53 protein-coding genes (2 of these 53 cut by a window edge) are annotated in these 57,671 nt (G+C 44.8%); 22 read left to right on the top strand and 31 right to left on the bottom strand.

What is annotated here, in order from left to right:
- Positions 1-712 carry the final stretch of a transglycosylase domain-containing protein gene (locus NYE20_RS17200; RefSeq protein WP_010886602.1) on the top strand. It extends 1,163 nt beyond the left edge of the window, so the window shows 712 of its 1,875 coding nt (coding positions 1,164-1,875); its start codon lies beyond the left edge, outside the window; the stop codon is at positions 710-712.
- A 20-nt stretch (positions 713-732) separates the two neighbouring features.
- A complete protein-coding gene (locus NYE20_RS17205) occupies positions 733-1,146 on the top strand; it encodes a thiol-disulfide oxidoreductase DCC family protein (protein ID WP_041850590.1) in 414 nt (137 codons plus the stop codon).
- A 223-nt stretch (positions 1,147-1,369) separates the two neighbouring features.
- Here NYE20_RS17205 and NYE20_RS17210 read toward each other — a convergent pair whose 3' ends face one another.
- Entirely contained in the window at positions 1,370-1,927 is a 558-nt protein-coding gene (locus NYE20_RS17210) for a YufK family protein (RefSeq protein WP_003228837.1), read from the bottom strand.
- A gap of 177 nt (positions 1,928-2,104) precedes the next feature.
- Between NYE20_RS17210 and maeL the strand changes: the two genes are divergently transcribed.
- The 7 genes from maeL (at position 2,105) to maeN (ending at position 11,069) form a co-directional block, all read left to right on the top strand.
- Entirely contained in the window at positions 2,105-3,706 is a 1,602-nt protein-coding gene (gene maeL, locus NYE20_RS17215) for a two-component system sensor histidine kinase MaeL (RefSeq protein ID WP_161621291.1), read from the top strand.
- The gene (maeM, locus tag NYE20_RS17220; protein WP_014477821.1) at positions 3,699-4,406 is read left to right on the top strand and encodes a two-component system response regulator MaeM; all 708 of its coding nucleotides are present in this window, start codon (positions 3,699-3,701) and stop codon (positions 4,404-4,406) included. The genes maeL and maeM overlap by 8 nt, the downstream gene beginning before the upstream one ends.
- Positions 4,407-4,881: 475 nt before the next feature.
- Entirely contained in the window at positions 4,882-5,961 is a 1,080-nt protein-coding gene (gene nupN / locus NYE20_RS17225; RefSeq protein ID WP_072173679.1) for a guanosine ABC transporter substrate-binding protein NupN, read from the top strand.
- 75 nt (positions 5,962-6,036) lie between these two features.
- Entirely contained in the window at positions 6,037-7,569 is a 1,533-nt protein-coding gene (nupO, locus tag NYE20_RS17230; RefSeq protein WP_032722430.1) for a guanosine ABC transporter ATP-binding protein NupO, read from the top strand.
- The gene (nupP, locus tag NYE20_RS17235) at positions 7,562-8,608 is read left to right on the top strand and encodes a guanosine ABC transporter permease NupP (protein ID WP_015714618.1); all 1,047 of its coding nucleotides are present in this window, start codon (positions 7,562-7,564) and stop codon (positions 8,606-8,608) included. The genes nupO and nupP overlap by 8 nt, the downstream gene beginning before the upstream one ends.
- Positions 8,609-9,568, top strand: coding sequence for a guanosine ABC transporter permease NupQ (gene nupQ, locus NYE20_RS17240; RefSeq protein WP_014480697.1), 960 nt, complete (start codon positions 8,609-8,611; stop codon positions 9,566-9,568).
- 154 nt (positions 9,569-9,722) lie between these two features.
- Positions 9,723-11,069, top strand: a complete 1,347-nt coding sequence (maeN, locus tag NYE20_RS17245; RefSeq protein ID WP_021480493.1) for a sodium/malate symporter MaeN — start codon at positions 9,723-9,725, stop codon at positions 11,067-11,069.
- A 35-nt stretch (positions 11,070-11,104) separates the two neighbouring features.
- Here maeN and NYE20_RS17250 read toward each other — a convergent pair whose 3' ends face one another.
- A complete protein-coding gene (locus tag NYE20_RS17250) occupies positions 11,105-11,320 on the bottom strand; it encodes a hypothetical protein (protein WP_041052857.1) in 216 nt (71 codons plus the stop codon).
- 230 nt (positions 11,321-11,550) lie between these two features.
- On the opposite strand from NYE20_RS17250, the gene NYE20_RS17255 reads away from it, so the two are divergent.
- Genes NYE20_RS17255 through mnhG form a run of 7 tightly spaced genes read left to right on the top strand, consistent with a single transcriptional unit; the run spans position 11,551 to position 17,319 of the window.
- Complete coding sequence (locus NYE20_RS17255) at positions 11,551-13,956, top strand: Na+/H+ antiporter subunit A (RefSeq protein ID WP_014480699.1); 2,406 nt, start codon at positions 11,551-11,553, stop codon at positions 13,954-13,956.
- Positions 13,949-14,380: a Na(+)/H(+) antiporter subunit B gene (locus tag NYE20_RS17260; RefSeq protein WP_003228819.1), complete on the top strand. Its 432-nt coding sequence runs from the start codon at positions 13,949-13,951 to the stop codon at positions 14,378-14,380. Before NYE20_RS17255 ends, NYE20_RS17260 begins: the two co-directional genes overlap by 8 nt.
- Positions 14,380-14,721 carry a Na(+)/H(+) antiporter subunit C gene (locus NYE20_RS17265; protein ID WP_003220730.1) on the top strand — a complete coding sequence of 114 codons (342 nt, stop codon included), beginning with the start codon at positions 14,380-14,382 and terminating at the stop codon, positions 14,719-14,721. The genes NYE20_RS17260 and NYE20_RS17265 overlap by 1 nt, the downstream gene beginning before the upstream one ends.
- Entirely contained in the window at positions 14,714-16,195 is a 1,482-nt protein-coding gene (locus tag NYE20_RS17270; RefSeq protein ID WP_043940184.1) for a Na+/H+ antiporter subunit D, read from the top strand. Before NYE20_RS17265 ends, NYE20_RS17270 begins: the two co-directional genes overlap by 8 nt.
- Positions 16,196-16,200: 5 nt before the next feature.
- Positions 16,201-16,677 carry a Na+/H+ antiporter subunit E gene (locus tag NYE20_RS17275; protein WP_003228815.1) on the top strand — a complete coding sequence of 159 codons (477 nt, stop codon included), beginning with the start codon at positions 16,201-16,203 and terminating at the stop codon, positions 16,675-16,677.
- A complete protein-coding gene (locus NYE20_RS17280; protein WP_003228814.1) occupies positions 16,677-16,961 on the top strand; it encodes a Na(+)/H(+) antiporter subunit F1 in 285 nt (94 codons plus the stop codon). The genes NYE20_RS17275 and NYE20_RS17280 overlap by 1 nt, the downstream gene beginning before the upstream one ends.
- Entirely contained in the window at positions 16,945-17,319 is a 375-nt protein-coding gene (mnhG, locus tag NYE20_RS17285) for a monovalent cation/H(+) antiporter subunit G (RefSeq protein WP_014477830.1), read from the top strand. Before NYE20_RS17280 ends, mnhG begins: the two co-directional genes overlap by 17 nt.
- A gap of 38 nt (positions 17,320-17,357) precedes the next feature.
- On the opposite strand, the gene NYE20_RS17290 is transcribed toward mnhG, so the two are convergent.
- The 6 genes from NYE20_RS17290 to degQ all read right to left on the bottom strand — a co-directional run bounded on the left by NYE20_RS17290 (position 17,358) and on the right by degQ (position 22,176).
- Positions 17,358-17,738, bottom strand: coding sequence for a hotdog fold thioesterase (locus NYE20_RS17290; protein WP_017695528.1), 381 nt, complete (start codon positions 17,736-17,738; stop codon positions 17,358-17,360).
- Between the two features lie 18 nt (positions 17,739-17,756).
- Positions 17,757-18,401 carry a two-component system response regulator ComA gene (comA, locus tag NYE20_RS17295; protein WP_003220716.1) on the bottom strand — a complete coding sequence of 215 codons (645 nt, stop codon included), beginning with the start codon at positions 18,399-18,401 and terminating at the stop codon, positions 17,757-17,759.
- An 80-nt stretch (positions 18,402-18,481) separates the two neighbouring features.
- Complete coding sequence (locus tag NYE20_RS17300; RefSeq protein WP_161621287.1) at positions 18,482-20,800, bottom strand: sensor histidine kinase; 2,319 nt, start codon at positions 20,798-20,800, stop codon at positions 18,482-18,484.
- Between the two features lie 19 nt (positions 20,801-20,819).
- The gene (gene comX / locus NYE20_RS17305; protein WP_041906074.1) at positions 20,820-20,996 is read right to left on the bottom strand and encodes a competence pheromone ComX; all 177 of its coding nucleotides are present in this window, start codon (positions 20,994-20,996) and stop codon (positions 20,820-20,822) included.
- 14 nt (positions 20,997-21,010) lie between these two features.
- Positions 21,011-21,868 (bottom strand): polyprenyl synthetase family protein, encoded by an 858-nt coding sequence (locus NYE20_RS17310; RefSeq protein ID WP_309248341.1) that lies wholly within the window; start codon positions 21,866-21,868, stop codon positions 21,011-21,013.
- A 167-nt stretch (positions 21,869-22,035) separates the two neighbouring features.
- The gene (gene degQ, locus NYE20_RS17315) at positions 22,036-22,176 is read right to left on the bottom strand and encodes a degradation enzyme regulation protein DegQ (RefSeq protein WP_003220708.1); all 141 of its coding nucleotides are present in this window, start codon (positions 22,174-22,176) and stop codon (positions 22,036-22,038) included.
- A gap of 221 nt (positions 22,177-22,397) precedes the next feature.
- On the opposite strand from degQ, the gene NYE20_RS17320 reads away from it, so the two are divergent.
- Positions 22,398-22,523, top strand: a complete 126-nt coding sequence (locus tag NYE20_RS17320) for a hypothetical protein (protein WP_161621781.1) — start codon at positions 22,398-22,400, stop codon at positions 22,521-22,523.
- 115 nt (positions 22,524-22,638) lie between these two features.
- The gene (locus NYE20_RS17325; RefSeq protein ID WP_017695529.1) at positions 22,639-23,007 is read left to right on the top strand and encodes a hypothetical protein; all 369 of its coding nucleotides are present in this window, start codon (positions 22,639-22,641) and stop codon (positions 23,005-23,007) included.
- Here the strand turns inward: NYE20_RS17325 and pdeH are convergent.
- From pdeH to NYE20_RS17360, 7 genes are all read right to left on the bottom strand, one after another.
- Entirely contained in the window at positions 22,983-24,212 is a 1,230-nt protein-coding gene (gene pdeH, locus NYE20_RS17330; RefSeq protein ID WP_003243525.1) for a cyclic di-GMP phosphodiesterase, read from the bottom strand. The two genes, NYE20_RS17325 and pdeH, sit on opposite strands and share 25 nt — an antisense overlap.
- A 136-nt stretch (positions 24,213-24,348) precedes the next feature.
- Positions 24,349-25,821 carry a nicotinate phosphoribosyltransferase gene (locus NYE20_RS17335; RefSeq protein ID WP_003228788.1) on the bottom strand — a complete coding sequence of 491 codons (1,473 nt, stop codon included), beginning with the start codon at positions 25,819-25,821 and terminating at the stop codon, positions 24,349-24,351.
- Between the two features lie 15 nt (positions 25,822-25,836).
- On the bottom strand, positions 25,837-26,388 hold the full coding sequence (locus NYE20_RS17340) for an isochorismatase family cysteine hydrolase (protein WP_015714627.1): 552 nt from the start codon (positions 26,386-26,388) through the stop codon (positions 25,837-25,839).
- A gap of 96 nt (positions 26,389-26,484) precedes the next feature.
- Complete coding sequence (locus tag NYE20_RS17345; protein ID WP_015714628.1) at positions 26,485-26,883, bottom strand: YueI family protein; 399 nt, start codon at positions 26,881-26,883, stop codon at positions 26,485-26,487.
- A 71-nt stretch (positions 26,884-26,954) separates the two neighbouring features.
- Positions 26,955-27,203, bottom strand: a complete 249-nt coding sequence (locus NYE20_RS17350) for a YueH family protein (RefSeq protein WP_003228783.1) — start codon at positions 27,201-27,203, stop codon at positions 26,955-26,957.
- A 72-nt stretch (positions 27,204-27,275) separates the two neighbouring features.
- Positions 27,276-27,497 carry a spore germination protein gene (locus NYE20_RS17355; RefSeq protein ID WP_015384524.1) on the bottom strand — a complete coding sequence of 74 codons (222 nt, stop codon included), beginning with the start codon at positions 27,495-27,497 and terminating at the stop codon, positions 27,276-27,278.
- 59 nt (positions 27,498-27,556) lie between these two features.
- Complete coding sequence (locus NYE20_RS17360) at positions 27,557-28,666, bottom strand: AI-2E family transporter (protein WP_014480712.1); 1,110 nt, start codon at positions 28,664-28,666, stop codon at positions 27,557-27,559.
- 114 nt (positions 28,667-28,780) lie between these two features.
- On the opposite strand from NYE20_RS17360, the gene NYE20_RS17365 reads away from it, so the two are divergent.
- Entirely contained in the window at positions 28,781-29,170 is a 390-nt protein-coding gene (locus tag NYE20_RS17365) for a DUF2283 domain-containing protein (RefSeq protein ID WP_161621285.1), read from the top strand.
- 40 nt (positions 29,171-29,210) lie between these two features.
- Here NYE20_RS17365 and NYE20_RS17370 read toward each other — a convergent pair whose 3' ends face one another.
- The 9 genes from NYE20_RS17370 to NYE20_RS17410 all read right to left on the bottom strand — a co-directional run bounded on the left by NYE20_RS17370 (position 29,211) and on the right by NYE20_RS17410 (position 41,369).
- On the bottom strand, positions 29,211-29,447 hold the full coding sequence (locus NYE20_RS17370) for a YuzF family protein (RefSeq protein WP_003220677.1): 237 nt from the start codon (positions 29,445-29,447) through the stop codon (positions 29,211-29,213).
- 177 nt (positions 29,448-29,624) lie between these two features.
- Positions 29,625-30,155 (bottom strand): HD domain-containing protein, encoded by a 531-nt coding sequence (locus NYE20_RS17375; protein ID WP_003244444.1) that lies wholly within the window; start codon positions 30,153-30,155, stop codon positions 29,625-29,627.
- Positions 30,156-30,352: 197 nt separating this feature from the next.
- Positions 30,353-31,084 (bottom strand): (S)-benzoin forming benzil reductase, encoded by a 732-nt coding sequence (locus NYE20_RS17380; protein WP_003228771.1) that lies wholly within the window; start codon positions 31,082-31,084, stop codon positions 30,353-30,355.
- A gap of 62 nt (positions 31,085-31,146) precedes the next feature.
- On the bottom strand, positions 31,147-31,602 hold the full coding sequence (gene essA / locus NYE20_RS17385; RefSeq protein ID WP_015251327.1) for a type VII secretion protein EssA: 456 nt from the start codon (positions 31,600-31,602) through the stop codon (positions 31,147-31,149).
- 31 nt (positions 31,603-31,633) lie between these two features.
- Positions 31,634-34,852: a type VII secretion protein EsaA gene (gene esaA / locus NYE20_RS17390; RefSeq protein WP_161621284.1), complete on the bottom strand. Its 3,219-nt coding sequence runs from the start codon at positions 34,850-34,852 to the stop codon at positions 31,634-31,636.
- Positions 34,849-39,336, bottom strand: a complete 4,488-nt coding sequence (essC, locus tag NYE20_RS17395; protein WP_249850861.1) for a type VII secretion protein EssC — start codon at positions 39,334-39,336, stop codon at positions 34,849-34,851. The genes esaA and essC overlap by 4 nt, the downstream gene beginning before the upstream one ends.
- Before the next feature lie 60 nt (positions 39,337-39,396).
- Entirely contained in the window at positions 39,397-40,752 is a 1,356-nt protein-coding gene (gene essB, locus NYE20_RS17400) for a type VII secretion protein EssB (protein WP_024573120.1), read from the bottom strand.
- Positions 40,753-40,766: 14 nt separating this feature from the next.
- Positions 40,767-41,006: an ESX secretion system protein YukD gene (gene yukD, locus NYE20_RS17405; RefSeq protein WP_003228763.1), complete on the bottom strand. Its 240-nt coding sequence runs from the start codon at positions 41,004-41,006 to the stop codon at positions 40,767-40,769.
- 69 nt (positions 41,007-41,075) lie between these two features.
- Complete coding sequence (locus tag NYE20_RS17410) at positions 41,076-41,369, bottom strand: WXG100 family type VII secretion target (RefSeq protein WP_003220661.1); 294 nt, start codon at positions 41,367-41,369, stop codon at positions 41,076-41,078.
- A 521-nt stretch (positions 41,370-41,890) separates the two neighbouring features.
- On the opposite strand from NYE20_RS17410, the gene adeR reads away from it, so the two are divergent.
- The 3 genes from adeR to NYE20_RS17425 all read left to right on the top strand — a co-directional run bounded on the left by adeR (position 41,891) and on the right by NYE20_RS17425 (position 45,186).
- Positions 41,891-43,159 carry a sporulation transcriptional activator AdeR gene (gene adeR, locus NYE20_RS17415; RefSeq protein ID WP_051673220.1) on the top strand — a complete coding sequence of 423 codons (1,269 nt, stop codon included), beginning with the start codon at positions 41,891-41,893 and terminating at the stop codon, positions 43,157-43,159.
- Between the two features lie 101 nt (positions 43,160-43,260).
- The gene (ald, locus tag NYE20_RS17420) at positions 43,261-44,397 is read left to right on the top strand and encodes an alanine dehydrogenase (protein ID WP_339183593.1); all 1,137 of its coding nucleotides are present in this window, start codon (positions 43,261-43,263) and stop codon (positions 44,395-44,397) included.
- Between the two features lie 111 nt (positions 44,398-44,508).
- On the top strand, positions 44,509-45,186 hold the full coding sequence (locus tag NYE20_RS17425) for a YukJ family protein (RefSeq protein WP_003228755.1): 678 nt from the start codon (positions 44,509-44,511) through the stop codon (positions 45,184-45,186).
- A 44-nt stretch (positions 45,187-45,230) separates the two neighbouring features.
- On the opposite strand, the gene NYE20_RS17430 is transcribed toward NYE20_RS17425, so the two are convergent.
- The 7 genes from NYE20_RS17430 to besA form a co-directional block, all read right to left on the bottom strand.
- The gene (locus tag NYE20_RS17430; protein ID WP_003228753.1) at positions 45,231-45,440 is read right to left on the bottom strand and encodes an MbtH family protein; all 210 of its coding nucleotides are present in this window, start codon (positions 45,438-45,440) and stop codon (positions 45,231-45,233) included.
- A gap of 15 nt (positions 45,441-45,455) precedes the next feature.
- Positions 45,456-52,592, bottom strand: coding sequence for a non-ribosomal peptide synthetase DhbF (dhbF, locus tag NYE20_RS17435; RefSeq protein ID WP_339183596.1), 7,137 nt, complete (start codon positions 52,590-52,592; stop codon positions 45,456-45,458).
- Positions 52,593-52,611: 19 nt separating this feature from the next.
- Positions 52,612-53,550: an isochorismatase gene (locus NYE20_RS17440; protein WP_029318480.1), complete on the bottom strand. Its 939-nt coding sequence runs from the start codon at positions 53,548-53,550 to the stop codon at positions 52,612-52,614.
- 27 nt (positions 53,551-53,577) lie between these two features.
- Positions 53,578-55,197 carry a (2,3-dihydroxybenzoyl)adenylate synthase gene (locus NYE20_RS17445; protein ID WP_043940187.1) on the bottom strand — a complete coding sequence of 540 codons (1,620 nt, stop codon included), beginning with the start codon at positions 55,195-55,197 and terminating at the stop codon, positions 53,578-53,580.
- Positions 55,198-55,225: 28 nt separating this feature from the next.
- Entirely contained in the window at positions 55,226-56,422 is a 1,197-nt protein-coding gene (gene dhbC, locus NYE20_RS17450) for an isochorismate synthase DhbC (RefSeq protein WP_161621280.1), read from the bottom strand.
- Positions 56,423-56,447: 25 nt separating this feature from the next.
- A complete protein-coding gene (locus tag NYE20_RS17455; RefSeq protein ID WP_160244670.1) occupies positions 56,448-57,233 on the bottom strand; it encodes a 2,3-dihydro-2,3-dihydroxybenzoate dehydrogenase in 786 nt (261 codons plus the stop codon).
- A 193-nt stretch (positions 57,234-57,426) separates the two neighbouring features.
- Positions 57,427-57,671 carry the final stretch of a ferri-bacillibactin esterase BesA gene (gene besA / locus NYE20_RS17460; RefSeq protein WP_161621279.1) on the bottom strand. The gene runs 625 nt beyond the window's last position, so only the last 245 of its 870 coding nucleotides appear in the window; its start codon lies beyond the right edge, outside the window; its stop codon occupies positions 57,427-57,429.

Consider the following 57,671-nt stretch of genomic DNA (forward strand, 5'->3'; position numbering starts at 1 on the left):
ATCCATTAAGCCGCTTCTTGATTACGGCCCTTATATTGAACAGACCGGCGCGACAACAAGCAGCACCATTGATGCCAGCAAGTTTTGCAGCAAAGACTACTGTCCGCAAAACTACAATAACCGCACTTACGGCACAGTGACGCTTGATACGGCGTTTAAAAATTCATATAATACCCCAGCTATTAGAATGCTCGACCGCGTCGGCATCCAAAAGGCATTCAGTTATATTGAGCCTTATCATTTTGCCAAACTTGTCGACAGTGACTATCTTCTTCCGGCGGCGCTTGGCGGATTTACAAACGGCATGACGCCTCTTGAGATGACAAAGGCTTATACGACATTCGGAAACAGCGGAAGCTATACGCCGAGCCATGCGATTACAAAGGTGACAGACCTTAAAGGAAAAACGCTTTATAAATGGAATGATAAAGCGACTCAAATATTCAGCGTCCGCACGAACATGCAGCTGAAAAAACTGATGTCTTCCGTTGTGAAAAGCGGAACAGGGAAAAAAGCATATTTCAATGCGCCTTACATCGGCGGTAAAACCGGAACATCAAATGATTATCACGATATGTGGTTTGTCGGCCTGACTGATACGTATACAATGGGTGTCTGGGTCGGAAAGGATACACCGACCAGCGTTGAATATCTTCACAGCATCAGCCCTCAGCTTTCCATCTGGAAAGGAACGCTGCAAGCGGCTTATTAAAGGATCGGAGGGGATATGGGGTGACTTCAGAACAAATTCCAAATCGCGTTTTGCTGTTTGACGGTGTCTGCAATTTATGCAATGGCGCCGTGCAGTTTATTATTAAACGTGATCCGGACGGATTGATTTCTTTCACATCGCTGCAGTCGGAAACAGGACAGAGCCTGCTGAAAAAAAGCGGGCTTCCGACTGATCGGCTTGACAGCTTTGTCTTTATTGAAGACGGCCAAGTGTACACAAAGTCAACTGCAGCCATTAAGGTTTTCAGGCATCTGCGAGGCCCATGGCGGCTCTTCGTCCTGTTTTTCGCAGTGCCGAAGCCTGTCAGAGATATGGTCTATTCTTTCATTGCCAACAACCGCTATAAGTGGTTTGGCAAAAAAAATGAATGTATGCTCCCCTCCCCTTCTATTAAAAAAAGATTTTTACCGTAAATAAAAAATGGCTAGGAAGCTAGCCATCACAGATTGTTGACAAAATCCTAAAACGACTTCGTTTTAGGATTTTGTCATCTTTTCAGCGTGATTGAAAACTTTTGAAGTCGATGAAGAGCGAGCATTGGATGTGAAACGGCGGAAACCTGAGAATCTAGCCGCCGTTTTATTGCGTATAGAGCACGAAGCGCAAATCTGACCACCAAACGCTGAAATGGCTAGCTTACACAGGTAAGCTAGCCATTATGCTATTATAAAGCTTGATAAATATGAACAGAATACCGATAACAAAGGTAAACCAAAACAGCAGTTCCAATAGAATGAACCCGACTAATGACATGAGAGAAAGCGTCGAATAAATCCGGTATACGGTAAACACAAAGTAAGCGAGCGTGACGACCGCAAACCAGATCACAATCCAAATGACATTTTGCAAGAGCACAAAGGATAAAATCCCGCCGCCCAAATAAATCATGGAACCCATTCTGAGTTTTTTCAGGTTGTTCCCTTCCGGATCATTAGCAAAAAACAGCAATGACAGCTCGGTCACGGTATTTGCAATTAATTTCAGAGCGGACAGAACCATAAAATATAAAAGTGCAAAGGCAGCAAATAACGCAAGCCTGATTCCTTTCTCTGAAAAATAATCGAGCATTCCATCATACATTCCAAATGAAGACAGCATCTTCAACGCATAAAGTGAAGTTGAGATGGATAAGGACGAACTAAAAAGCAGGATCGCAATCAGCGGAAAATATCCTGTCAAATAAGTATTTTTCATATAAAAAAGTCCCTTTCTATAATCTACCTCATTTATTATGGAGGACTTAAAACACATTGACAAGATAAATTATTCCATTTTTTCTCCTTTTTACGAATTACGGTCCCAAATCTTCACAAAGCAGCATTTTGAGAGTAAAGTAGTACGCAGGAATCATAAAACGTAAGGAAGTTTTATATGAAAAAAACATTAAAACTGCAAACCAGACTCACCATATTTGTTTGTATCGTTGTATTAATCGCATTGCTCATTACGTTTTTTACAGTCGGTGCCCAAACCACCAAACGAATTAGAGATCAGGAAAAGGCCACTGCGCTGCAGACTGCTGAAATGGTAGCTGAGGCGCCGATGACAGCCGCTGCTTTAGAAAGCGGAAAAAAACAAAAGGAACTGCAGAGCTACACAAAGCGGGTTCAGAAAATTACCGGCACGGAATTTGTTGTCGTCATGGATATGAACGGTATCCGCAAAACTCATCCTGACCCGAGCAAAATCGGAAAAAAATTCAGAGGCGGTGATGAGTCCGAGGTATTAAAAGGGCATGTCCATATCAGCACAGCCTCTGGCACGCTCGGGAAATCGCAGAGAGCGTTCGTCCCTGTCTACGCAGGGAATGGAAAACAGGTCGGTGCAGTCGCGGTCGGCATCACCGTAAATGAAATTGATGAAGTGATCAGCCATAGCTTACGGCCGCTTTACTTTATTATTTGCGTCAGCATCTTCGTCGGTGTGATCGGAGCTGTTATCGTCGCCCGTACGGTGAAAAATATCATGTACGGACTTGAACCTTATGAAATTGCGACTCTGCTTGAAGAACGGAGCGCGATGCTGGAATCGACGAAGGAAGGAATACTCGCTGTCGATGAACATGGCAAAATTAAACTTGCCAACGCGGAAGCAAAGCGTCTATTCGTCAAAATGGGCATCAACACAAATCCCATTGATCAGGATGTAGATGACATCTTGCCGAAAAGCCGCTTGAAAAAGGTCATTGAGACAAAAAAACCTCTTCAAGACAGAGACGTCCGCATTAACGGGCTGGAGCTTGTGTTTAATGAAGTTCCTATCCAGCTGAAAGGACAAACTGTCGGAGCGATTGCAACATTCCGCGACAAGACCGAGGTAAAACATTTAGCTGAACAGCTTTCCGGTGTTAAAATGTATGCAAACGCACTGAGAGCGCAGTCTCATGAATTTATGAACAAACTGCATGTGATATTAGGGCTCGTCCAGCTGAAAGAGTATGACGATCTTGGAGATTATATTAAAGATATTGCCATACAGCAAAAATCAGAAACAAGTGAAATTATAAATGATGTCAAAAGCTCCGTACTGGCCGGTTTTCTGCTTGGAAAGCAAAGCTTTATACGTGAGCAGGGCGCAAATCTTGATATTGAATGCAACGGTGTCATCCCGAACGCGGCAGACCCTTCTGTCATCCATGAACTTATTACAATCATCGGAAATCTCATCAACAATGGCTTAGACGCTGTTGCCGATATGCCGAAAAAACAAATCACCATGTCCATGCGCTTCCATAACAGCATACTTGATATTGAAATTACCGATACTGGAGCAGGCATGTCTGAAGAAGACCAAGCCAAAGTATTTGAACAAGGCTATTCAACAAAGGGCAAAAACCGGGGATTCGGCCTTTATTTCACACAGCAAAGCATCGAAAATTTAAAAGGCCAAATGATCCTCACAAGCGAAAAGAATGAAGGAACGACATTCAGTATTCGCATCCCGTACGAACCGAAGGAGGAAAATCATGATTAATGTACTAATAGTTGAAGATGACCCCATGGTGGGTGAATTAAATAAACGATACTTAAGCCAAATAGATGGCTTTCAGCTGAAAGGCATCGCTTCTTCCTTTCAAAGCGCTCTGCATATTTTAGGCGAGCATCATATCGACCTCATTTTGCTTGATATTTATATGCCGGGAAAAAACGGGCTGGAACTGCTGACGGAATTGAGAGCCCAAAATGAAGCGGTTGACGTGATTGTCATCTCAGCGGCCAGCGAGCTTGACGTAATCAAGAAAACACTTCGGTACGGAGCTGTTGATTATTTAATCAAACCGTTTGAATTTGAACGATTCCAAACGGCTCTGTCTGATTACAGACGAAAACAAAAGGTGTATTCAACCCATCGCAACATGAGCCAAAAAGAACTGGACGCCGAGCTTTTTCAAAAGAAAGAAGCAACAGAAAAAGTGCAGCTTCCTAAAGGCCTGACAAAAAGCACGCTGAAGCTGATCTGGTCCAGTATCCAGTCATTTGAAAATGAATCTTTTACGACAGAAGACTTGGCAAAGCACACAGAAATCTCTCAAGTATCCATACGAAAATACTTAAAGTTTCTTGAAGATATACAGGTTCTGAATGTAGAAATGGCGTACGGAACGATCGGAAGACCTGTGTTTCAGTACAACGTCAACAACAGTAACCTTAACGGAATAAAGCAATATCTATAAGAAAAACGCACTGCTTGCTTTGAGCAGTGCGTTTTTCCTGTCATATCTCTTGCCAAGATGCTTGATTCTATTGTTGAAAAGTTATACAAGAATAACAAAGGGCCTTTCAACATTTTTAAGCAAACAATTCTAAAAATAGATACTTTTTAAAAAATTATGCGAAATTCTATTTATTTCTTATTAGTTAAATGATAAATTATGATTGGTAAGTTGATCCCGAAAAACTAAGTCATAAGTCTTACTTCAGAAAACGATGTCACGGTTTTCCGCCCGGAACGCCTTCCACATCCTTCTCTTCCCCGCCTTTCGAAGGAAATACTCACACCACGCTTATTCAGGGAAGAATAGAACTGTCTCAGCGCATTCCATTTGTTATTATCAGAAAATTTTATCGATTCTAAGAAATTGTTCAGGACAGCCCATCACATGACTGGCCGGATCAGCTTTGAACCAAATTTTTCTGGGGGGTTATATCTTGAATAAACGAAAAATCGGATTGGCGATGTCACTTGTGATCGCAGCAGGCACCATATTAGGAGCATGCGGAAACAGCGAAAAAAGCAACGGCTCAGGCGAAGGCAAAAACAAATTCAGTGTGGCGATGGTTACTGACGTAGGCGGAGTGGATGACAAATCCTTCAACCAATCAGCCTGGGAAGGCATCCAAGCCTTTGGGAAAGAGAATGGGCTGAAAAAAGGCAAAAACGGTTACGACTATCTTCAATCCAAATCAGATGCAGACTATACAACGAACTTAAATAAATTGGCGCGTGAGAATTTTGACTTAATTTACGGCGTCGGCTACTTAATGGAGGATTCAATCAGCGAAATTGCTGACCAGCGCAAAAATACAAACTTTGCGATTATAGATGCTGTTGTCGATAAAGACAACGTCGCAAGTATTACGTTTAAAGAGCAGGAAGGCTCATTTCTCGTCGGAGTGGCCGCAGCCCTATCAAGCAAATCAGGAAAAATCGGCTTTGTAGGCGGCATGGAATCAGAGTTAATCAAAAAATTCGAGGTCGGCTTCCGTGCCGGCGTGCAAGCAGTTAACCCTAAAGCCGTTGTAGAAGTGAAATACGCAGGAGGTTTCGATAAAGCCGATGTCGGCAAAGCAACCGCCGAAAGCATGTATAAATCAGGCGTAGATGTTATTTATCACTCTGCGGGCGCCACTGGCACAGGCGTCTTTACTGAAGCGAAAAACCTGAAGAAAGAAGATCCAAAACGCGATGTCTGGGTCATCGGTGTCGATAAGGACCAATACGCAGAAGGCCAGGTAGAAGGAACAGATGATAACGTCACCCTCACTTCCATGGTGAAAAAAGTAGATACAGTCGTTGAAGATGTAACGAAAAAAGCGAGTGACGGAAAGTTCCCGGGCGGCGAAACACTTACCTACGGGCTTGATCAAGACGGAGTCGGCATTTCTCCATCTAAACAAAATCTATCGGATGATGTGATCAAAGCGGTCGATAAATGGAAGAAAAAAATCATCGACGGATTGGAAGTCCCGGCAACTGAGAAAGAGCTGAAAACCTTCAAAGCTAAATAAGAATCGCAGGGATAAGGAGGTCGAGCCCTTATCCCTTGTTTTTCTTTTATTTCGAAATAAAGGAGCGGTCAATCAATGGAATATGTCATTGAAATGCTCAATATCCGCAAGGCGTTTCCAGGTATCGTCGCCAATGACAATATCAATCTTCAAGTCAAAAAAGGCGAAATACACGCGTTGCTCGGTGAAAACGGAGCGGGGAAATCAACATTGATGAATGTCCTTTTCGGGCTGTATCAGCCGGAGCGGGGTGAAATTCGGGTGCGCGGCGAGAAGGTGCACATCAACAGCCCGAACAAAGCGAATGACCTTGGAATTGGAATGGTGCACCAGCACTTTATGCTTGTTGACACCTTCACAGTTGCTGAAAATATTATTCTCGGGAAGGAGCCAAAGAAGTTTGGCAGAATTGACCGGAAGCGTGCTGGCCAAGAGGTGCAGGACATTTCCGATCGATACGGCCTGCAGATCCATCCTGAAGCAAAAGCAGCTGACATATCAGTCGGTATGCAGCAGCGCGCAGAAATATTAAAAACCCTCTACCGCGGTGCCGACATTCTGATTTTTGATGAACCGACGGCTGTTTTGACGCCTCATGAAATTAAGGAACTGATGCAAATTATGAAGAACCTGGTCAAAGAAGGGAAGTCCATCATCTTAATCACCCATAAGCTGAAAGAGATTATGGAGATTTGTGACCGCGTTACGGTTATCCGTAAAGGAAAAGGCATCAAAACCCTTGATGTCCGTGATACAAACCAAGACGAACTCGCCAGTCTAATGGTCGGCCGCGAGGTATCGTTCAAAACTGAAAAGAGAGCTGCTCAGCCGGGAGCGGAAGTGCTTGCGATTGACGGCATAACTGTAAAGGATACCCGCGGAATAGAGACAGTCAGAGATTTGTCTCTTTCAGTCAAAGCGGGAGAAATAGTCGGCATAGCAGGCGTCGACGGAAACGGGCAATCAGAGCTGATCGAAGCGGTGACAGGACTCCGCAAAACAGATTCAGGAACAATCACCTTAAACGGAAAACAGATCCAAAACCTGACGCCAAGAAAAATCACTGAATCCGGGATCGGGCATATTCCTCAGGATCGCCATAAACACGGTCTCGTCCTTGATTTTCCAATCGGAGAGAATATCCTGCTGCAAAGCTATTACAAAAAGCCGTATTCAGCATTGGGCGTTTTACATAAAGGCGAAATGTACAAAAAAGCACGCAGCCTGATCAGCGAGTACGACGTCAGAACGCCGGATGAATATACACACGCTCGGGCATTGTCAGGCGGAAACCAGCAAAAAGCGATTATCGGGCGGGAAATAGACCGAAATCCTGATTTATTAATTGCCGCCCAGCCGACTCGCGGCCTTGATGTCGGAGCGATTGAATTTGTCCATAAAAAGCTCATTGAGCAGCGTGATGCCGGGAAAGCCGTTCTTCTCCTCTCGTTTGAGCTTGAAGAAATTATGAATCTCAGTGACAGAATCGCCGTTATTTTTGAAGGACGCATTATCGCCAGCGTTAATCCGCAGGAAACCACTGAACAGGAGCTTGGTCTCTTGATGGCAGGAAGCACGCAAAAGGAAGCGGGGAAAGCAAATGGTTAAACGACTCTCTCATTTACTCGTGCCGCTCATCGCAATCATACTTGGTCTTGCGGCCGGCGCGTTGATTATGCTTGTGAGCGGCTACAGTGTGGCTAGCGGATATTCGGCTTTGTGGAATGGGATATTCGGAGAAATCTATTATGTCGGAGAAACAATCCGGCAAATTACGCCTTATATTTTATCCGGATTGGCTGTCGCCTTTGCATTCCGAACCGGACTCTTTAATATCGGCGTCGAGGGACAGCTGCTCGTCGGCTGGACAGCAGCGGTTTGGGTCGGTACGGCGTTTGACGGACCGGCATATATTCACTTGCCGCTCGCATTGATTACAGCGGCAGCTGCAGGAGGATTATGGGGGTTTATTCCCGGCATTTTGAAAGCGCGATTTTACGTTCATGAAGTCATTGTCACCATTATGATGAATTATATCGCGCTGCACATGACCAATTACATCATTTCAAACGTCTTGACAGATCATCAGGACAAGACGGGGAAAATTCACGAATCCGCCTCCCTCCGCTCTCCTTTTCTTGAACAGATCACCGATTACTCACGGCTGCATTTGGGAATCATCGTTGCCCTTCTCGCAGCAGTTATCATGTGGTTTATCATCAACAAAACTACAAAAGGATTTGAGCTCCGGGCGGTCGGGTTTAACCAGCACGCTTCCCAGTATGCCGGCATGAGCGTGCGGAAGAATATCATGACCTCCATGCTTATCTCCGGCGCTTTTGCAGGCCTTGCCGGAGCCATGGAGGGCCTAGGGACATTCGAATACGCAGCAGTGAAAGGCGCATTTACCGGCGTAGGCTTTGACGGTATCGCTGTCGCTCTTCTCGGGGGAAACACAGCCGTCGGCGTTGTACTGGCGGCATGCCTGCTTGGCGGTCTGAAAATCGGCGCATTAAATATGCCGATTGAATCAGGCGTTCCATCAGAGGTCGTTGATATTGTGATTGCCATTATTATTCTGTTTGTGGCTTCAAGCTATGCGATTCGTTTCGTCATGGGCAAATTGAAGAAAAAGGGGGCGAACTAAGTGGACATTGTGCAGATTTTATCTATCATTGTCCCTGCCACACTCGTCTATGCGGCCCCGCTTATTTTAACTGCTCTCGGCGGCGTGTTTTCCGAGAGATCAGGTGTGGTGAATATCGGCTTAGAAGGCCTCATGATTATCGGGGCGTTCACCAGCGTGTTATTTAATTTATTTTTTGGTCCGGAATTAGGTGCCGCCGCACCTTGGCTTTCGCTCCTTGCCGCCATGGCAGCAGGCGCCCTGTTTTCACTGATTCACGCGGCAGCAGCGATTTCGTTTCGCGCCGACCAGACAGTCAGCGGTGTCGCCATTAACATGCTGGCGCTTGGGGCAACTTTATTTATCGTCAAACTGATCTACGGCAAAGCGCAGACAGACAAAATTCCAGAGCCTTTTTATAAGACGAAAATCCCCGGTTTGGGCGATATTCCCGTCTTGGGAAAGATCTTCTTTTCGGATGTCTATTATACGTCTATTCTTGCAATAGCACTTGCCTTTATTTCCTGGTTTATCTTGTTCAAAACGCCGTTCGGCCTTCGTATCCGTTCTGTCGGAGAGCATCCGATGGCGGCCGATACGATGGGAATCAACGTATATAAAATGCGCTACATCGGCGTGATGATCAGCGGATTGTTCGGCGGTCTCGGCGGCGGCGTATATGCCTCCACAATTGCGCTTGATTTCACGCACTCTACCATCTCCGGGCAAGGCTTTATCGCCCTGGCAGCGCTTGTATTCGGAAAATGGCATCCAATCGGAGCACTGGGGGCCGCCCTGTTTTTCGGATTCGCCCAAAGCTTAAGCATCATTGGATCGCTGCTCCCTCTTTTTAAAGACATACCAAATGTGTATATGCTGATGGCTCCTTATGTCTTAACGATTCTCGCTTTAACCGGCTTTATCGGGCGGGCAGATGCGCCAAAAGCCAATGGCGTGCCCTATATTAAAGGAAAAAGATAAAACATTTTCCCCTGGGAAGACGATTCTCAGGGATTTTTTTCTAATCCAAAAGACCCCCTTAATTTAATTGTTTATTAGTTTTTTAACTTAAAAAAATATGAAGTGTTAACGCTTTCTTGTAGACTGTAACAAACAATACATGGGGGTGTATGACATGGGAGCAATTCCAAAAACGGGGACAATTTCACCTGAGCAAAAAGACTCACAGGGGAAAAACCTGTTTCAAAAAATCTGGTCTTGGGAAATCGGTGTGATTCCTCTGCCATTATACACAGTATTAGCAGTTATTATTATTCTTGCAGCCTATTACAATGAGCTGCCGGCAAATATGCTTGGCGGGTTTGCCATCATTATGATTCTTGGTGTGTTTCTCGGAGACATAGGCCAACGCATACCGATATTGAAGGATATTGGCGGCCCTGCTATTTTATCTTTGTTTGTTCCTTCATTTTTAGTCTTTTACAATGTACTGAATTCAACATCTTTAGACGCTGTAACCAACTTGATGAAAACGTCTAACTTCCTTTATTTCTATATCGCTTGCCTTGTTGTGGGAAGTATCCTCGGTATGAACAGAATTGTTTTAATACAGGGGTTTATCAGAATGTTCGTTCCACTGGTTGCAGGAACGATCGCGGCCGTTGCAGCCGGCATCCTTGTCGGATTTATTTTTGGCTATAGTGCCTATGATTCCTTTTTCTTTGTTGTTGTCCCGATTATTGCCGGGGGAATAGGTGAAGGAATTTTGCCGCTTTCAATCGCCTATTCACAAATACTGGGCTCATCCGCTGATGTATTTGTGTCTCAGCTGGTTCCAGCCGCAATTATAGGAAACGTTTTTGCTATCATATGTGCAGCCTTAATGAAAAAGCTTGGCGATAAGCGTCCAGATCTAAATGGGAACGGACGTCTCGTAAAATCTAAAAAAGCAAATGAGATTTTCAATCAAAAAGAAGCCGAAGCAAAAATTGATTTCAAATTAATGGGAGCAGGAGTTCTGCTCGCGTGTACATTCTTTATTTTTGGCGGGTTATTGGAGAAATTCATCTTCATCCCGGGCGCGATCTTAATGATTATTTCAGCTGCGGCTGTCAAGTATGCGAATATTCTTCCGAAAAAAATGGAAGAAGGCGCTTACCAGCTTTATAAGTTTATTTCTTCAAGCTTTACATGGCCGCTGATGGTCGGTCTCGGCATCCTCTTTATTCCGTTGGATGACGTAGCGTCTGTGATTTCTATTCCGTTTGTCATCATCTGTATTTCAGTTGTTATCGCGATGATTGGTTCTGGATATTTCGTAGGCAAGCTGATGAACATGTATCCGGTTGAATCCGCAATCGTTACCTGCTGCCACAGCGGCCTCGGCGGAACGGGTGATGTTGCCATTTTATCGGCATCAGGAAGAATGGGCCTTATGCCGTTTGCCCAAATTTCAACCCGTCTCGGCGGTGCAGGCACAGTTATTTGCGCGACAGTGCTGCTTCGTTTTTTCACTTCATAAACAGAAAGAGTTCCGTTTTATGCGGAACTCTTTTTTTATTTATTCACAATCCGAATATACTCTCGGGGACCAAACGGCAGATCCTTTGATTCCGTCTCACTCATTCTGGCTGACAGGTGGTGCTCCAGTAAATACAGCTCCCACTCATCACCAGCCGCCACACCGCTGCGCCCGTCATATTGATTCAACATGAATGCCCCTGCAAATACTGAGCAGAATAAACCTGAGCACATCACGACTTTTCTTTTCACATGACCAGCTCCTTTACTTCAGCTTGATCAGGATTGATTTTAAATATACAAATAACCTCTTTTTTGTTAGACTTATTTTAAGGTCAAAAGAACTCATAAAAACCCATTACAGCAGTTCGAAGCGTGGCAGCTTGCAGAAAAGTGCGATATAATTTGGACTAGGTCGTTTGACCGTATATTTCATACATAGCGCATTTTTCAATTGAGAACGAGAAAAGGAGGTCTTATCTTTGCAGCTCTTACATCTTGCTATTTTATCGCCTTTTTTATTTGCTTTTATCATTCCCTTCTTGGCAAAATACGCAAAAAGAGTGCATACGGGCTGGTTTGTGTTGATCTTGCCCGTCTTGCTGTTTATATACTTTCTCCCAATGATCAGGATGACACAATCTGGAGAAACACTTCGATCGGTATTAGAGTGGATTCCGTCACTCGGCATTAACTTTACCGTTTATATAGACGGCCTCGGGTTATTATTCGCTTTACTGATCACAGGCATTGGCTCTTTGGTCACTCTTTACAGCATTTTTTATTTATCGAAAGAAAAAGAACAGCTTGGGCCCTTTTATGTCTACTTATTGATGTTCATGGGCGCCATGCTCGGCGTCGTTCTAGTAGACAATGTCATGGTTCTCTACATGTTCTGGGAGCTTACAAGCCTTTCATCCTTTTTGCTGATCGGCTATTGGTATAAGCGGGAAAAGTCGCGCTATGGCGCAGCCAAATCACTTTTGATTACGGTCAGTGGCGGGCTGTGCATGCTCGGCGGATTTATTCTCCTTTATTTGATAACGGATTCCTTCAGTATTAGAGAGATGGTTCATCAGGTTCAATTAATTGCCGGCCACGAATTGTTTATCCCGGCTATGATTCTCATTTTATTAGGGGCTTTTACGAAATCAGCGCAATTTCCTTTTTACATCTGGCTCCCTGACGCGATGGAAGCTCCGACGCCTGTCAGCGCTTATCTCCATTCAGCTACTATGGTAAAAGCCGGCATTTATGTGATTGCGAGATTCAGTCCTATTTTCGCCTTTTCAGCTCAGTGGTTTTGGATCGTGTCCCTCGTTGGCCTTTTTACGATGGTTTGGGGTTCATTCCATGCCGTGAAACAAACTGATTTAAAATCGATTTTGGCGTTTTCAACCGTCAGCCAGCTCGGCATGATCATCTCCATGCTTGGAGTCAGTGCTGCGGCCCTTCATTACGGACATACAGAATATTATACAGTTGCCGCTATGGCTGCCATTTTCCATTTAATCAACCACGCAACCTTTAAAGGAAGCTTGTTTATGGCAGTCGGGATTATCGATCACGAAACAGGCACACGGGATATCCGGAAGCTAGGCGGCCTGATGGCGATTATGCCGATTACATTTACCATTTCCTTAATCGGGACATTTTCAATGGCCGGCTTACCGCCGTTTAACGGATTTTTGAGTAAAGAAATGTTTTTCACAAGCATGCTTCGCGTGACACATTTTGACCTGTTCAACGTGCAGACATGGGGCGTTCTGTTCCCTCTTTTCGCCTGGATCGGAAGTGTATTTACGTTTATCTACAGCATGAAATTGCTGTTTAAAACATTCAGAGGAAATTACCAGCCTGAGCAGCTTGAAAAACCGGCTCACGAGGCGCCTGTCGGCATGCTCGTACCACCAGTCATTCTTGTCGCTTTGGCTGTCAGTCTCTTCTTTTTCCCGAATATATTGTCGTACAGCCTGATAGAGCCTGCGATGAACTCAATCTATCCGACACTGCTTGCCGGCCATGAGAAATTCCACGTTCACATTTCACAGTGGCATGGGGTTACAACGGAATTGCTCATGACTGCGGGTATTGTTGTGATCGGAACAATTGGTTATTTGTCGCTGAATAAGTGGAAGGGAATCTATAAACTGTTTCCTTCGAAACTCACACTCAACCGGTTATACGATAAGCTTTTGACTCTGATGGAGAAAGGCTCTTACCGGATCACAAAACAATATATGACCGGGTTTTTAAGAGATTATTTGCTGTATATCTTCGCTGGTTTCATCATTCTGATAGGCGGAGCTTTTGCCATTAAAGGCGGATTTTCATTTAAAACGGAAGGCATGGCTAAAATCGGTGTATACGAAATCATTTTGACGCTTGTCATGATCAGCGCCACAGTGGCGACTGTTTTTGCTAGGTCAAGACTGACGGCGATCATTGCACTCGGTGTTGTCGGTTATACGCTTGCATTGTTTTTTGTCATTTTCAGAGCGCCGGACTTGGCATTGACTCAGCTCGTCATTGAAACGATTTCTGTGGCACTGTTTCTGCTTTGCTTCTACCATTTGCCGAAACTGAGGCTGAAAACAAAAACGAGAACGTTCCGGATGACGAATTTTATCATTTCTTTAGGCGTCGGTATTATTGTTACTCTGCTCGGTATCGCATCCTCAAGCCAGCGGACAAAAGACAGCATTGCGTCCTTCTTTGTCAAACACAGCCACGATCTCGGCGGAGGGGATAATGTCGTCAATGTCATTCTTGTTGATTTCAGGGGATTTGATACAATGTTTGAAATTACGGTATTAACGATAGCCGCTCTCGGCATTTACAGCATGATTAAAACAAAAGTAAAAGAGGAGGGGAAAAGCGGTGAATGAACAAAAAACAAATGACTTGATTCTTCAAACTGCGACAAAGCTTGTATCCTTTATCATTTTGCTTTTCTCTTTCTATTTATTTTTATCAGGGCATAACGCGCCCGGAGGAGGCTTTGTCGGCGGACTGATCACGTCCTCTTCCATCGTTCTCTTGCTTCTGGCATATGATTTAAAAACCGTGCGTTCCCTTTTGCCGGTCAATTTCATTTATGTCGCGGGAGCCGGCCTTCTGCTCGCTGTATTAACAGGCGTTGGCTCCTTTGTCTTCGGGGCTCCTTTTTTAACCCACACATTCGGATACTTTCAGCTGCCGATCCTTGGGAAAACGGAGCTCGCCACAGCGACGATATTTGATTTAGGCGTTTATCTTGTTGTCGTAGGCATAACGATGACCATTATTCAAACGATTGGAGAGGAAGAATAATGGAAATCTTAATGGCTGTATTAGCCGGTATTATTTTTATGGCTGCTACGTATTTGCTGCTGTCTAAAAGCCTGCTTCGTGTCATTATCGGAACAGCACTGTTAAGCCATGGCGTTCATTTAATGCTTTTGACTATGGGAGGATTAAAGAAAGGCGCCGCTCCGATTTTGAGCGAGCATGCCAAATCATTTGTCGATCCGCTTCCGCAAGCCCTGATTTTGACCGCAATTGTCATTTCTTTTGGCGTTACGTCATTCATCCTCGTCATGGCCTTTCGCGCTTATCAGGAATTGAAATCGGACGATATGGATCAAATGAGGGGAAATGATCAACATGAATAATTTTGTTATTTTGCCAATCCTGATTCCGCTTTTGTCGGCTATTCTTCTGATTTTCATGACGAAGAATCTTATGCTCATGAGAATCTTCAGCACGGCGGCATCGGCCATCGGGATTGTGATTAGCGGCATACTTGTACAGACTGTCTTCACAAAAGGCATCCAGACACTCAGCCTAGGCGGATGGAAAGCGCCGTACGGCATTGTGCTTGCCGCAGACCAATTCGCCAGCCTTCTCGTTCTCACAACAGCGGTCATCGGTTTATTGGTTGGGCTTTATTCCTTCCGTTCTGTCGGTGAAAAACGGGAGCGCTCCTTTTACTACTCCGGCGTTCAGTTCTTGCTTGCCGGCGTCAGCGGAGCGTTTTTAACAGGCGATTTATTTAATATGTACGTATTTTTTGAGCTTCTGCTTATTGCTTCCTATATGCTGATTGTATTAGGCGGCACAAAAATTCAGCTGCGGGAATCCCTTAAATATATTGTGTTTAATATCGTGTCGTCTGCCCTGTTTGTCATAGGGGTCGGCTTTTTATACGCTGTAACCGGCACGTTAAACATGGCGGATCTTAGCGTGAAAATCAGTGAAACAGGACAAACCGGGCTGATCACTGTGATTGGTGTCCTGCTGCTTTTGGTATTTGGCATGAAGGGCGGAATTTTCCCCCTCTACTTTTGGCTTCCAGGCTCTTATTACGCGCCACCGGCAGCAATCTCCGCGTTGTTCGGGGCTTTGCTGACAAAAGTCGGGTTATATGCGATTGCGAGGGTTTTCACATTGATTTTTATTCACGATACAGCCTTTACCCATCAGCTGATGATTTGGCTGGCGGCGCTGACTGTGATTTTCGGTGTGATCGGTTCACTCGCTTATTCGAATGTCATGAAAATTGTGATCTATAACATTATTACCGCTGTCGGCGTGATTTTGTTCGGTGTGGCAGTACACACCCCCGCATCCATTCAGGGCGCGATCTACTATCTGATTCACGATATGCTGATTAAGGGCGCTTTGTTCATGCTGGCAGGTACGCTGATCGCATTGACTGGAACCGCGAGCCTGCATAAAATGGGCGGGCTGATCAAACGCTATCCTGTTCTTGGATGGATGTTTTTCATTTCCGCTATTTCTCTTGCAGGCATTCCGCCACTGAGCGGATTTGTCGGCAAATTTAAAATTGCAGAGGGCGGCTTCGCAGAAGGTGAATTTACGATATCCATGCTGATTCTGCTTTCGAGTCTGCTTGTACTGTACTCTGTGCTGAGGATCTTTATACATGCGTTTTGGGGCGAAGAAAAAGAAACGCCAAAACCAAATCATCGAACAGCTAAAGGACTTCTTTATCCGGCAGCTATTTTTCTCTTGCTGTCTCTTCTCTTCGGGTTGGGTACAGAATGGGTGTCGCCTTACGTTGATCAAGCGGCCGAGACGCTGCTGAATCCGGAAAAATATATCGAAGCTGTTCTGAAGGAGTAGATCGCATGGCATTTCAAATTTTATTAAATGTGTTTCTCGCTTTTTGCTGGATGTTCTTAAGCAACAGTCCAAGCGCCGCAGGATTCATTACAGGCTATATTCTGGGCATGCTCTCTCTCTTTTTCTTCCGGCGCTTTTTCACTCGCCAGTTTTATCTATGGAAATTGATTTCTATCATCAAGCTCTGTTTCATTTTTATAAAGGAACTGTACCTTGCCAATGTCAGTGTGATGAAATCAGTCTTATCTCCAAAACTGAATATCAGACCGGGTATTTTTGCTTTTAAAACTGAACTGACGAAGGACTGGGAAATCACCCTGCTTTCTCTGCTCATTACATTAACGCCGGGAACCTTGGTGATGGATATTTCAGATGACAGAACAATACTTTATATTCATGCAATGGATATCGAGGATGCGGAAAAAGCGATTTTTGACATTCGGGAGTCATTTGAAAAAGCCATACAGGAGGTGAGCCGGTGATGTTTACGCTGATCCTGCAAATCGCGCTCGGCATTATGGCAGTGTCTACCTTTTTGTATGTCATTCGTGTCATTAAAGGGCCGACTGTGCCTGACCGGGTCGTGGCTCTGGATGCAATCGGCATCAATCTGATCGCAATCACGGCGCTTGTCTCCATTTTGCTGAAAACAAGTGCGTTTTTGGATATTATTTTGCTGCTGGGGATTTTATCGTTTATCGGAACGATAGCATTTTCCAAGTTCCTGGAGAAAGGAGAGATTATCGAAAATGATCGAAACCGCTAAAGTTGTTGTGGCTGTATTCATATTGCTGGGAGCTCTTGTATGCCTCATTGCTTCATTTGGCGTACTTCGCCTTCCCGATGTGTTTACACGCGCTCATGCTGCTTCTAAAGGCTCAACATTAGGTGTCAATATGATTCTGCTCGGTGTCTTCTTCTATTTGTGGTTTGTGACGGGGGAGCTCTCCGCTAAAATCCTGCTTGGGATTCTCTTTATCTTTATTACGTCGCCGATCGGCGGGCACTTGATCTGCCGTGCTGCGTATAACTCCGGCGTCAAGCTTGATGAGAGAAGCGTACAGGATGACTATAACGGAATCAGAAACTTTGTGATTAAACGAAAAGAGGATTCTTATTTATAAAAATAAGCAGCCGGACAGGCAGAGTTCCGGCTGTTTTTTTATTTCTTGATGACAGCCAGCGTGCATCTGGATATACAGATCAGCCTCTCTTGCTCGTCATATATGTGAATGTGATAGACAATCGTCGTTCTGCCTATGTGAACGGGCTCGGCTATCGCCTTTACCGTTCCTTCCTTTACAGATTTTAAATGGTTGGCGTTAATCTCCAAACCGACACAAGCCTGTGTTGAATGATCAATCAAGTTCTGTGCACCTGCGCTCGCCGCTGTTTCCGCCAGGGCCACTGAAGCGCCCCCATGCAAATATCCGAACGGCTGAACCGTCCGATGATCCACCGGCATGACCGCAACGCATCGTTCCGCTGTGTTTTCAACAATCTCTATACCAAGCGCTTCAAGCAATGTGTGTTTCGTATCCATCATCTACACCCCCAACATTTAAAGTACACCGTCTGATTTCGCAATCAAAACCGCTTCCGTCCGTGAACCGACATTCAGCTTATTGAAAATCGATGTCAAGCTGTATTCAATGGACCGCTTGCTTAAATGAAGGGCATCTGCGATTTCTTGGTTTGTAAATCCCTTTTCAACTTCTTGAAGAATCAGGCATTCTCTAGGTGTGAGCACATCTTGTTCTTTTTGAGAGGAAGGAGCCGGCTTTGTTTTTTGCTGAGTCATCAGCTGTTTAAAGTAAGCAAAATCGACTAAAATTTCTCCGTTGAGTACGTGGTATATGTATTGGGTGATCTTTTCTTTAGATTCCGTTTTGCTGATGGCACCGTGCAGACCCGCACGAATCGCTTCCTCGAAATAATCCTCGACCTCATAACCGGTATACACGATAATTTTACAATGAGGATTCTCTTGTAAAATCTGTTTAGAAAGCTCCATCCCATTGACCTCGCCGCCTAAATTCAGATCCATTAAAATGAGATCATATGACGAGAAATCATGCTGCTTGATAAACTGTTCGCTCGGTTCAGGACTGAGACAATCAACAGACAAATTCGAATCCGTTTCCAAAATTGTCTTGGTGCCTTCCATGACAGCCGGATGGTCATCAATCACTAGTATCTTTTTCATGTTTTCCTCCCTTTTACTCACTCTTTTCCATTTTATAAAAAAGACTTGGCCTGTGCCAAGTCGTTTCCGTTATAAATCCATTACAATTCGATTTCAATATCAGCCTTAAAGCCCTTTCCTTCACTTGTTTCAATCCGAAGGCGCCCATCTAAAGCCCTGACTCTCTCCTTAATGCCAGAAAGCCCCATGCTCATGGAATGCTCAGTATTCTTTTCCTGATCAAACCCAACGCCATCGTCCTCATAATGAAGAACGATTTTGTTTTGAATACTAATGAGCATAATCAGCACATCCGTCGCCTGAGAGTGCTTAACCGCATTAGACAGAAACTCTTGAATGATCCGGTATAAATTCAGCTGCGAATCCAGATCAAGGGAAGCCGTAAATCTGCCGGTATTTAAACGGATATGAAACGGAACCCGCTCCTGCTGCTGCGCCACCAGCTTCGACAACGCCTTCACCAATCCAAGATCATACAGAAGCTGCGGCCGCAGCTCATGACACGTCTCCCTCGTCATCGAAATCACATCAGACATCTGCTCATTCATCTGTACAAGCTTGTCCTGCACCTCTTCACGGCACGGATTATCATCCTTCTTGAAATCACCCAAAAACAGCTCACACTGGCGTTTTAAGGAAATCAAATCCTGAAGAACCGAATCGTGGAGATCGCGGGCGAGATCCGAGCGTTGTTTTTCCTCGATCGTGTACATGAGTTTTTTGAGCCATACGGGGTTGGCACCTTCCCTTTTTAAAGCTTGTAAATGATCCATGAGTTCTTCAATTTGTACAACATTTTCCATGGATACACTAGTATAAAACGATAATGTTTTCAGCCATGAAATTTCATCTCTTGTCAACCTTGGTGTATTGATGCTAGATAAACAAAGCAATACATAAGAACTCGTACCTTTTTCCCCTACTTTGATCAAAAAGCCTTGGTTAATCTCAATAATCTTCCCTATTTCTTTAGTGACCTTTTCAAATTCTGTTTTATACAGCCTCCAGTTGGGTTCAACACTCTGTTTATCAAAGTATATGATTTCTCTATCAGCACCAACTTCAAAGATGTAGGCTTTACTTACGGGTAGAACTTCTAGTATTGTTGTTTTTAAGTTCTTAAATACTTGATCTAAAGCTGATACACCTTTAATTAATTGCGTATATTTAAATATACTGTCTTGATAATTATATTTTTCCGAAAATCGTTTTAACCGAAATTTATAGTCCAGTAATTCTTTAATATAAAAGACCGACAGGAAAATTATGAAAGTACATAACGTAATTAAGATGATATTAAAATCCGCTCTTTTGCTATCAAATATTATTGACAACCATACTATGCCTATTGTTGGTATGATGGATAATAAACTATAATATCTAATTCTGCCTAGTATAAAGTCTATATCATAAATTTTATTTACAACGAATTGATAAACCAATGCTAATGGGATAATTATTAAGAATGGCGCAGTCACTATTGCTGAGTAAATATATTGCCCAAATAAAACTTCCGGCATGATATATAAGACCGTAAAAGGAAAGAAAGCTACCGTATTTGAAATCAATAATACCTTCAACAAATAATAATGATCCTTTTTTCTATAAATTATCCCATAATAGATAATGCAAAAATAAACAACTGTAATCTCTATTAAGAATGTTACTAAATTGATATTACTAATATTCGTAATAATCCCCGAAGGAAGGTATTTCTGGATGAACTCTATTATTACATTGATAATTGGCAACGTGTATAAAATATTCACGATATAACGTGATGAAAATTTGATGCTTAATTCTTTGAAATATTGATATAGAAAATGCAAATACAAGACAGGTACATTTAAAAAGGTAAAAAGATTAATATATCTATTTATTTCATATCCTCTAGTTACGCCTCCAGCACTTAAATATGCTATAGATATAAACAGCAAAAAATTAATCAAAATATAAGCCGAGTACGTATTTTTTACTCGATTGACCCTATAAATATAAAATGCACATAACAGACTCAAAGCAAAAAATATACAAGGGATAATATAAATGAAAAAGCTATAAGAATTATTTAAAGAGATATACTCCGTATTATGTAATTGAATTTCATGATTATCCCTTTTAACTTTTAAATGTTCAGCTTTTGCTAAATAATTTCTTTTAACATTCTCGCTTGTAGGTTTCTTCCCACTTACCTCGAGTATTAAGTCGCCTTCTTTTAAGCCCATATATTTTCCATATGTGGCTTTAGTCATTTTTTCAACTTTTAACTCATGATTGGCTGTTTCAGAAACATAAGTACCAACTAAGATACCATTCTGAGTGAAATAAACAATATAAGCAAAATATAAGAGACTAAATAATACTAGCACTATAGAAAAATTTCTTTTAAGGTTTTTCAATAGACCACTTCTCTCTGAATTATTGCTCCCAGAAAATTCCCTTGCATTTCTTTGAGAGAGTCATTTTTTTGTTGAAAATATCTACAATTGAAGGGATTAGTTTATCTGGAATTCCTATTAAGCTCGCCTCTCCATTTTCTAATTTAGTTAAAACTTGAGGATTCTTCATTAAGTAATCAATCATGTCTTGTTTCATAAGTATACCCCTCTTTATAACTTTATATTTATATTTAATTGATTCATGCTTGCTGTGATTTCTTCCTCATAAAGCTTAATCAACATAGATACATATTGATTAAGCCCCGCTTCAAATAATAATTCATCAAATTTAGAGCTATCAGATATAAAACTATGATAACTAGTATGAGAATTTATTAATTTTAATATCTTTTCAGAAGCCTCATTAAATTTGCGGTTTAAAAATAAATAAATCAAAGTCTTTCTTTTTTTTCTTATATCGCTACGTTGATCATTAACTAAACCATAATAGTCATTTTCCAATTGTTTTATTATCCCTATCTTATAAGCATAATCCTCAATAGTTTGATTAAACTCTCCATTCGCAAGCATAGCAGCTAAAACGGCAGACATAGCTGTAAGAGAACCTGCTTTTTGTTTCATCATTTGAATACATTCTTCTTCCGTCTCAGGAGAGTTCCTTAAATCCTCATGTTGTCCCTGCATAGCATTTAATGCATATTTGAAAGTTAGCCGATGAAATTCAGCGCTATTGCTAATAGAACAAATAGTTTCTAACCCTAAAGTATAAAGGGTAGTTGCAGCATTTAGAGCGAGAGAAGGATCAATTTTCATCCATTTTATTTCAATGTTGTCCTCATCCTCTAAATCATCAAATATATCGAAGGCTAAGATTAAAAGTTCTATTCCTCCTGCCAATGTTAAAATATGCGAAGAACTATTACCGCTTAATGCTACGTAATGCTTAAAAGAAAGGATACCAAAAGAAAAGTGATTTTTCTCATCGATAAAGTTGATTAAATACTCTTTCAAATCCAAATTCTGAATTTTTCCGTGTACAATCTCCTTCATCTTTTTTTTAATGGACATTTCATCTAAACACATTTCCTTACTAATTATTCTTCACCCTCCCATTCCATTTTACTAAATGGGACATTTAAAGGACAGCAGGTTTTTCGTTTTTTAACAATCATATAATACTTTATCCATTTATTGTATCGGTAGAACGAAAAAAAAGACTTGTTTCCAAGTCTTTTTCACGAAATTTTCATTGCATAATTGTATTTATCGAGTTGATCAATGCTTTTGTTAATGTTTCGTAATGAATCTGTCGTTTCTTTAATATCAAGTTCGAGTCGGAATAACAATTGTTTTACTTCTTCAAGTTTCTTTTCCATCGTTTCCACACTCCTTTTTTTGAAAGATCAATGAATTGTGTATGGTGAACGAGTCCTAGGTATTTGATCTGTTACTAATAGTGTATCTGCTTTCGGCTCATTTTTCACCGAAAAGTATGCAAAAAGATCCTGCGTGACACCGCAAATATCAATAGGCCCTTATACTCAAAGAGATCACAACAAGAACGGGACTATTTTTCTATGTGCAGAAGCGTATTTTTCTGCTCAAATTGAGAAAGATTCTTAACTCCCTTGATTTTAACGTGTTTCGCATTTTTACTAAGCAAGACTATAGTCCTTCATACCGTATTTTCAAAATTGAATATGCGATTATTGGCGTTTCCTGACCGACAAACACCGAAAAAGACCGCAACGCTAAAGTTGTGGCCTTTTCGCTTTGTCATATTCGGCAATTAGGGATCTATACATATAGAAACATCCTTTTTTTTGTGAGGTGCTCCCATGAGATATCGTTATCCCTGGTTTTACGTGTATCCGTATGAGGTACGCCGTCCGCCCGCTCCTGCCAACAATATTGATACCTTTATCCGTTCAGCGAAGCAGGCCGCAGGGATATTTGCGGATGCCCAGCTCGTTCTCGGCCGCATTGCGGGCTCGCGGGAGCTCTCGCGCCGCATTCTGACCGCAGCCGAGCAGTCCGATAAACAAACCATCAAGCGCCTGATCAAACAAATGGGCGTCCGGCATGAAGTGGATACGGTCTTTAATCCCGACGGCATCTATATCAGCCTTATCGGAACGCAAAGCCGAATGATTCTTGCTTTGCGGTGGTCAGAGGACCGCAATCATTTTGCGTCCATAAGATTATGACACCATTCCAGAGCCTCAAGATAACATTCATACGCTTCTTCTTTGTCGAGTTGATTGCCTAATTCCGAGCAAGTGTCCCAGTTGTTGCTTTCAATTAATTTCACAAGCTCAAGCATTTGGTAGTAGTCGTTTTGATGGCCTAATAATGCTTGCCCGACTTCATCTTTTAAAGGCAATTCTTGAACAATTTCCTCTATTTCTCTATGCAGGAGGGTGTCTATGAGAGAAAACATTCCGATCAGCATATAAGAAGCAGGCTGCGGCCGGGATGTCTTTCTCGCCAGCAGTTCGCAAAGCTTTGCTCTTATCAAAGAAATCTTAATGATTTCGTGCTTGCTGGAATGGCCTTTCCTGCTTAAATCCTTAAAGGAAAGGATATATATCCACCGTTTGATTTCATTAAATCCCAGCAACATAATGGCCTGTTGAATGCTTTCAATTTTCTGGCTCAAACGGCTATGGGATGAGTTTAAAAATTTTAAAATTTGATAGGACAGTGATAAATCCCGCTCTATGTACTCTGTCACACGCTTTATGTTAGGCTGCTCTTTGCTCAGTTCGTTAAGCAGTTCATAGTAAGAATAGAAATGAGTCGATAGGTCATGCCCGCTGATGATGCGCGGCTCGCTGAAAAAGTAGCCTTGGAATAATTGAAAGCCGTCTTGGACCGCCTGTTTATATTCTTTTCGGGTCTCTACTTTTTCCGCTAAAAAAATCAGGCCGCGGCAGCCGTAGGTTTGCAAAATTGTTCTGCGTTCCATTCGTGTTGTTTTGAGAAAATCAATTTTCAATATATCAATATAGCTCATGAGTTTTTCCAGTAAGTCCTCATCTTGCGGGTTTATTGCATAAAAATCATCAAGCGCCAGCATATACCCCATTTTTTTCAATTCTTTGCATCTAGAAATGAGGGCCGGCGTGATCGGTATATCTTCAAGGATTTCAATGACAAGCTGTTTCGGATTGAAGGAGGTGGGAAGATTTGAAAACATCAGGCTTTCCGTAAAATTAACAAAACAGCGTTTCCCTTCCGTCAGCTTCTCAATTCCGATGTTTAAAAAGCTGTTGATCACCAAATCTGTTGTTGCCTGATCGCCGTCTTTAGCGCTATACACGTTCTCTTCGCTTTCTCTATACAGCAGTTCATAAGCAACAACCTGTTCTTTTCTATTAAAAATAGGCTGTCTTGCAACAAACACCCTCATTGATTTATCCCCCTTACAATACGCGCGGCTTTCACCCCTAAGTATATCAAATAATTTGACGAAAATTGTCTAAACATGAAAAATAATATATACATAAAGAAAACTGGCCCTTCGCGAATGAAAGGCCAGTTTTTCTTTATTCTTCCTCAAGCTCTTCTTCAATTCTGCTTTTCACTTCGTGGATCCGCTGCATTTTATTGCTCCAGCAGTCCTCGCTTAAATCAACCGGGTATTCCTCCGGCTTGCTGATTCTCTTATATTCCTCCCAAAGAAGGCTGAGGTTATCCTGCACATACTGCTGTATGTCTGAAATCTCAGGGTTTTGGTAGCAAAGAATACCCTTCTCAAAAATCAGCTCATGAAGATCCTTCGCATAAAAATTCGTGACAAATTTGCTGATGAATGTATGAACCGGGTGGAACATTCTGAGCCGCTTCTGATCATTCACCTGCTCATCATAAAGCGCAATATAGTCGCCTTCAGAATGATGGTTGGACTGATTAATAATGCGGTAGACTTTCTTTCTGCCCGGTGTCGTCACTTTTTCAGGATTGGACGAAATTTTGATCGTGTCAACCATTTTCCCGTCCTCTTCAATGGCAACGAGTTTATAAACTGCGCCGAGAGCCGGCTGGTCATAGGCAGTGATCAGCTTCGTACCGACACCCCAGACATCAATGCGCGCTCCCTGAGCCTTTAAATTCATAATGGTGTGCTCATCCAAATCGCTTGAAGCAATCACCTTCGCATCTGTAAATCCTGCTTCATCAAGCATTTTCCGGGCTTTTTTTGACAGGTACGCCAAATCGCCGCTGTCCAGACGGATGCCAATGAAATTAATGCGGTCGCCGAATTCCTTGGCAACCCTAATCGCGTTCGGCATGCCTGAACGAAGCGTGTCATACGTGTCAACTAAGAAAACGCAATCCTTATGTGTTTCCGCGTATTTTTTGAAAGCTGTATATTCATCGCGGTAAGCCTGCACAAGCGCATGCGCATGTGTGCCGGAAACCGGGATATTAAAGCGCTTTCCGGCTCTTACATTGCTTGTCGCGCTAAAGCCGCCGATTAAGGCTGCTCTCGCTCCCCACATGGCCGCATCCATTTCGTGTGCCCGTCTTGTTCCGAATTCAAGCGCAACTTCATCACCAATGACGCCTTTAATCCGGGCAGCCTTTGTTGCGATTAATGTTTGATAGTTCACAATGTTGAGCAAAGCTGTTTCAATCAGCTGCGCTTCTACCAGGGGTGCCTCCACCCTCATAATCGGCTCATTGTTAAAAACGAGCTCTCCTTCTTTCATGGAGTAAAGTGAACCTGTAAAAGATAAGCCGCGCAAATATTCAATAAAATCTTCATGATACCCGAGTTCATCCTGTAAATAACTCAAATCGCTATCCGTAAACTTGAAATTTTCCAAGTATTCAATAGCTTTTTCCAAGCCCGCAAATACGGCATAGCCATTTTCAAACGGAAGCCTTCTGAAAAACAGCTCAAAAATCGCTTTCTTTTCATGAATGCCGTCTCTCCAGTACGTTTCCGCCATATTGATCTGATAAAGGTCTGTATGTAATGACAGGCTGTCATCTTTAAATCCGTACTCTAACACTGTTTTTCCCCTTCCTTACTCTGCCACTTGCGCTCCGATGCTGTTTGCAAAATGGGAAAGAGCCCATGCGTGCCCCTCCTGATTAAAGCTGGCAACAGCTTGTTTATGCACAACAATCCCAAAACCTTTGTTATATGCGTCAACAGCTGTATGCAACACACAAATATCTGTGCAGACACCGGCAAGGTGCAGTTCGCCAATCTGCCGCTCTCTGAGTTTGAGCTCTAAATCAGTCCCCGCAAAAGCAGAATATCTCGTTTTTTCCATGTAGTAAACATTAGGCTCATGTTCATGTTTCTGATATAGAGGCAAAAGCTTTCCGTACAGATCTTTTCCTTCCGTGCCTTTTATATTATGCGGAGGAAAAAGACGGGTTTCAGGGTGATATTGATCCCCTTCATCATGAGAATCTACTGCTAATACGACGTAATCACCGTTTGTGATGAATTCTTCAGTTAAATTGACGATCGCCTCTTCAATCATTCTGCCGGGCTCCCCGCAGGTCAATTTTCCGTCACTCGCCACAAAATCATTCGTATAATCAATACAAATAAGTGCTTTTTTCATAGCCGGCCTCCCCGCCATCAGTATGAGAACATTATATCTTATCTCCAGTTGTAAGTGAATTGCCATGAACAAAAAGACAAACGGTCCGTTTGTCTCTTAAGATTTCAGCACTGACCGATTATAAATGTCGTCCTGAATATATATCAATTCACGATTCACAGCGATGTCAGCCGCAATAACGAGGCCTAAAGGGGTATGAAACTGAAGATCAGATACAATCTTGAAGGGCACTCCGTACCGGTTCGCCATTTGGATATAAGGAGAGTAAGACTGGTACTGAAGCTCTCCATTAACCAAAAGGGTGACGTTATGGCTGTTTTTCATCTCGTGCTCCGCCTCTTTATACGGTTTGCTTCTAAGCACCTGTCCTTTCGTCAGTGCCAAAACGACTCTTTCTCTTAAAGAGCCTAAAAACAAATGGCGCTCGTCAGGCTTTGTCTCCAAAGGCCCATACATTCCTTGCTGCAAATAGAGATCCATTTTATCTTCACTCAAAAGCCTGTCCTCCCGTCTTGTTTGTCTTCATTATCACCTGATCAGGCAGGAGCTAAACTTTCAAGCGCCGCTTACATTTCTGTTACCCAATGAATGATTTTTTTGGCCAGCTCACCAGCAGGGGTTTCCTCTGTATGCCGGCGCAACGACGCTTCCAGCCGTTCAGGCAGAGTTGCTTTATCTTCTTCATAGGAAATGATCGTGCTCCACTCCAGCTGCGGTACCGCTACAAGCGTGCGCAGTTCTTTTCTGTTTTCATGCAGATACACGTCCGTGATCATTCCGGTTTGCGTATTGATATTTGCTTTTCTGATTTTCATAACATGACCTCTCTATTTAAAGACTACCCATATTATACAATAAAAAAGCAACAGCCTCTTGTGAAAAGGCTGTTACCCGTTAAACGAAACTGTTTCATCAGTGATATCGGCATCTTTGAAGAGAGTTTTACTCGTTTGGTTGTTAATCTTCACAAAATCACCAAGCTGAAATGCGCCTGACCCCGCCCCTGAATGAGCGACGCTTTTGGGCGAAATCGCAAATACGTCTCCAAAGCTTGCCGCGGCATTACCCGTAACTGACATGATATAAATCGGCCCCACAATTGCAGGCATTTCCCCACCTCCGCATTGATTTACAGCATCATATGCAAAGAGCCGCTAATGGTGCCCGCCTATTCAGCTGGCTTTGCGTTTTCCTCGAGTCGTGACCGCTGGCGCAGCTTGATCAAGCGGACAATATTCAGGAAGAACGCCTTCACTACCGCATAAACCGGCACCGCTAAAATCATGCCGAGAATTCCGCCGAAGCTTCCCGCTCCGATTAATAGCAAAATAATCGTAAGCGGATGGGTATTCAGCCGCTTTCCGATCACAAGAGGAGACAGCAGGTTTCCGTCCAGCTGCTGAACGATGACGACCACAATAATCGCAAACAGCGCTTTGGCCGGCGAGTCCATAAAACCGACAATGACAGCCGGCGCGGCACCGAGAAAAGGCCCGACATAGGGAATGATATTGGTAATCGCCATGACAATCCCGAGAATCAGGGCATACGGCAGTCCGGCAATTAAATAGCCGATAAAACACGCTGTCCCGACAAAAAGACAGATTAACAGCTGACCCTGGAAATATGCCGCAAGCGTATCGGATAAATCTTTAAAAATCTTTAAGCCTTCTGTCCGATAAGAAGCCGGAAGAATTTTTACTGCCAGATGCGGAAAGCGGTGTCCGTCTTTCAGCATGTAAAAAAGGATAAATGGAACAGTAATAATAACAAGCGTGATGTTTGTCACGACGCCAAACACCGCAGATAAACTGGACGTGATATTTTGCGGCAGGTTTTGGAGAAAACTTGTCAATGACTGTTCAATTTTTGATATCGATACATAATCCTGGTTCATCATCCAGGTAAACCATTGAGAATGGGACAAATCCTTTGTCAGCGCCTGAATCTGTTTTATATAATCAGGAAGGTTGTTAAACAGCCCTGTCACCTGTGAGGTGATGATAGGTCCGACTGACGCTGAAATAAAAGCAAGCAAACCGATAAACAGTAAATAGATCAATAGAATGGATAATGTCCGCGGAATTTTTTTCTCAAGCAGGCGGACCACCGGATTAAATATGAAATACAAAATTCCCGCAATCAGCATCGGGAAAAACAATGTCGAGATAAAAACAATAAACGGCTGAAATACAAATGAAACTTTTGTTGCTACAAAAATAATCAGCAAAACAAATAAAATCTGCAATGTCCAAAAATGGACTTTTGATTTCAACAAGCTTTGTTCCTCCTAGTTTTTCTTTGTCTGTCAGATAAAAGAACTTATACCCCATCATTGTAACAAAAATGAACTCATATCAGAACTCTTAATATAATGAAAGGAGTGTTGGTGATGAAGACCGTGACATACGATACAAATTCAGAACTGGCTTATATCTATGTTCTTCCTCCGAAAAAGAACAGGAATGTACGGACTGAGGAGCTCAGAGTCAATGATTGTCTCCTGCTGGATATCAGTCAAGACGGCAAAATCGCCGGATTCGAATGTTTTGGTGAGGCAGCACACCTCTGTGCCCCATTTGCCGGGAAATCCCGGCTATATGTAAAAGATTCAGACGGTTATCATTTTCGGGTCTGCCAGCATGCTTCAGTCCGTTCCTGCTATACGGTGTACGGTGTCACTTTCTGTTTTTCAGATGGTGACTATCAGGAATTTGCCGGCTTTGACCTTGATGGAACAATGTATCATAGTGCGTTTTTACAGCGCTTAACTGAAAAATAGGACGTCCCGGTGTACGCCTATTTTTCATGCGCAAGCACTGTTAGACCCGCTCGCTGTAATCTGGGGTGACGGAAATCATGTGCTGGATTCTGATCAAACAAACAGAATTTCGGGCTCCTTCAATTGTGATATGGTCAGGTTTTACATCGATCAGTCTGCCTCTGACCGTATCTCGTACTGTCTGTATAACGAACCTTGAGCCGATGAGCTTTTTAATGGTCTGATAGACATAAGGATCGACTAAAGAGACCAGTTGCGGACTACCTTGGTTGACCATACTTTTATCCCCTTTGTGTGTTTTATCTCAGCTTATGCCGCGCTTATGGATAATGACACAGGCTTACCTGATAAAACAAAGGGGTGCGGAGATTTTAGGAGAATACGTTTGGAAGCGGGTGTAAAGGAAGTATCGATGAAGCGGAGACAGCGAAGAAAGCTGGGCGCTGTTCCGTACTTATACAGGCTTTATCACGGATGCCTGGGCTTGATCGATTAATTGGTCCAGTTTTTCTATTTTTTTTCGTGCGGTTGAAGGATCAATTTGGCGGTAATGATGGTGGCCGCCCGGCTCTTCATCCAGTTCGTCCGCTTTTTTGACAATCTGCTGCAGCGTGTTTTTATCTAATTCGCCTTCAGGCAAATAGGAATCTGTATGAAGCAAAATGGCTAGTGCAATCTCTTTTGCCGCTTTCGGTTCCTCGCCAAGCCGAATCAGAAGCTTATGCGCGCGTTCCGCCCCTTTAATGGCATGAATGTCATTTCTTTTGTATTTCTCATAATCCCACTTTCCGTCTGTATACCATTCATAATGGCCGATGTCATGAAGCAGTGCCGCTTTTGCTGCTAAATCAGGATTAATGTCAGCCTTCACAGACAGCCTGTATGCATGATAAGCGCAGGCAATCGCATGTGCCACGCCGGAACGCTGAAGATATTTTTGTGCAATTGGATGGGTGAAAACATCCATTAATGTAACCTTTCTCATGGAAACCCCTCCTTTAGATATTTTTAGAATCCTAACATAATTTGCAGAGAAACTCAATTCTTATGTCACATCATTTTGATCTTCTTATCATCATTGTTATACCCTAAAAGCAGCGTTTCAGTCAGTATATGCGGCTGTTCAATAAAATGCGCTGGCTGTAGCCTTTTGTATAAAAAAAAGAGCAGAAAATATCTGCTCTACAAAAACTCTTTAATATCATAAATGCGGCCGTTTTCCGTCCCTTTTTCTAGTAAAGAAAGCAGCGTGCCGGCAATAAAGTCCGGACTGCGAAGGCTTCCTGTTTCATTTAATTTCCGGAATCGTTCAATGTGGTGGAAATCCTTTTTCGATGAAGAACGGATGACGGCCTGCATCTCAGTGTCCATCACTCCAGGTGAGAACGAAATCATGTTCACCGGCAGCTCTTCATCCTCCTGTTCAAATCCGAATGTCCTCGTAAACATGTCGAGCCCGGCTTTTGAACTGCAATACGCGCTCCATCCCTTATATGGATTTTTGGCGGCTCCTGAAGTAATGTTGACAACCGTCTTTTTGCCGCTGTATGAAGCAAACCGTTTTGTAAACAGCTGACTCAAAAGCACGGGCGCAGTCAGGTTCAGCTGATAATGGCGCTGAAGCTCGTCAAGAGAAGCTTCGCCGGCACGTTTGATCGGCGTTACCATTCCGGCGTTATTGACCAGGGTAATACCAGAATAACGATATGGATCGATGGATGAGAGCAATGTTTCAAATTGCTGTTCAGCTTCTTCGAGATTGATGAGGTCTATTTGATGCTGCGTTAGTTTTTCATGAGAGACATCCGTTTTCGTTCTGGATAAGGCATGGACTTCATGCCCCTTTTCTAAAGCCTGTAATGCAATGGCTTGACCCAGCCCTTTTGACGCTCCGGTGATGATATAAAGTTCCATTGGAAACCTCCTTTTCCGTTATTATTGTACGGCACCTCTTTTACACAACACAAGCACGCGGCCTACGCCTTCTTGTTTTCCTGCGCTGTGACTTTTGGGATGAGGAACACGATGCCTGCAATTCCGAGCAGGATCAGTACGACATAGATCATCGGCAGCAGCAATGATGATGTTTCTTGTTCATCTTCTGTTTCCGTTGATGATGTCTTTGTTATTGGTTTTTCTGCAAATGTAATTCCAAGCTGTTTCGACTGGGCCGCAATCGTGTTGGAATCCTCGGCATTTGTTGATGTAAACAAATCTTTTATCAGCTCGGCGTCCTTGTCCTTCGGTTTATCAAAAGTGATATCCTTCTGTTCCTCAGGCAGTTCTGTTTTTTCTTCATAGTAGGTATCTTCATGCAAATAATTCGTATCGATTTCGATGTCTTTTTTCTCATACTGGTTTGGCGCGACATCTGTATTTTCTTCAGTTTGGGCAGCAGCTGCAGAGGGTATGAAAAGGGAAAAGGAGAGCATACAAATCATGATCCCCTTTTCCATGCTGCGATTACGCTTCATACGTTTCATCGCTTTCTGCTGTGTGTTCAGCCATCAGCCGGATAATCAGCGGCAGAGCCGCGGCAATCACCGTAATGATCAGCAGAACTGTTATTCCCATTGTAAACAAGTGCCCAGTACCGTACTGGATGTCGATATATACTTTCGAAACCGGATCTTCAAATGTAAAGTTCGGCATGATCAAATCAATAAGCGGTGCGACATAGAATAGAATCATTGCCGCTGAAGCAACCCAGCCAGGGATTGATCCGAATCTGAATGCCGTCCGGATGAAGGCAGAGCTTGCGACCAGCAATAGAATCGTAAACACCGACCACTTAATCGTCTGATCGTCCGGCAGTGAATAAATATTCAAACCGAACAAGCTGATCATAAGTCCGACAAGGATATTCAGAATTCCGAATAACGCTCCTTTGACGAGAAGCGGTGCGTTTTGGTAATACGAGCTGAAATAGCCGATTAACAGACTGCTGATCAACACAATGACAAGGATGACAACCGGAGGTACCGTCTGAATTTTTTCTTCCGGAACCTCTCCGCTGATTTTAAGCGGATTCGCTAAGTAATCATATACATAGCCATTGTTTTGCCCGTCTACTAATGTATTTCCGAGTATGCCGTATACGTCATTTCGCACGAGTTTCGTGGAGGCTACATTTTTCCCCCAGTTGTTGTTTAAGGTGTCGGCTTTCGCTTGAACATCATTGACGCTTTGCTGCATGTTGGTTGTGTAATCAATGATGCCTGACTGGCGATCAGACAATGAACCCATCATGTCTGACATTTGCAGCACTTCCTGGCCGACCGTATCTTGGACACTCAGTGCCATGGTGCCAGACAGCCCATCGTTGCTGAACGTCGCAGATTCCTGTGTTGCGCCCGTTACAAGCTGTTCTGACGCTTTTGCGGCACTTTCAGAGATTTTCGTCAGTTCGTCGAGAACACCTGCTTGAGAGTCACGAATAAAGCCGCTGTAGTCATCCGCAAATTTGGTCATTCCGTCGATGAAGGTGTTAATGTCTTCATCAGTTTGCATCGTGTTGTTTTTGAGAGCTTCCCAGCTGGCTGATTCTTCAGGTGAGAGAGCTAGGACTGATTGGACGTTGCCCTGCTGGCCGTTAATGGCGCCGGCTTTTGCAGCACTGTCAATCGTACCGGATAATACAGAGTCATAAACAGACAAATATTTATAGTATCTCATTAAAGCGGAGATGCTTTCTGTATTGATGTCTCCTGAGAATTGAAGCTGATCTTTATTTTCAAGCTCGCGAATCGCACTGTAAATCCCTTCAAACTCCCGCTTCCGTTTCGCTTCGAGATTTTCAAGTTTACCTTCGAGCTTTTTCACTTTGTCTTTCAGGTCATCAATTTCATCAGTGAGACCATTCATTTGCTCTGTTAGTTCCTCTAACTTCTTTTTCAACTCTTCATTATGAGCAGTTTCTTTTTCTTTGAGCTCTTCTTCAATTTGCTTGATTCGCTCAGACGCTTTGCTGAGCTGTTCTTTTGCTTTGGCGATATCAGAAATGTCGTCGTTTCCTGGTTGATCTTGGTCACCAGGCTCCATCGTATCTCCCGTATCTCCGGTTCCGCCTTCATTTGCTAGCTTGATAAATTGAAGGGCTGAGTCAGATGAAGCAGTCTGTTCGGCAGATGTGCCCGTTTCGGTTTGTCCGCTGTCGGACGCACCATCAGAGGCATCGCCGTTCTGCACCTGACCGTCAGTTCCCTTCTGCTGGTCTTGATCCTGAGTACTGCCGTCCGTTTGTCCGTCATTACCGGTATCACTGCTGTTATTGTCGTTCCCTGTGTCGCCCTGTGTATCATCGGGATTTGTACTGCCCCCGTCATCAGGTTTTTCTGGATTATCAGTGGACGGATCGTCTGGTTCAGTACCCGGATCCTCCGGTGTTGGATCCTCTTTTTCAGGCTCCTTCAGATTGTCTGAAATATCCTGAATATCAGCAGCGATATTTTTCAGTTCTTCACGCTGTTTTTCAAGATCAATTTTGAGTTCTTCAGGATCTTCTTCTTTAGGGTCTTTATCTTTATCATTGTTGTCAGAACCATCGTCTATGACTGGGTCGTCCCCTTTCGCAACTGTCAATGCCTGACGTGCCGGGACAAGCAATTCATACACCTGATTTAGTGCAGCCTGTCTTGATGCGGCCTGATATTGTTCGATTAAATTACTTTGGATTTTTGCCATGCCAAGTTCCTGCTGGGACACTTGCCCTTCCCTAATTTGCTGGGCGTTTGCCAGCACATTACTGGTTTGTCCGAGCTGTGACTTCGCTTGGCCAATCCCAGTTGCCAATCCGCTCATGCGTTCGCTGAACTGATTCGCCTTTTGCTGTGCCTGGATGGCATCCAGACCTGTCCGGATTTGCTGCTGTGTTGAATCTTGGGCTGCCAAAAGCAGCTTTTTCTGATTTTCTTGATATTCTTTGTATCTTTCAACTGTATCAATGAATTCTTTCAGCGTATTTTTGGCTTCCTCCGCTGTAGAAGCTTTTTCTTTTGTCGTGCCTTGCGCTTCATTCATTGATTTCTTCAGCTCATCGATTAAGTCTTTTTGCTGTTTGATTTCACCTGCTAAATCATTAGAGCTTGGTTTGTAAAAGTTGTACATGACATTCTGGAATTCAGATTCTTTATTGACGATCTTGTCAAATTCTCCTCTGATGTTGTCCACTTTTTGTGAAACAAAATTCCAGTATAAGGCCGACATTTTTTTGTTCATTGTCTTTTGGGCATCCTCAAGCTCACGCTGAACTTTTTCTTTGTTAACCGCATTCAGGTTATCTTGAATGCTGAATTCGAGCGTTGCTTTTTGAGGATGGTCTTTGTCATAGCTCAAAATGTTTTTTGAGAAGTCTGAGGGAATGTAGACAATCGCATCGTATTTCTTTGAAGCGAGACCGGTCTCGGCCGCGCTTCGGTTTACGACCGTCCACGAATAATCAGGACGTTCACCCAGAACGGCCGCTACTTCCTTGCCGAACTGGGCGGATTTGTCCTCTTCATCAGACTTTACCTCATCACTCAATACGCCTGTGTCTTCATTCACCACCGCGATTTGCCGGGTGGAATTGACTGCTTTTTTCGTTGGGTCGTCTCCGATAAATCGGAAAAACAACACCGGCAGCAGCAAAATGATGATGACGGCGGATATTAACTTGATCAAGCTTTTTCGTTGTTCTGTCATCTAGCACTCTCCCTTTCAGCAGAACATAAAGGAATTTGAACTTTTTGCTCCTTCCCGTTTTCCACAACATATCCGAAGCCCGGCTGAATCTCAGGCTCCTGTCTTTGGTACGGGAGAGGAATGACATTTTGCTCAGATTTTTTCATCAGCAGAATCGCGTGGCGGATTTGCTTCATCTCAGTCGTCAAGGAGTCATAGCCTTTTGAGAATTCGCTGTGATTTCCGCCCGGGATAAAGCTGAACCCAAGATGAGCGTATGATTTCATGAAGTTAGCGAGACGGTCTTGTATTCTCGTATCAATCGTCTGCTGGAATCTCGTTATCCCGTCAATCATCAGCACGACTTGTGAGAATCGCAGATTTTGTGCGTCTCCTTGGCGGACGGCTTCTACATACATGGCCTCTCTTGTTTTGAAAATGTCTTCAGCTGTTTCAATCCACTGCTCAATATCTTCTTTCGTTTCCAAATATGAAACATCTGATTCCTTCGCGTAATGAGATAAGCCGCGGTCAATCGAGTCAAACAGGCCGATCATTTCAGTTTCATCATCAATCAGATGTTCGAGCATTACTTTTAAGACGTTTGTTTTCCCGCGCTGAGTCTGGCCTAAAATCAGGCAGTGCTTATGCTTGCCTAAATCAAAATAGACTGGGCTGACTGTTTCTTCATGAAGCCCGATCGGTACAGATAAAGGCTTGCGTTCCAGCTTGAAGCGGATAGACAATTCTCTCGTAGACAAGCTCTCAGGCAGCATCGGAATCGGTGCCGGCTGCTCCATTGAAGCAAATCGCCCTTGAAGTTTCTGTACGTCTGATTTCAGCTCGTTGAACATGCCGATATCATCATCGGCGTCAACAGGCAGGAACATTTGCGCGAAATAAAGCTCTTCCTTTTGAATGATGACGCGTCCCGGAATCGGCTCAAGATTGAATTTCGGACGGCCGTAAATGGAATATCCTTCTGATTGATCCATGAGATAATGGACAACCTTTGTTTTCAAGTTATTTAACAATGACTGGCGGACAGCATTCACCCGCGTTGCTGTCAGCATAAAGTAGATACCCAAGCTTTGTCCGTCTCTGGAAAGCTGGACAAATTCCGATTCAAGCTCATGCATCTCATCCTTGACAATGTCAAAGTTGTCAATGGTGATAAAAATGAACGGAAGCTCTTCTTCGCTCAGCGCATTGTACATTTTGATGTGGCTGATTTCTTTTTCCCGGAACAAACGTTTACGGCGGTCAATTTCTTCTTTGATGCGAATCATGAACTTTTCAATTTTTCTTGACTGGTCCATCAGGAAGTAATCCGCGGTATGCGGGAGCTTCGCTAATGGCAGCAGCGTTCCGTTTCCGAAATCAAAGATATAGACATGAAGCTCTTCAGGTGTGTATACGTCCGCAAAACTCATCAGGAACGTTGCGGCTGCAATCGATTTTCCGTAGCCCGAAGAGCCGAAGATGCCGATATTTCCATCTTCCATCATCTTATAAGCAATTGGCGCCTGTCTTTGCAGATCAGGTTCATCGACATACGCAAAGTGGAAATGGTCTTTTTCGTTTGAAGGGAAAAGAGTGCGCGGAATACGTTCCGCAAGCGGCGGCAGCCAAGGGCTTGGCAGCTTCTCGATTCCCATTTCATCTTGGATGCGTTCAATTTCGTCAACTACAGCTTCGATTTCGGTTTGAACGTCTTTTTTCGCGTTATCTTCGGTATCAACCTCAGAAAGCGGGATCAGACCCGTATCTGTAACAATCGCGATTTCATCCTCAGTACCGTAGACTTCCTCTAAGTAAGGCGCCCCGCTCCATGCAGATTGGAACAGCTCATACACTTCATTGTTTCCGACCTGCAAATAGCCGCGGCCTGTTACGGTAATGTTTGCGGCATCGCTGTTTTTCAAAATTTCTTTACTGTCGGTGGCATCCTGGACCTTGAGCGCTACTTTAAAGCGCGAGTTACTCCAGATCTGGTCGTCGATGATGCCGCCTGGCTTCTGTGTCGCCAAAATCAAATGAACGCCGAGGCTTCGTCCGATACGCGCGGCACTGACAAGCTCCCTGATAAAATCAGGCTCCTCGCTTTTCAGCTCGGCAAACTCATCAGAAATTAAGAACAAGTGAGGCATCGCCACTTCTGCTTTCCCTTGCTTGTATAACTTTGTATAGTCATTGATGTGATTGACTTGATACTGGTCAAACAGGCGCTGCCTTTTTTTCAGCTCGCTTTTAATGGAAGCAAGCGCACGCATACTGAAGTTTTTGCTTCCTTCAATATTTGTGATCGTGCCGAGGAGGTGGGGAATGTTGCGGAACGGCTGCGCCATTCCTCCGCCTTTATAGTCAATTAGTAAGAAAGCCGCTTCATGCGGATGAAAATGCACTGCAAGTGACAAGATGTAGGTCTGGAGAAATTCACTTTTCCCTGATCCCGTTGTCCCCGCAAGCAAGCCGTGCGGACCGTGTGCTTTTTCGTGAAGGTTCAGATACACAATGTCATCTTTCCCTTTATAGCCGATCGGCACTGACAGCGACTTCGACGATTCACTTGTCAGCCATCTTTGCTGAATGCCGATTTCTTTTACTTCCTTCGCATGAAAAAGCTCCAGGAACGATACCGTTTCCGGAATGGAATTCGTAATGCCGACCTGGTGGTTCAGCGTCCGCAGCGTGCGTGAGAACCGTTCGTTGTCCTCACGCTGATGATGATCGAGACGGAACGGAATTCTTACCGCTTTTTTCTTTTGTATTAAAATGTCGCCTTCATGCTCATTAATGTAGCGGACAAGAGTTGTAATGTTTTCCGACAAGCTTTCCTTTGTTTCCGCCGCGACAATTGTCGAGATGCCCAGATGCTCATGCTGTCCTTCTAAATATTCGAGAATGACATGTTCAGAGATCAGCTGCTGATTCGTGATGACAAATACAAAATGCGGTTTGAACTGCAGTTTTTCTTTGTCATCTTCGAGATCACGCTCTCTGATCAATTCGTAAAGTGAAGACAAGAGCTGATCTCGGGTTTGCTCATTATAAATAAATCCTTTTGCATAAATATGGGGCATTTGAAATTGCGGAAGCCACTTCATCCACTCCCAGTCTTTATACTCTTCTTCATGAAAAATAAATACAAAACGCAAATCGTGATAGCTGTTAAAGAACGACAGCTGTCCGATCAACTGGTGAATCTCATTTTTCACAATTTGCGATTTACCGACAAGCCCCATCGGACCTTCTGCCAAATCGACCGTCACCGGCGCATGGCGGATATCTTTATAGACGCGCTGCATGTGCTGCGATTTCTCCATGAGGTCATCGATATCACGATTCGCCAAGTCTCCGCCGCTCATATTGATTTCATAGCTTGACGGAACTGTTCCCGTCCCAAGCCGCAGTTGCAGATAATCCTTGCTTTCAAGTGATTTTTCCCAGATCCGATCACTGATTTCACTTGTTAAGTATTTCATTTGTTCAAATGAAGGAAAGTGAAATTCAAGAACCTGCTTTTGCTTTTCAGCAAGTGCCTGAAGCTCTTTCCGCTTATTGTCTAAGTAAAGCTTATATACACGCTCCCGTTTTTCCTCGCGTTTTTTCCGCTGGTTTTTATCCCGGAAATATTGCACTGTCGAGGTAATGAGAGTCATCATAAACATGGCCAAAGAAACGAGTATAAATATGCCGCGCGGCTGGATGATGGCAACTACGCCCATCACGATCAGCATCACAAGCGGAGGCAGGATGACGAGCCACAGCCCTCTGTTGGTTTGATCGCTCTCCTGAGAGGGAAAACTGAAAGAAACGCGGTCATCCGGCAGATCGTATACCATCCGCGGCGTTCTTCTGTACTGCGGATATTTTTTCTGCATCTCTGTACTCGGTTTGACCGTTTCTGTTAACGCTGTTTCAAACTGGGCATAATGAACAATTTCTAAAAGGTCATGTTCCGTCACCCTCATTTGCGTGAAGTTCCAGAATATTTCATCCCCCGGCTTGAGCGGCGTATTGGCGTTGATTTTCTCTCCGTTCAAGAAGATCGTTCCGCTTTCAGGGCGGACCGACCAGCTGCCGCCTGCACGAAGCAAAGAAAACGTGCTTTGTTCTGCAAATGCAAAATCTTGCGGATTCAGATAAATATCTGCATTCGTTTTTTCTGAGGAACATACAATTTCATCCCGATTTCCCGTAAAATAAACGGATTTCTCAGGTTCACTGCCCGTCAATATCAAGCGTATATCCTGCTGATCCGTTTGGAGAGTAAATGATATATCCGTCTCAATCGTGCCGAGACAATCATTTCCCAGGAAAACTTCGTATTGGCCGCCGGATTCCTTTCTTTGAAGAGAAATGACTCCGCTATTAAATGGAATGGAGCTGATCGTAACAGAATCCTTCACATCAGGCCCTATGGTCACCGGATGAGACGACGGGAGGTTAGACAGATTTAATTTTTGAACGTTATTTTGGTAAAAAACCCATAATAGACTCAAATGGCGAACCCCCTTACGGCCGAATGGCAGCATGCGATGACCTGCGCTTCATGTCTCACGTTATTTGTCATCTTTTTTCTCATCTTTCTTTTCTGTTTCTTTTTTCTCGTCTTCTTTTTTCTTCTGTTCTTCTTTTTTCGCTTTTTCCTCGGCTGCGGCTTTTTCTTCTGCCGCTTTCTCTTCTGCTTGTTTTTCTTCGTCTGTTTGTGTCTGTTCTTCGCTTGTATCGACTAACGATGTTTCAGAATTAGACTGTTTATTTTCTTGACGTTCTTTTTGCGCTTTTTCAAGCTCACTATTTACTGAGTCAAGTTCTTTTTGTATGTCTTCATCATTTGTATCCTCAGATAAAAGCTGCTGTTTATATTTAGCTAGGGCAAAGTAAATATAATCATTGTATTCCAGCTTGCGGCCGATACTGATCGCTTCTTTGTATTCTCCTCGACCATAATCAATCCAATATAAGAAATGCTGAGGGTCTGATTGAAGGGTGACTAAATTATTTTCTATATTTTTGGTTTTTGCACTCCCCAGGTTTTCGACCTCAACATAGGACGTCGCCAGCTGATACTGCACCGATTCAGGCAGGCTTTCCGCATCGTACTTGGACAGTGTGCTGATGACTTCACTGTACTGCTTGTTTAAGAACGCACGGTTGCTGTCCACTATCGCCTGGTGCTTTGGCTGCGCGAAAAATAAGGCGTACATCGAATAAATAAGTGCCGGTACAAGCAAAACAATGAGCCCCAGGCCGATATATCGCTGGATGTTCCACTTCTTTCTCGGGATATGTATGTATGTTTTTGCTTTGGCTTCGAGCTCATCAATATGGGTTTGAATCAGCTCGAGCAAATCATCATAGGATTCAGCATCTAATATCGCCTTTGCCTCTGCGGAAAACGTCAGCGTTTCATTGAATTTCAGGTAGTCTTCAAACGCAAAAGCGCCGTCAACTGCCAAAGCCGCTGCCGCTTTCAGCTCCTGCCATACTCTTTCCTCATCACGCTCGTAAGGAGGAATGCTTTCTTTTACTCCATAATGGAGAAAATAAGGCGTAAGCCCTTTATCGAATACAATGTTTTCAGGAGCGACAATCAAATTCAGCCTAGACAGATTGTGCTGCTGTACGGCTTGAACAAGCTGATAGGCAAACTGCCATTTACTTTTTTTATCCTTAGCTTTCATGAAGCGGAATGCTTTATAGGAGGAGGGAGGTTGGATTGTGATGATTACTTCATCATCCGTCACATCGATTTCTTTATGAAAAAATGGATTTATATCTTTGATCACGTTAGCTTCAAGACCGTCGAGAAGCTTTATTTTTTCCCGTTGAAAGGTAAATGTATAGCCGGCATCTGTTTTCTCGGCAACAGCTTCTAATTGGTTTTCTAAATATGATTTTTGTTTACCTGACATTCAACCAGATCCTTTCATAATATTTCAAGCCGGTCTCCGTTTGTAATGCCGCAATCAGACAGCTTGCATTCTCCGGAAAACACCTTATCCTTGTTCACCACTCTGATCCAGTGCCCTTCGCGCGGAGGCATAGATACGCTTTGGGCCTGCCAAGCAATATCAATTACTTTTTTCACCGGGTGGTAATCTGACAATCTGAGATCAAAGACACTGCCGTTATAATGTTTCAAATCTATTGTAATATCAATATACATTTAGGATCACCCTTACATAGAAAGAGCGCCGTCTTCTTTTGAATCAGGCGCTCCTTCCCTTTCATACTGTTATCCGCGGATTTGATTTGCGATGTCTTGGTCAGTAGACTCAAGTGTATTTGCTGTTTGATCAAGCTGCTGATTCACATCTTGAAGCAAATCTGACATTTTGATAAATGAAGGTTTGAGCTGCTCGTATTGATCTGCGAACGCTTCGCTTGAAGCACCTTCCCACATGCTTTTCAAATCAGAGATCATTCGGTTTAAACGATCAACCTGATTTAATACTTCTTGGCTTTCAACGCCGTATTGCTTCGCCATCGCTCTTAGCTCTTCGGGTGTGACACGAATTAATCCTGCCATATTCCTCATTACCTCCTGTGCCATCAGCCTAAATATGGGCTAATTCACTTATTTTTAGAACGTCATTATTATAAAAACAGTTTTTCGGCATAGTCAAACAAATATGTTTTAATTTTACAAAATGAGTCCAATGGTTTACCCCGAATCACTTAAAAATGACATATAATGTAAAGTAAATAGGTTTATTTTCTTAATCTCCTCTTCATTCTCCGAATAATCCAAAAGACCCAAATAACTCTCCAACTCCCAAAAAAAACCTTTCAGAAAATTTGATGCTACAGCACCATTTCTGAAAGGTTCAGTTTTTTCTTTCCTTAATTAGTCTCGCCTCCGATGACTTTCTTAGAAGATTAATAGGATAAGCTGTCGTATTATATGAGGCATACAACTGTCCTGCAAAAAGGCGATTACACCGCCAAATGTATATAGAACGTTTCTCTCATGAAATTGTTTTTTTGCTTCTGTTCTTTGTTGTTGATTTTCACAAACAACAACAATCATAATAAAAGGAAGGGGATGAGATGTCAAAGAGAAATCAAGCACGAAAAGTAGGGAGATTTATGACCATGCCGAATGATCCGTTTAAATATAGTTTTGACAGACTTGAAGATGTTGCTGATCATATCAGCGACGTTCTGCGGTGCCCGATCACCATAGAGGATGTTAACCACAAGCTGCTTGCCTACAGTACACACAGCGACTGCACAGACCCTGCCCGGACCTCTACCATTATTGGCAGAAGGGTACCGGAGAAGGTGATTAACAAGCTGTGGAAAGACGGGACAATTCCTGCTCTCTTAAAAACGGACCAGCCGATCAGAGTCAAGCAAATCGATGAAGTCGGGCTGAGCAATCGCGTCGCTATTTCGATTTGGAAAAACAAGCAAGTACTTGGCTTCATATGGGCGCTTGAGATCCAAAAAACATTGTCCGATGAAGATCTGCTGACATTGCAAATGGCAGCAAAAGCAGTGAAAAACAAGCTTCTCAAACTTCAAATCAGAAAAACGAAAAATGAAGAACGCAGCCAAGAATTTTTCTGGAAAATGCTGACCGGACACATCCATCAGGAGGATGATATGGCGGATGGGTTCCATAAGCTTGGAATGGCCGCTCCTTCAGAGTTTTCCGTTATGATCATCCGCATAAATGGCGAGCTGACTGAAAAAATCGAACAGCAGCTGCAATATTTACAAGAAACGACCCAGCAGGTTTACGTGCTGCTGGCGACCGTAGATTCCAATGAACTTATTATATTAACCTCACCCAAAACAGATCATCCTTTTCAAGATTTAAAACAGTTTGCTTTAAGTACGCAAAAACAGCTGAAGGAGCGGTATAAAATAGAAGACGTTTCTATCGCTTTTGGCGGAATATACAACTCTATTTCTTTTGTCTCCCGCTCCTATCAGGAAGCATTGTCCGTCTTAAAAACGAAGGAACGGTTCACTGAAGAGACCAAACATCTTTTCAGCTTTTCTGAGTTAGGCATTTATCAATACTTAGATGTCTTATATGAAAAACGGAAACAGGCGGGCCATTATAATTACTCGCTTTCCAAACTGGAACAATATGACCGGGATCACCAGTCAAATCTGGTAGAGACGCTAGAGCGCTTTATTGAAGCGGACAGCAACGTGAATACCGCTTCTAAGCTGTTAAATATACACGTTAATACGTTGAATTACCGCCTTAAGCGGATCAGCCAGATCGCTGAAATTGATTTGAAAAATGTGAATCAAAAATTCACCATCTATTTAGATATCAAACTTCGGCACATGGATTTGTGAAATTTCACAAATCCATGTTTTTTTATTTTCTTAATCAAACAAAGAATTTTCCAAAATATCAAGCTACACTAAAAATATCACAGATACAGGAGGAGACAGATATGATCATAGGGGTTCCTAAAGAGATAAAAAACAATGAAAACCGTGTCGCATTAACACCCGGGGGCGTTTCTCAGCTCATTTCAAACGGCCACCGGGTGCTGGTTGAAACAGGCGCGGGAATTGGAAGCGGATTTGAAAATGAAGCCTATGAGTCAGCAGGAGCGGAAATCATTGCTGATCCGAAGCAGGTCTGGGACGCCGAAATGGTCATGAAGGTAAAAGAACCGCTGCCGGAAGAATATGTTTATTTCCGCAAAGGACTTGTGCTGTTTACGTACCTTCATTTAGCAGCTGAGCCTGAGCTTGCACAGGCCTTGAAGGATAAAGGAGTAACTGCCATCGCATATGAAACGGTCAGTGAAGGCCGGACATTGCCTCTTCTGACACCTATGTCTGAGGTTGCGGGCAGAATGGCGGCGCAAATCGGCGCTCAATTCTTAGAAAAGCCTAAAGGCGGAAAAGGCATTCTGCTTGCCGGGGTGCCGGGCGTTTCTCGCGGAAAAGTAACGATTATCGGAGGAGGCGTAGTCGGGACAAACGCGGCGAAAATGGCTGTCGGACTCGGTGCAGATGTGACGATCATTGACTTAAACGCAGACCGCTTGCGCCAGCTTGATGACATCTTCGGCCATCAGATTAAAACGTTAATTTCTAATCCGGTCAATATTGCTGATGCTGTGGCGGAAGCGGATCTCCTCATTTGCGCGGTATTAATTCCGGGCGCTAAAGCTCCGACTCTTGTCACTGAGGAAATGGTAAAACAAATGAAACCTGGTTCAGTCATTGTTGATGTAGCGATCGACCAAGGCGGCATCGTCGAAACTGTCGACCATATCACAACACATGATCAGCCAACATATGAAAAGCACGGGGTTGTGCATTATGCTGTAGCGAACATGCCGGGTGCTGTCCCTCGTACATCAACAATCGCCCTGACTAACGTTACTGTTCCATACGCGCTGCAAATCGCGAACAAAGGGGCAGTAAAAGCGCTCACAGACAATGCGGCACTGAGAGCGGGTTTAAACACCGCAAACGGACACGTGACCTATGAAGCTGTAGCAAGAGATCTAGGCTATGAGTATGTTCCTGCCGAAAAAGCTTTACAGGATGAATCATCTGTGGCGGGTGCTTAATTCACAATGAGCTTGCAGAAAGATTTCTGCAGGCTTTTTTATTTTTTAAAAGGAAAAAAGAGACCATTTCACGAATTATGACTATGAAGTTGATCATAAAGGAGGATTCATATGGCTGTTCAGCAATATGGCGTGTTAAAAGGCATAGTCTTAGACATGAAGCGGGAAACAGATGATGACAGTCCTCATTTCCAAGTCAAAATGCTCGGTGAAGAGAATACGTATTACAGGTGCGCCATCAATGTGATGTCCAGTTCTGAGGAATCTGAAGTATTGTATTTGGCTGACGATCAGTTTGATTCGGGCTCAATTACCATCCTTCCGAACATGCCGTATGGATATACAAGGATCAATGAAGCAAACCGTGAAGTGGCACTGGATTATGTGCGGGGCAATTTGTTTGACCCGCGGGAAATGAAGCCTTTGCCTCATGAAATCACAGGACCTGATAATGATTTAAATGATTTTATTGAAACCTATATGAAGAAAGCACAAGATGAGAAAGCGCCGGTTTATATATTCGGTTCAAAATTCGGCCCTGAACAGGCTGCAGATAAAATATTCGGCTTTACCCCGACTAACGGAATGCACAATATCCATATGAATCAAGGGAATGCAATGGATACGCGCTGGAAAAAAGACAACGGCTCTTGGCATGACGGGGGTATTCTGATTCAGTTTGCAGATCAGTGGGCCGCTGTGTTTTTAGCGTTTTTATCCCAATCTTGGTGTACCGATGAAAACGGAAACCCGGTCAGAGATTGTGATCATACCCAAACGTCTGCGTAAGATTAGAAAAAGAGACTGCGGCGAGCAGTCTCTTTTTGATACGATTACACATTTTCAACAGTCTTTAGGCTGTTTGGCCTCATATCGCTCCAATGCGATTGGATATAGTCCAAACAAGCTTCACGCCCTTTTTGCTCATGAACGACTGTCCAGCCGCTCGGCACATCTATAAAACCGGGCCATAGGGAATATTGGCCTTCTTCATTGATCAGCACCAAATACGTGCCATCCGCATTTTCAAAAGGATTTGCCACTCTATTTCTCCTCCCTTATTTATTCAACTCTTCCAATTTGACAGCGAGAACCTTGCCGATTTGAGCCAGAGGTTCCGGCTGACATAAATCTTTATGACGGCAGTCGATGTCGATTTGTTCAATCTGTCCGTTAATATAAGGCTTCCACGAGTCAGGTTCAATCGGGTCAAACCATTCAGGAATGATTGTTGATCTGAAAAACAAAACATTTCCACGGAAGGTTTTCGGCTTATAGGAACCTAAAATGCCGACAGAATTGACATACGTATTCTTCAAATTTAAAATGACCGTTTCATCCAGGCTCGCAAGCGCACTGCCGTCACGGCGAAGAATCTCAATCGCCGCTTCAAAATCTAGCGGTTTTTCCCCTAAGCTGTCTGGATCATACCCGCCTAACGCCAGAAGGGCAATAAGCGCTTCCTCATCATCCGGTGCCTCTTTTATAGGAAGGAAGTGGTTCGGATAGGCGTCCAGCATCACCAACAGGGATACTTCTTCTCCTTGATTTTGCAGCTGGGTAGCCATCGCTTGAACGACATTCCCGCCCAGGGACCAGCCCAGCAGATGGTACGGGCCTTTTGGCTGGACCGTTCGGATTTGTTTAATGTAATCGGCAGCCATGTCATCAAGTTGTTTCGGAAGCTCCTCGCGCTGCCCGATTCCCCGTGCCTGCAAGCCGTAGATCGGATAATCTGTTCCTATATTGGTCATCAAACCGGCATAACACCAGCTGAGCCCCCCTGCCGGATGAACACAGAATAAAGGAGGCTTGTCTCCGCTTGTTCGGAGCGGCAGCAGAACGTCAAGAGCGCTTTGGCTTGATCCCATTTCAAGTCTTTCAGCGAGCCCGGCTACAGTAGGTGCTTCGAACAAGTTGCCGATGCTGAGTTCAACGCCGAGCGCTTCACGAATGCGGCTCATGAGCTGTACAGCAAGCAAGGAATGTCCGCCTAAATCAAAGAAACGGTCATCAATGCCGACACGCGGCAAGTGAAGCACCTCCATAAAGAGGTCACAGAGAATTTCTTCCTGCGGCGTTCTCGGTCCTCGTCCTGTCACTGCCGCTGCGAAATCCGGAGCGGGCAGTGCTTTACGATCAAGCTTTCCATTCGGTGTCAGCGGCAATTCTTTCATCGTCACAAAGGCAGCAGGCACCATGTAATCCGGCAGTCTCTCCGCAGCATATTTGCGCAGTTCCGCCGTATCAAATGTTTCTTCCGAAGGGATGACATAAGCTGCTAACCGTTTATCTCCCGGCTGATCCTCACGAACGATCACTGCCGCATCTTCAAGCTGCGGATGCTGAACAAGCGCGGCTTCAATTTCTCCCAATTCAATCCGGAATCCCCGAATTTTCACTTGATGGTCTGCACGGCCGACATAGTCGAGAGAACCGTCAGCGCGGAGGCGGGCCACATCCCCAGTGCGGTACATCCGGGTGCCTGGAGGACCGAACGGATCAGCTATGAAGCGTTCAGATGTTAAACCAGGCCGGCCTAGATAACCTCGTGCTAACCCCGCTCCTGATACATACAGCTCTCCGGCAACACCCGGCGGAACCGGCTGCAGGCGTTCATCCAGCACGTATACACCAAGATCGGGAATGCCGCAGCCGATCAAGCTGTTTGCCCGTAAAGCTGCCATGCTTCGGTCTAATTCGATATAGCTCACATGCACCGTCGTTTCTGTAATCCCATACATATTGATAAGCTGCGGTCTATTTTCAGGGTGGCGGTTGTACCAATCCTCTAAACGGCTGAGTTCAAGCGCTTCTCCGCCAAAAATGACATAGCGCAGACTGAGTGCCTGTCCGAGATCCGGCTGTTCCCGTTCCGCCTGCATAAACTGATAGAAAGCAGACGGTGTCTGGTTCAGAACAGTCACCCCCTCTTTGACAAGCAGGCGCAAAAACGCTTCTGGCGATCTGCTGACGTGGTGAGGTACGATCACAAGACGTCCGCCATGCAGCAGAGGACCCCAGATCTCCCACACCGAAAAATCAAACGCATAGGAATGGAACATGGTCCAGATATCGTCTGAGCTGAAACGGAACCAGTGCTCAGTCGCTGCAAATAAACGTGTTACATTTTGGTGAGGAATCATTACACCTTTTGGAACACCTGTTGAGCCGGATGTATAAATGACATACGCCGTATTCAAAGGCGAAAGCGGCTGAGTCCTGTCCTTATTTTTTGGATTCTCTGCAGGGTACGTGTTTAGTTTCTCTGCCAGCTCGGGATCATCCAGCACGATTTTCGGCACGTTTTCAACTGGCGGAATGTGATCTGCTGCTTTAGTGTTCGTCATGATAAACGCAGGCTGGGCATCTTTTAGCATAAAAGCAATTCGATCAGCCGGATAATCCGGATCAAGAGGGAGATAAGCTGCCCCGGCCTTTAGCACCGCCAATAGGCCGACAGCCATTTCCAACGATCGGGGCAGTGCCAATGCCACAAATTGCTCCGGCCCGACACCTTCACTAATCAGCATTCGGGCAAGCCGGTTTGCTCTTTCATTCAGCTCTGCATAGCTCAGTTCCTGATTTTCATATACAACGGCAATGGCATCAGGACGTAAAGCAGCCTGCTTCTCAAATTGCTCTGGCAAACATGCGGGCGGAATCTTTTCAGATACACTTTGCCAATCAGTCACCATGCTGCTGCGTTCCTCTGGTGCAAGAATATCCAGATTTCCGATTTGCTCGTCAGGATCAGACTCGGCAGCCTCCAACAGGCGCATCAATCGGTCAGCAAGAGCCTGAGCAGTTTCCCGCTTGAAAAGATCAGTGCTGTATTCAAGCAGTCCTTCCATCCCGTTTGGTGTCCCGTCAGCAAGGCGATCTTCACTGATTTCCAGCGTCAAATCAAACTTGGCAGAACCGACACTGTTGATTCGCAGGCTGCTCTCCATATCAGGAAGATGCAGTTCAGCGTCCGGTGTGTTTTGGAACGCAAGCATGATTTGGAATAAAGGATGCGTCGCACGCGAACGAGCCGGATTGAGCACCTCTACAAGTCTCTCAAACGGCAGATCCTGATTGTCATAGGCGGCCAGATTCACTTTCCGTACTCTGTCTAGAAGCTCACGAAAGCTTGGGTCACCGGACGTATCAGTTCTGAGCACCAATGTATTAATAAACAGCCCTACAAGATCGCCCAGCGCATCATCATTCCGTCCCGCGATCGGACTGCCGATCGGAATGTCGGTGCCCGCCCCGAGCCTTGTCAATAAAGCGGCGAGACCGGATTGAAGCACCATAAACAGGCTCACCCTATTTGTGCGAGCCAGCTCCTGCAATCGCTTATGAAGCTCGGGCTCAATACGAAAATGAATCGTATCTCCATCATGACTCGGCTCAGCCGGACGTGAATAATCGATTGGCAGTTCAAGCTGATCAGGCAGGTTTTTCAAGGTTTCTTTCCAGAAAGCAAGCTGACCGGCAATCAAGCTGTTTGGATTATCCTCGTTTCCAAGCAGTTCTTGCTGCCAAAGCGCATAGTCTGCATACTGCACAGCAAGAGGCGCCCATTCGGGAGATCGTCCGTGGCAGCGAGCCGCATAAGCCGTCCCAAGGTCTCGGGTCAGTGGTGTTAAGGACCAGCCGTCCCCGACAATATGATGGACGAGAAGAAGCAGCACGTACTCGTCAGGACCGATCACAAAAAGCTCGGCACGAAAAGCAGGTTCAGCTGCAAGATCAAAGCTGTAGCGTACAGCTTCGGCAAGCCGATCAGAAAGCTCCTTCTCAGCAATTTCAGTAACATGTAACTCAGGATGGGCTTGATCGGCATCTAAAATATGCTGATAGGATGTCCCCTGTGATTCAGGGAAGATCGTCCGAAGGCTTTCATGACGGCAGACGAGGTCATAAAGTGCCGCTTTCAGCAATCCTTGATCCAACTCACCTGACAAACGGACAGCAACCGGAATATTATAAGTAGGACTCGGTCCTTCCAGACAATGCAGGAACCATAGCCGGCGCTGGGCAAATGATAGCGGGATCTTTTCAGGCCGCTCAGCTCTCTGCAAAGCGGGACGTGCACTCTGCGCCAAATCAAGATGGGCAGCGAGTCCGGCTACTGTCGGTTCGTCAAAGAGCTTGGCGATACCAAGTTCGGCTCCCATTACCTCGCGAATGCGGCTCATCAGACGGGCTGCAAGAAGAGAATGGCCCCCAAGCTCGAAGAAACTGTCATCGATACCGACGCGTGCCAAACCGAGAACCTCTGCAAACAAGTCACACAATATCTCTTCCTGAGGAGTCCGCGGGGCCCGATCACTGACAGATGTGCTGAAGTCTGGTGCCGGCAGTGCTTTCCGGTCAAGCTTGCCATTAGGTGTTAATGGCAGCTCGTCCATCTCCACAAACGCCGCCGGTACCATATAATCAGGAAGACTAGCCCCCATATAACGACGAAGCTCTGCAGTATCAATAGCACCATCAGCGACTACATAAGCCGCCAATCGTTTGTCTCCCGGCTGATCTTCCCGTACGACAACCGAGGCCTGTTCAATGTGCGGGTGATTGGCAAGCACGGCATCAATTTCTCCAAGTTCAATTCGGAATCCGCGAATTTTGATTTGATGATCCGCCCGCCCGATATAATCCAAAGACCCATCGGCACGCCAGCGGGCCTGGTCTCCGGTCCGATACATCCTAGTTCCCGGCGGTCCGTATGGATCTGCAACGAAGCGCTCCGCCGTTAAATCAGGGCGATGGAAATAACCTCTGGCCAAGCCGGTGCCTGCAATATAAAGCTCTCCGACAACGCCCGGCGGCACCGGCTGCAATCCATTATCAAGCACATACACCTGCGTGTTCCAAATCGGTTTCCCAATCGGAGGAACGCCCTGCAACCCTTCTTCAAGAAAAGCTGCGGCAGACCAAATCGTTGTTTCAGTGGGACCGTATAAGTTCGTGACTGAACAATGAAGGTCTTGAAGCGCCTGCAAAAGACCGCTCGGCAGCGCCTCGCCTCCTACAAGCACTCTAAGCCCCCGAAGTTTCTCAGGTTCACTCGTTACCAAAGCGTGCCACAGTGTCGGTGTCGCCTGCATGATGTTAATATCGAAATTTTCAATCATTTGAGCTAATGCCTGCGGCTCACGGATCGTTTCTTTCTTTGCGATCACGATTTGCGCTCCGCTAATCAGCGGAAGATATAACTCTAATGCTGAAATATCAAAAGCGACAGTCGTCACAGCCAACAGCCTGTCTTCTTCTCCTAGAGAAAACGCCTCCTGCATGGACAACAGAAAATTGCTTAAGCTTTTCTGTGTCACAACGACTCCCTTCGGTCTTCCTGTTGATCCTGAGGTATAGATGATATACGCAGGATGGTCAAGAGAAACCGATACATCCGGATTTTCCGGCGAATAGCGTTTTATAATCTCCTGTGTAACAGCCTGATCAAGCACAAGCTCCGGTACAGCCAGGTCATCAGGCAGACTGGCTGCTATTTCCTCAGTCGTTATGATGCATGAAGGTTTCGCATCCTCCAGCATGTAAGAAATGCGGTCGGCTGGAAACTCCGGATCAAGGGGGAGATACGCCGCACCAGTCTTGAGCACACCAAGCATTGAGGCCACCATCTCAGGGGAACGCGGCAGCGCCAAAGCGACAAACTGCTCCGGACCAATCCCTTTTTCGATCAACAGACGCGCGAGGCGGTTTGCCTCTTCATTGAGCTTTCGATAGTTGACTTGAATGTCATCACACATGAGAGCGATACGTTCTGGCGTAAGAACTGCCTGCTTTTCGAACATGTCCTGAAGGCTGACCAGCTTCTCGGATTTTGCCGTCTCATTCCATTTAGAAATGACTTTTTCTTTCTCCTCTGGCAACAGAAGCTCCATTTGCCCAATCAGCATGTCCTCTCCGGCAGAAGCCGTTTGCAGCAGCTGCAGGATACGCTGCTGATGAAGCTTAATATCAGACTCACTGTATACCTCAGGATTCGCATCAACATCAATTCGCAGCCCGCTGCCGTCTGTTCTGTCATATACATTGATTGATAGATCATCAACAGGACCGGCTGAAAGATTATGCGTTGTGCCCCGGGCCCCGGCAAAGTCGAGACCGTAATCAAACGGCATAAGATTGATTTGAGGGCCAAATAATCTATGATTTTCTCCTATCAATTTCAGATCGCGCCGAAGCTCTTCATGGCGATACTTATGATGTCGCCGAATGCTGCGGATTTCCCGGGAAATTTGCTGAATCAGTTCAGAAAAGCTCATCGAAGAGCTTACCGTCAGCCGGAGCGGGAGAAGGTTCATCACCATAGCCGGTACATTCAGTGACGCGGACCCTATCCGACCCATCATGGGCAGGCCGAGCACAACATCCTCAGAGCCGGTCATACGGTGCACATAAACAGCTGACACCGCAATCATGACTTCATGCCAGCTTCCTGAGAAATAGCGCGCCGCTTCTTTTAACGCGTTTACATCAGACGGAGGCAGATATGCCGTATGACGAAGAAAACTGTTAGATGTTCTTGGCGCCCGATCAGCCAAGCTCACAACTTCAGGTGCATCTGCAAAACGGTCCAGCCAGAATTGACGATCCTTCTCATACTGCTCTGATCCGCGATAATCTGTATCCTCCTCCAAAATGGCCTGGAGAGACCCAAAGGAACGGCCTTTAGCTGTTTGTCCTTTTATAAGCGCAGTATATGTACTTGCCACACGCTGGGCTATCAGGGAAAAACCGAAGCCGTCGATCGCTATATGATGAATGCGCTGATACCAAAAGAAACGATCAGGCCCGGCAATAAACAGAGCTTCATTGAACAAAGGGTCATACCCTAAATCAACCGGCTTTGCTAAATCAGCTTTCATCCAGTTTAATGCTGTTTTTTCCGGATCAGGCTCAGAGCTGACGTCAATGACGTGCAGCTGTACATCCGGAGACGGGTTTATCATCTGCCAAGGCCCGTCCATATTTTCACCGAAGCGGACATGCAGCGATTCCGCTTCCTTGATCACGTGCCGCAAAGCTTCTTCAAAAAGAGCAATATTGATTGGTCCATTGATTTCTATATATTCCGCTGTATTGTAGATTGGATTGTCCGGATCAAGCTGCTGAGCAAACCATATGCCAGTTTGCGCCCCGGTCAAAGAATATTGAAGATCTTTTGTATCAGGCATCCGTTTGTTTACCCTCCTTTTATAAATAATCCGCGTTTGGCAGCACTTGCTGGCTGCGGGTTGTGAGCAATTTCTGCCATTCTTCGATCGTTGGGCGTTCAGCCAATTCCACGAAAGTCACCTCTGCCCCTTCACGGCGCCATTGTTCCACCAATGTCATGATCCTTACCGAATCAAGACCACGATCGAGCAAATCCTCTTGATCTGTGATGTCTTCCGGTGTTTCTTGTAGAAGCTCAGCAATTTGTTTACGGATATTCTCACATGTAAACACATTCTTTTTGCCAGTGTTTGCTGACGTTTTTTGAACGTCTGCCGGCGCATTCTGCAGCTGATCAAGAAGACTGTCAGTCATCACGGTAAACGCACAGCGTCCAGCCGCATAGTCCAGCGCCATTTGATGTTTTTCTAATGAAAAATCAGCAACTGCATCTCCCACAAAAAAGGCTTTAATATCCTCCATAAATGCTTCACATGCTGTAACAAGACAGCCGATATGGGCGTAAATTCCTGTAATGATCAGCTGATCGCGTCCCTCTTTGCGCATCATTTCAAGCAGATTCGTTCTCTTAAACGCGCTGTATCTCCATTTTGTCAGCACAAGATCATCATCCTCTGGTGCCAGCTCGGTTATAATTTTCTCCTCATAAGGACCGCTGTTTAATCCCGGGCCCCAAAAGTCTGTCAGCAGCGCACGGTCATCCGGATTTTGGCTTCCCGGCTGTGCGGTATAAACAACAGGAATCCCAAGCTGAACACATTGATTCTTCAGCTTTCGTATATTCGCTGAAAGCTCTGTTACCGGAGACGCTCCCGCTGTGAAAGCATCGACAAAATAGTTTTGCATATCGTGAATTAACAAGACAGCCCGATTCGGATCAGGCACCCATGAGACTTTGTTTTGCGGCATATCAGATGCTGTCGGCATTTGATACGGCTGAATGGCAGGTATAGCCATATGAACACTTCCTCTCAAATTGTTGATTTATTTTTTTGACCCTGCAAGAAGTTTCTCGGAAATGGCTTCACGAAGAGCCTTTTTGCTTACCTTTCCTACCCCTGTCTGCGGAAAGGATTCGACAAATTCAACTCGGTCAGGGATTTTATATGCCGCCAGTCCGCGCTCTCTCAAAAATGCTTTGAGCTCTGCGGCTTTTGGGGCTTCATCCCGGGGAATAATGAACACACAAGATCTTTCGCCAAGAAATTGATCAGGCATGGAGACCATTGCCGCATCATGGACAGCCGGATGCGCCAGCAGATGATTTTCTACCTCTTCAGCCGCAACCTTTTCTCCTCCACGGTTAATTTGATCCTTCGCCCGGCCTTCAACGACAATATACCCGTCTCGTGTCAGCCTGACGATATCACCCGTGCGGTAAAAACCGTCCTCAGTAAATGAAGCGGCGTTATGCTCTTCTGCCTTATAGTAACCTCGAATTGTATACGGTCCCCGCGTCAGCAGATGGCCTGTTTCACCAGGTTTTACGTCGCGATCATGATCATCCCAAACACGCACTTCATCATATGGGGACATCGGTTTTCCTTGGGTGTTGACAATGATCTCCTCAGGATCATCCAATCTCGTATAATTGACGAGACCCTCTGCCATTCCGAACACCTGCTGCAGCGTGCAGCCGAAAACAGCTTTTACCCTGCGAGCGGCTTCAGCACTAAACTTGGCACCGCCGACCTGCAGCACTTGAAGGCTGGATAAATCATCACGGCGTGAGGATGCCGCATCCATCCATACCATCGCAAGAGGCGGAACAAGAGCGGTTATCGTAACCTTTTCCCGTTCAATTAAAGGAAATGCGTCATCTGGACTTGGAGAAGGAGATAATACCACTCTTCCTCCAGCGTATAATACGCCGAGAACGCCAGGTGAGCTCAGCGGATAATTGTGTGCCATCGGCAGCGCGGCCAAGTACACCGTGCTGTGGTCGAGCCAGCAGACCTCCACACTCCGCTTCAGGCTGTATATGTAGTCATCGTGGGTCCTCGGAATCAGTTTCGATAGCCCGGTGCTCCCGCCAGAAAGCTGGAGGAACGCCACATCCGAAGATTTGACTTCAGGCAGTTTTACAGGTTCTGTATGCAAATCCTCCAGCGGCAAAAATTCCTCTGCCTCACCTGCGACAATGACGTGTTTCAAAGTCGGCAGCTTGCTTTGAACTTGTCTGGCAAGCGTACGGTAGTCAAAACCGGAATAAGCGTCGGGAATGATATATGCAGCCGCTTCAGCAAACTCGCAAAAATATGTAATTTCACTGCTTCGATGAGAAGGCAGTGCGAAGACTGGAAGCGCCCCCAGACGGAATAGCGCGAAAATAACTTCAAAAAACTCTTTGATATTTGGCAGCTGCACCACGACACGATCCATCTGTTGAATGCCGAGCTTCTGAAATCCGGCAGCCAAACGATCAACCCTTGTGTCAAGCTCTTGATAGCTCCAATGGGTGTTCCCGCATGTAATCGCAATGCGGTCGCCATATTTGGCTGCCCGATCTCTTAACAAATCTCCAAACGTCTCGCCGGCCCAGCAGCCATTCTTTCGATAGGTCTCAGCTAACTCATCAGGCCAAGGCGTAAATCCTTTCAGCATGTTGCATCCCTCCAGCAATTCATTCTGTTCATATGTGATCCACGCCCATTGCCCGCAGCATTGTCCGAAACTTTGCGGACGTCTCCTGAAGCTCGTCCTCGGGCTTTGAACCGGCCACAACACCAGCTCCAGCATACAGGCGGAGAGAGCGTTCTTCTGCTTCTGCACAACGGATGGTCACGATCCATTCTCCATCACCGGCATCGTCACACCATCCGACCATGCCGGTAAAGAAACCGCGGTCAAATGGTTCAATGCTGAGAATCGCTTCTCTTGCAAGATCAGTCGGTGTTCCGCAGACTGCTGGCGTCGGGTGGAGAGCCGCCGCCAATTCAAGTGCGGTTACAGACGGGTCGGAAAGCTCTCCCTTAATCACGCTGGACAGGTGCCACATCGTTTCCGTTTTGATCAGTGAAGGCTTCTCCGGAACCTCCAGCGTCCGGCAGAAAGGTCTCAGCGCTGCCGCAACCGCGTCAGCGACAACCGCGTGCTCATGAAGATCCTTTGCGGAAGAAAGCAATTCAGCTGCCCGGCGCTGGTCTTCAACAGGATCATTACTGCGCGGCCTTGAGCCGGCTAATGGGTTGGAAACGACCTGTGTTCCCATCCTTGAAACGAGAAGCTCCGGACTTGCTCCGAGCAATGTTCGGCGGGGAGACGTTTCCTCCTGACTGGACACGTCTGCGGCAAACGTGTAGCCATGCGAGTTATGCTGAGCCAGATGGCGAAGCAATTCATCCGTCTGAATCGGTTCAGGCGATGTCAAATGCAGTGATCTGGACAGGACGATTTTGCTGAGTGTTCCATCGGCAATGCGCGCCAGCCCTTGTTCAACACCATTTTTATAATCCTCAGGTTCAGGAACAGGCTTTATGTGGTATGTATGCCCAGCCTGCTGTTCCTTTTCCTCACGATCAAATTGAAGCGGTCCTGACCAGCGCACTTCTTCAGGTACAACGAGCCGCGCTGCTTTTACTTGATCAAAAGGAACGGCCCCGACAACAAGCGGCCGGCTTTGCCCTGATTGTTTTGCCTGACGCAGCGTCTCTGCAATTCGGCCAGAAAGGGTTTCCATTTGGTTTTGCCCGTCTGCCTCCGGTACGATTTCACATATACCTTTCGCTAACAGTACACGATGAGGAGACGCTAAGAAAAAGGCGCCCGGCTGATATTCATGAAGCAAATGCTCCGCTTTTGTTTCTGTTATAACGTTTTGATCCAACATTCTCATGAACCTCCTTTAAATTCAGTTACACGCCTAAGGTCGCGCCGCCATCTACGCATAAATTATGCATCGTAATATGCCCTGCCTGGCCAGAAACCAAAAAGAGCACCGCATCCGCAATATCCGAAGGCTTGGCTAGTTTTTTGAGCGGGATCCCTGTTTTAAATGTCTCAAGTGATCCTTTTATGACTTGCTCCGCTCCATTCTCGTCGGCCCATAATGACCACTGCATGTCAGTTTCCGTTGATCCGGGAGATACAATGTTGCAGCGAATATTGTATTCTGCAAGCTCAAGGCCAAGGCATTTCGTAAACATCACAGCCGCAGCCTTTGAAGACGCATATGCCGCCATAGATGTTCTTGGTACACCGGCAGCATTCGATCCGACTGTTACAATCGAACCTGATCTTCGGTCCATCATATATTTGCTGACTGAACGCGAGGCGTTAAATACGCCAGTCGAATTCACTGAGAACGTCGCCTCCCATTCCTCATCGCTAAGCGAATGGATCAGTCCCGGGCGAAGGACACCCGCTACATTCACTAAAATATCAATCGGCCCCATTTCACGTTCGATGCGCGCCGTGATCTCGTCAATCGCCGCGCTGTCTCTCACATCCGCAGGAAAAGCTTCTGCATGGCGGCCTTCTGCTTTGAGGCTGCTCACAACCTTTTCCAGCTTTTCAGGATTATAATCAACTGCCGCAATATGTGCGCCTTGACTGGCAAGCGTCCGCGCAACAGCTTCGCCTATTCCTTGGGCAGCCCCTGTTATAAAAGCAATGTTTCCCTCTATACTCTTTGCATTCATATCATCAATTCCTTTCTTCGCTCTAAATGCCGAACAGACATCCAGCGAAAAAGACTGCTGCGCCTTGAAAAACGCAATCCATTGATAATGATTATCATTATCAATTATAAAAATAATCATATCCAAATGTCATGTGACAGTCAAATATAATTTCAGTGACAAATATTTTTTTAAAGGCAAGGCTGAGTATGTCTCAGCCCATTGAAAGATGCGGTCCGTCAGGGTGAAGCGCAAAACGCAGCGCCCTGCTGACCAAAACAGGAAGAACTGAAATATGTCCTTCTCCTGAAAACTCGCAAAATTCTGCCCGTATGCCTTGTTCAGATAAAACGGCCAGCCGCTCATAAAGCTCCCTTGCATTATCATTCATCCGGCTTTTATGATGCTGCTCTAATTCTCCTGCGGCAAGCAGGATATTGATAGGCTGATTGTTTTTCT

This window comes from Bacillus sp. FSL R5-0416 (genome assembly GCF_037975425.1).
Lineage (GTDB): Bacteria > Bacillota > Bacilli > Bacillales > Bacillaceae > Bacillus > Bacillus subtilis.

Coding starts and splice junctions, on each gene's coding strand:
- NYE20_RS17425 (WP_003228755.1), top strand. CDS start 44,509: ATGGCTGTTCAGCAATATGGCGTGTTAAAAGGCATAGTCTTAGACATG.
- NYE20_RS17355 (WP_015384524.1), bottom strand. CDS start 27,497: ATGCCTGCAATTGTGGGGCCGATTTATATCATGTCAGTTACGGGTAAT.
- NYE20_RS17380 (WP_003228771.1), bottom strand. CDS start 31,084: ATGGAACTTTATATCATCACCGGAGCGTCAAAAGGGCTGGGTCAAGCC.
- dhbC (WP_161621280.1), bottom strand. CDS start 56,422: ATGTTGGATCAAAACGTTATAACAGAAACAAAAGCGGAGCATTTGCTT.
- NYE20_RS17445 (WP_043940187.1), bottom strand. CDS start 55,197: ATGCTGAAAGGATTTACGCCTTGGCCTGATGAGTTAGCTGAGACCTAT.
- NYE20_RS17270 (WP_043940184.1), top strand. CDS start 14,714: ATGAATAATTTTGTTATTTTGCCAATCCTGATTCCGCTTTTGTCGGCT.
- NYE20_RS17365 (WP_161621285.1), top strand. CDS start 28,781: ATGAAGACCGTGACATACGATACAAATTCAGAACTGGCTTATATCTAT.
- yukD (WP_003228763.1), bottom strand. CDS start 41,006: ATGTATATTGATATTACAATAGATTTGAAACATTATAACGGCAGTGTC.
- mnhG (WP_014477830.1), top strand. CDS start 16,945: ATGATCGAAACCGCTAAAGTTGTTGTGGCTGTATTCATATTGCTGGGA.
- dhbF (WP_339183596.1), bottom strand. CDS start 52,592: ATGCCTGATACAAAAGATCTTCAATATTCTTTGACCGGGGCGCAAACT.
- NYE20_RS17440 (WP_029318480.1), bottom strand. CDS start 53,550: ATGGCTATACCTGCCATTCAGCCGTATCAAATGCCGACAGCATCTGAT.
- nupO (WP_032722430.1), top strand. CDS start 6,037: ATGGAATATGTCATTGAAATGCTCAATATCCGCAAGGCGTTTCCAGGT.
- NYE20_RS17350 (WP_003228783.1), bottom strand. CDS start 27,203: ATGAAAATCAGAAAAGCAAATATCAATACGCAAACCGGAATGATCACG.
- NYE20_RS17275 (WP_003228815.1), top strand. CDS start 16,201: ATGGCATTTCAAATTTTATTAAATGTGTTTCTCGCTTTTTGCTGGATG.
- NYE20_RS17410 (WP_003220661.1), bottom strand. CDS start 41,369: ATGGCAGGATTAATTCGTGTCACACCCGAAGAGCTAAGAGCGATGGCG.
- NYE20_RS17290 (WP_017695528.1), bottom strand. CDS start 17,738: ATGGATACGAAACACACATTGCTTGAAGCGCTTGGTATAGAGATTGTT.
- maeN (WP_021480493.1), top strand. CDS start 9,723: ATGGGAGCAATTCCAAAAACGGGGACAATTTCACCTGAGCAAAAAGAC.
- NYE20_RS17265 (WP_003220730.1), top strand. CDS start 14,380: ATGGAAATCTTAATGGCTGTATTAGCCGGTATTATTTTTATGGCTGCT.
- ald (WP_339183593.1), top strand. CDS start 43,261: ATGATCATAGGGGTTCCTAAAGAGATAAAAAACAATGAAAACCGTGTC.
- NYE20_RS17370 (WP_003220677.1), bottom strand. CDS start 29,447: ATGGTCAACCAAGGTAGTCCGCAACTGGTCTCTTTAGTCGATCCTTAT.
- degQ (WP_003220708.1), bottom strand. CDS start 22,176: ATGGAAAAGAAACTTGAAGAAGTAAAACAATTGTTATTCCGACTCGAA.
- adeR (WP_051673220.1), top strand. CDS start 41,891: ATGTCAAAGAGAAATCAAGCACGAAAAGTAGGGAGATTTATGACCATG.
- essA (WP_015251327.1), bottom strand. CDS start 31,602: ATGCTCTCCTTTTCCCTTTTCATACCCTCTGCAGCTGCTGCCCAAACT.
- comA (WP_003220716.1), bottom strand. CDS start 18,401: ATGAAAAAGATACTAGTGATTGATGACCATCCGGCTGTCATGGAAGGC.
- esaA (WP_161621284.1), bottom strand. CDS start 34,852: ATGACAGAACAACGAAAAAGCTTGATCAAGTTAATATCCGCCGTCATC.
- NYE20_RS17210 (WP_003228837.1), bottom strand. CDS start 1,927: ATGAAAAATACTTATTTGACAGGATATTTTCCGCTGATTGCGATCCTG.
- maeL (WP_161621291.1), top strand. CDS start 2,105: ATGAAAAAAACATTAAAACTGCAAACCAGACTCACCATATTTGTTTGT.
- NYE20_RS17375 (WP_003244444.1), bottom strand. CDS start 30,155: ATGAGAAAGGTTACATTAATGGATGTTTTCACCCATCCAATTGCACAA.
- pdeH (WP_003243525.1), bottom strand. CDS start 24,212: ATGAGGGTGTTTGTTGCAAGACAGCCTATTTTTAATAGAAAAGAACAG.
- comX (WP_041906074.1), bottom strand. CDS start 20,996: ATGAAACAAGACATGATTGATTACTTAATGAAGAATCCTCAAGTTTTA.
- nupP (WP_015714618.1), top strand. CDS start 7,562: ATGGTTAAACGACTCTCTCATTTACTCGTGCCGCTCATCGCAATCATA.
- maeM (WP_014477821.1), top strand. CDS start 3,699: ATGATTAATGTACTAATAGTTGAAGATGACCCCATGGTGGGTGAATTA.
- NYE20_RS17455 (WP_160244670.1), bottom strand. CDS start 57,233: ATGAATGCAAAGAGTATAGAGGGAAACATTGCTTTTATAACAGGGGCT.
- NYE20_RS17325 (WP_017695529.1), top strand. CDS start 22,639: ATGAGATATCGTTATCCCTGGTTTTACGTGTATCCGTATGAGGTACGC.
- NYE20_RS17340 (WP_015714627.1), bottom strand. CDS start 26,388: ATGAAAAAAGCACTTATTTGTATTGATTATACGAATGATTTTGTGGCG.
- NYE20_RS17310 (WP_309248341.1), bottom strand. CDS start 21,868: ATGTCCATTAAAAAAAAGATGAAGGAGATTGTACACGGAAAAATTCAG.
- NYE20_RS17280 (WP_003228814.1), top strand. CDS start 16,677: ATGTTTACGCTGATCCTGCAAATCGCGCTCGGCATTATGGCAGTGTCT.
- essB (WP_024573120.1), bottom strand. CDS start 40,752: ATGTCAGGTAAACAAAAATCATATTTAGAAAACCAATTAGAAGCTGTT.